At 71.3% G+C, this 56641-nt stretch carries 55 protein-coding genes (2 of these 55 only partly in view); 7 read left to right on the top strand and 48 right to left on the bottom strand.

Annotated features, from left to right (window positions below; genetic code table 11):
- The 3 genes from argH to AABM36_RS06480 all read right to left on the bottom strand — a co-directional run.
- A protein-coding gene (gene argH / locus AABM36_RS06490) for an argininosuccinate lyase (protein ID WP_019310940.1) crosses the window boundary here: on the bottom strand, positions 1-1286 show its 5' portion. 160 nt of this gene lie to the left of the window's left edge; only the first 1286 of its 1446 coding nucleotides appear in the window; the start codon lies at positions 1284-1286; its stop codon lies off the left edge, out of view.
- Between the two features lie 231 nt (positions 1287-1517).
- Positions 1518-2723: an argininosuccinate synthase gene (locus AABM36_RS06485; protein ID WP_019310939.1), complete on the bottom strand. Its 1206-nt coding sequence runs from the start codon at positions 2721-2723 to the stop codon at positions 1518-1520.
- An 87-nt stretch (positions 2724-2810) separates the two neighbouring features.
- Complete coding sequence (locus AABM36_RS06480; RefSeq protein ID WP_144803369.1) at positions 2811-4325, bottom strand: long-chain-fatty-acid--CoA ligase; 1515 nt, start codon at positions 4323-4325, stop codon at positions 2811-2813.
- 209 nt (positions 4326-4534) lie between these two features.
- Here AABM36_RS06480 and AABM36_RS06475 point away from each other — a divergent pair, with 209 nt between their 5' ends.
- Complete coding sequence (locus tag AABM36_RS06475; RefSeq protein WP_019310937.1) at positions 4535-4966, top strand: ankyrin repeat domain-containing protein; 432 nt, start codon at positions 4535-4537, stop codon at positions 4964-4966.
- 135 nt (positions 4967-5101) lie between these two features.
- Here the strand turns inward: AABM36_RS06475 and AABM36_RS06470 are convergent, their stop codons facing one another.
- From AABM36_RS06470 to argC, 6 genes are all read right to left on the bottom strand, one after another.
- A complete protein-coding gene (locus tag AABM36_RS06470; RefSeq protein WP_019310936.1) occupies positions 5102-5596 on the bottom strand; it encodes an arginine repressor in 495 nt (164 codons plus the stop codon).
- Positions 5593-6564 carry an ornithine carbamoyltransferase gene (argF, locus tag AABM36_RS06465; RefSeq protein ID WP_019310935.1) on the bottom strand — a complete coding sequence of 324 codons (972 nt, stop codon included), beginning with the start codon at positions 6562-6564 and terminating at the stop codon, positions 5593-5595. Before argF ends, AABM36_RS06470 begins: the two co-directional genes overlap by 4 nt.
- Positions 6565-6663: 99 nt before the next feature.
- On the bottom strand, positions 6664-7899 hold the full coding sequence (locus AABM36_RS06460) for an acetylornithine transaminase (RefSeq protein ID WP_019310934.1): 1236 nt from the start codon (positions 7897-7899) through the stop codon (positions 6664-6666).
- Positions 7896-8846, bottom strand: coding sequence for an acetylglutamate kinase (gene argB, locus AABM36_RS06455; protein ID WP_019310933.1), 951 nt, complete (start codon positions 8844-8846; stop codon positions 7896-7898). The genes AABM36_RS06460 and argB overlap by 4 nt, the downstream gene beginning before the upstream one ends.
- A gap of 10 nt (positions 8847-8856) precedes the next feature.
- A complete protein-coding gene (argJ, locus tag AABM36_RS06450; protein ID WP_019310932.1) occupies positions 8857-10062 on the bottom strand; it encodes a bifunctional glutamate N-acetyltransferase/amino-acid acetyltransferase ArgJ in 1206 nt (401 codons plus the stop codon).
- A gap of 50 nt (positions 10063-10112) precedes the next feature.
- Positions 10113-11162: an N-acetyl-gamma-glutamyl-phosphate reductase gene (gene argC / locus AABM36_RS06445; protein WP_019310931.1), complete on the bottom strand. Its 1050-nt coding sequence runs from the start codon at positions 11160-11162 to the stop codon at positions 10113-10115.
- Between the two features lie 222 nt (positions 11163-11384).
- Between argC and AABM36_RS06440 the strand changes: the two genes are divergently transcribed.
- Positions 11385-12359 (top strand): quinone oxidoreductase family protein, encoded by a 975-nt coding sequence (locus tag AABM36_RS06440; RefSeq protein WP_423445308.1) that lies wholly within the window; start codon positions 11385-11387, stop codon positions 12357-12359.
- Between the two features lie 22 nt (positions 12360-12381).
- On the opposite strand, the gene AABM36_RS06435 is transcribed toward AABM36_RS06440, so the two are convergent.
- The 9 genes from AABM36_RS06435 to infC all read right to left on the bottom strand — a co-directional run bounded on the left by AABM36_RS06435 (position 12382) and on the right by infC (position 21716).
- Positions 12382-12990: a hypothetical protein gene (locus tag AABM36_RS06435; RefSeq protein WP_019310929.1), complete on the bottom strand. Its 609-nt coding sequence runs from the start codon at positions 12988-12990 to the stop codon at positions 12382-12384.
- Positions 12991-13018: 28 nt separating this feature from the next.
- Positions 13019-15571, bottom strand: coding sequence for a phenylalanine--tRNA ligase subunit beta (gene pheT / locus AABM36_RS06430; RefSeq protein ID WP_102613853.1), 2553 nt, complete (start codon positions 15569-15571; stop codon positions 13019-13021).
- Between the two features lie 3 nt (positions 15572-15574).
- The gene (pheS, locus tag AABM36_RS06425; RefSeq protein ID WP_019310927.1) at positions 15575-16633 is read right to left on the bottom strand and encodes a phenylalanine--tRNA ligase subunit alpha; all 1059 of its coding nucleotides are present in this window, start codon (positions 16631-16633) and stop codon (positions 15575-15577) included.
- Positions 16634-16905: 272 nt separating this feature from the next.
- Complete coding sequence (locus AABM36_RS06420; protein WP_423445305.1) at positions 16906-18405, bottom strand: DHA2 family efflux MFS transporter permease subunit; 1500 nt, start codon at positions 18403-18405, stop codon at positions 16906-16908.
- On the bottom strand, positions 18402-18917 hold the full coding sequence (locus tag AABM36_RS06415; RefSeq protein WP_039101300.1) for a (deoxy)nucleoside triphosphate pyrophosphohydrolase: 516 nt from the start codon (positions 18915-18917) through the stop codon (positions 18402-18404). The genes AABM36_RS06420 and AABM36_RS06415 overlap by 4 nt, the downstream gene beginning before the upstream one ends.
- Positions 18914-19876, bottom strand: a complete 963-nt coding sequence (locus tag AABM36_RS06410; RefSeq protein WP_039101301.1) for a TrmH family RNA methyltransferase — start codon at positions 19874-19876, stop codon at positions 18914-18916. The genes AABM36_RS06415 and AABM36_RS06410 overlap by 4 nt, the downstream gene beginning before the upstream one ends.
- Before the next feature lie 8 nt (positions 19877-19884).
- Entirely contained in the window at positions 19885-20271 is a 387-nt protein-coding gene (rplT, locus tag AABM36_RS06405) for a 50S ribosomal protein L20 (RefSeq protein WP_039101302.1), read from the bottom strand.
- A gap of 92 nt (positions 20272-20363) precedes the next feature.
- A complete protein-coding gene (rpmI, locus tag AABM36_RS06400) occupies positions 20364-20561 on the bottom strand; it encodes a 50S ribosomal protein L35 (RefSeq protein WP_016998296.1) in 198 nt (65 codons plus the stop codon).
- 120 nt (positions 20562-20681) lie between these two features.
- Complete coding sequence (infC, locus tag AABM36_RS06395) at positions 20682-21716, bottom strand: translation initiation factor IF-3 (protein WP_423445301.1); 1035 nt, start codon at positions 21714-21716, stop codon at positions 20682-20684.
- A 329-nt stretch (positions 21717-22045) separates the two neighbouring features.
- On the opposite strand from infC, the gene AABM36_RS06390 reads away from it, so the two are divergent.
- Positions 22046-22495: a DUF1844 domain-containing protein gene (locus AABM36_RS06390; RefSeq protein WP_039101303.1), complete on the top strand. Its 450-nt coding sequence runs from the start codon at positions 22046-22048 to the stop codon at positions 22493-22495.
- A gap of 50 nt (positions 22496-22545) precedes the next feature.
- Here the strand turns inward: AABM36_RS06390 and AABM36_RS06385 are convergent, their stop codons facing one another.
- From AABM36_RS06385 to AABM36_RS06355, 7 genes are all read right to left on the bottom strand, one after another.
- Positions 22546-23403 (bottom strand): SseB family protein, encoded by an 858-nt coding sequence (locus AABM36_RS06385; protein ID WP_423445299.1) that lies wholly within the window; start codon positions 23401-23403, stop codon positions 22546-22548.
- Complete coding sequence (gene priA, locus AABM36_RS06380) at positions 23396-24145, bottom strand: bifunctional 1-(5-phosphoribosyl)-5-((5-phosphoribosylamino)methylideneamino)imidazole-4-carboxamide isomerase/phosphoribosylanthranilate isomerase PriA (RefSeq protein ID WP_039101305.1); 750 nt, start codon at positions 24143-24145, stop codon at positions 23396-23398. The genes AABM36_RS06385 and priA overlap by 8 nt, the downstream gene beginning before the upstream one ends.
- A 204-nt stretch (positions 24146-24349) precedes the next feature.
- On the bottom strand, positions 24350-24511 hold the full coding sequence (locus AABM36_RS06375) for a hypothetical protein (RefSeq protein WP_164481643.1): 162 nt from the start codon (positions 24509-24511) through the stop codon (positions 24350-24352).
- Positions 24508-25224, bottom strand: coding sequence for an imidazole glycerol phosphate synthase subunit HisH (gene hisH / locus AABM36_RS06370; RefSeq protein ID WP_039101306.1), 717 nt, complete (start codon positions 25222-25224; stop codon positions 24508-24510). The genes AABM36_RS06375 and hisH overlap by 4 nt, the downstream gene beginning before the upstream one ends.
- On the bottom strand, positions 25221-25838 hold the full coding sequence (gene hisB, locus AABM36_RS06365) for an imidazoleglycerol-phosphate dehydratase HisB (protein ID WP_019310916.1): 618 nt from the start codon (positions 25836-25838) through the stop codon (positions 25221-25223). Before hisB ends, hisH begins: the two co-directional genes overlap by 4 nt.
- A 185-nt stretch (positions 25839-26023) precedes the next feature.
- Positions 26024-27127 (bottom strand): histidinol-phosphate transaminase, encoded by a 1104-nt coding sequence (locus AABM36_RS06360; protein ID WP_039101307.1) that lies wholly within the window; start codon positions 27125-27127, stop codon positions 26024-26026.
- A gap of 305 nt (positions 27128-27432) precedes the next feature.
- Positions 27433-27870: a LysM peptidoglycan-binding domain-containing protein gene (locus AABM36_RS06355; RefSeq protein ID WP_053069500.1), complete on the bottom strand. Its 438-nt coding sequence runs from the start codon at positions 27868-27870 to the stop codon at positions 27433-27435.
- 279 nt (positions 27871-28149) lie between these two features.
- Between AABM36_RS06355 and lexA the strand changes: the two genes are divergently transcribed.
- On the top strand, positions 28150-28908 hold the full coding sequence (lexA, locus tag AABM36_RS06350) for a transcriptional repressor LexA (RefSeq protein ID WP_259920547.1): 759 nt from the start codon (positions 28150-28152) through the stop codon (positions 28906-28908).
- A gap of 21 nt (positions 28909-28929) precedes the next feature.
- Here the strand turns inward: lexA and AABM36_RS06345 are convergent, their stop codons facing one another.
- On the bottom strand, positions 28930-30987 hold the full coding sequence (locus AABM36_RS06345) for an ATP-dependent DNA helicase (RefSeq protein ID WP_121566375.1): 2058 nt from the start codon (positions 30985-30987) through the stop codon (positions 28930-28932).
- The gene (gene hflX / locus AABM36_RS06340) at positions 30984-32645 is read right to left on the bottom strand and encodes a GTPase HflX (RefSeq protein WP_047978662.1); all 1662 of its coding nucleotides are present in this window, start codon (positions 32643-32645) and stop codon (positions 30984-30986) included. Before hflX ends, AABM36_RS06345 begins: the two co-directional genes overlap by 4 nt.
- Before the next feature lie 85 nt (positions 32646-32730).
- Here hflX and AABM36_RS06335 point away from each other — a divergent pair, with 85 nt between their 5' ends.
- On the top strand, positions 32731-33348 hold the full coding sequence (locus AABM36_RS06335; protein WP_181950990.1) for a class I SAM-dependent methyltransferase: 618 nt from the start codon (positions 32731-32733) through the stop codon (positions 33346-33348).
- Positions 33349-33439: 91 nt separating this feature from the next.
- Here the strand turns inward: AABM36_RS06335 and dapF are convergent, their stop codons facing one another.
- The 17 genes from dapF to rpsO form a co-directional block, all read right to left on the bottom strand.
- Complete coding sequence (gene dapF / locus AABM36_RS06330; protein WP_121566374.1) at positions 33440-34384, bottom strand: diaminopimelate epimerase; 945 nt, start codon at positions 34382-34384, stop codon at positions 33440-33442.
- Between the two features lie 10 nt (positions 34385-34394).
- A complete protein-coding gene (gene miaA / locus AABM36_RS06325; protein WP_121566373.1) occupies positions 34395-35321 on the bottom strand; it encodes a tRNA (adenosine(37)-N6)-dimethylallyltransferase MiaA in 927 nt (308 codons plus the stop codon).
- A gap of 5 nt (positions 35322-35326) precedes the next feature.
- Complete coding sequence (miaB, locus tag AABM36_RS06320; RefSeq protein ID WP_121566372.1) at positions 35327-36850, bottom strand: tRNA (N6-isopentenyl adenosine(37)-C2)-methylthiotransferase MiaB; 1524 nt, start codon at positions 36848-36850, stop codon at positions 35327-35329.
- A 93-nt stretch (positions 36851-36943) separates the two neighbouring features.
- Positions 36944-37504, bottom strand: coding sequence for a regulatory protein RecX (locus AABM36_RS06315; RefSeq protein ID WP_224764913.1), 561 nt, complete (start codon positions 37502-37504; stop codon positions 36944-36946).
- 135 nt (positions 37505-37639) lie between these two features.
- The gene (gene recA / locus AABM36_RS06310) at positions 37640-38791 is read right to left on the bottom strand and encodes a recombinase RecA (protein ID WP_019310905.1); all 1152 of its coding nucleotides are present in this window, start codon (positions 38789-38791) and stop codon (positions 37640-37642) included.
- Between the two features lie 154 nt (positions 38792-38945).
- Positions 38946-39167 carry a DUF3046 domain-containing protein gene (locus AABM36_RS06305; protein WP_121566371.1) on the bottom strand — a complete coding sequence of 74 codons (222 nt, stop codon included), beginning with the start codon at positions 39165-39167 and terminating at the stop codon, positions 38946-38948.
- A gap of 177 nt (positions 39168-39344) precedes the next feature.
- Entirely contained in the window at positions 39345-39770 is a 426-nt protein-coding gene (locus AABM36_RS06300; protein WP_121566370.1) for a helix-turn-helix domain-containing protein, read from the bottom strand.
- A gap of 148 nt (positions 39771-39918) precedes the next feature.
- Complete coding sequence (locus AABM36_RS06295) at positions 39919-40458, bottom strand: CinA family protein (protein ID WP_121566369.1); 540 nt, start codon at positions 40456-40458, stop codon at positions 39919-39921.
- Entirely contained in the window at positions 40455-41087 is a 633-nt protein-coding gene (gene pgsA / locus AABM36_RS06290; protein ID WP_121566368.1) for a CDP-diacylglycerol--glycerol-3-phosphate 3-phosphatidyltransferase, read from the bottom strand. The genes AABM36_RS06295 and pgsA overlap by 4 nt, the downstream gene beginning before the upstream one ends.
- The gene (locus AABM36_RS06285; protein ID WP_124109698.1) at positions 41084-43987 is read right to left on the bottom strand and encodes an FtsK/SpoIIIE family DNA translocase; all 2904 of its coding nucleotides are present in this window, start codon (positions 43985-43987) and stop codon (positions 41084-41086) included. The genes pgsA and AABM36_RS06285 overlap by 4 nt, the downstream gene beginning before the upstream one ends.
- An 83-nt stretch (positions 43988-44070) precedes the next feature.
- Positions 44071-45765 carry a ribonuclease J gene (locus AABM36_RS06280; RefSeq protein WP_019310899.1) on the bottom strand — a complete coding sequence of 565 codons (1695 nt, stop codon included), beginning with the start codon at positions 45763-45765 and terminating at the stop codon, positions 44071-44073.
- Between the two features lie 16 nt (positions 45766-45781).
- Entirely contained in the window at positions 45782-46717 is a 936-nt protein-coding gene (dapA, locus tag AABM36_RS06275) for a 4-hydroxy-tetrahydrodipicolinate synthase (RefSeq protein WP_019310898.1), read from the bottom strand.
- A 9-nt stretch (positions 46718-46726) separates the two neighbouring features.
- On the bottom strand, positions 46727-47362 hold the full coding sequence (locus AABM36_RS06270) for a hypothetical protein (protein WP_019310897.1): 636 nt from the start codon (positions 47360-47362) through the stop codon (positions 46727-46729).
- Entirely contained in the window at positions 47359-48117 is a 759-nt protein-coding gene (gene dapB, locus AABM36_RS06265; protein WP_019310896.1) for a 4-hydroxy-tetrahydrodipicolinate reductase, read from the bottom strand. The genes AABM36_RS06270 and dapB overlap by 4 nt, the downstream gene beginning before the upstream one ends.
- Before the next feature lie 11 nt (positions 48118-48128).
- Positions 48129-49535, bottom strand: a complete 1407-nt coding sequence (locus tag AABM36_RS06260) for a M16 family metallopeptidase (RefSeq protein WP_019310895.1) — start codon at positions 49533-49535, stop codon at positions 48129-48131.
- 20 nt (positions 49536-49555) lie between these two features.
- Positions 49556-51811: a polyribonucleotide nucleotidyltransferase gene (locus AABM36_RS06255; protein WP_019310894.1), complete on the bottom strand. Its 2256-nt coding sequence runs from the start codon at positions 51809-51811 to the stop codon at positions 49556-49558.
- Between the two features lie 274 nt (positions 51812-52085).
- Positions 52086-52355 (bottom strand): 30S ribosomal protein S15, encoded by a 270-nt coding sequence (rpsO, locus tag AABM36_RS06250; RefSeq protein ID WP_019310893.1) that lies wholly within the window; start codon positions 52353-52355, stop codon positions 52086-52088.
- A gap of 188 nt (positions 52356-52543) precedes the next feature.
- Between rpsO and mtnN the strand changes: the two genes are divergently transcribed.
- On the top strand, positions 52544-53305 hold the full coding sequence (mtnN, locus tag AABM36_RS06245; RefSeq protein WP_019310892.1) for a 5'-methylthioadenosine/S-adenosylhomocysteine nucleosidase: 762 nt from the start codon (positions 52544-52546) through the stop codon (positions 53303-53305).
- A gap of 77 nt (positions 53306-53382) precedes the next feature.
- Positions 53383-54255, top strand: a complete 873-nt coding sequence (locus AABM36_RS06240; RefSeq protein ID WP_052239274.1) for an aldo/keto reductase — start codon at positions 53383-53385, stop codon at positions 54253-54255.
- Between the two features lie 211 nt (positions 54256-54466).
- Here the strand turns inward: AABM36_RS06240 and AABM36_RS06235 are convergent, their stop codons facing one another.
- The 4 genes in view from AABM36_RS06235 to truB are tightly spaced (at most 45 nt apart) and all read right to left on the bottom strand, a layout consistent with a single transcriptional unit that may run on beyond the window.
- Entirely contained in the window at positions 54467-55495 is a 1029-nt protein-coding gene (locus tag AABM36_RS06235) for a bifunctional riboflavin kinase/FAD synthetase (RefSeq protein WP_019310890.1), read from the bottom strand.
- A gap of 45 nt (positions 55496-55540) precedes the next feature.
- Positions 55541-56008, bottom strand: a complete 468-nt coding sequence (locus tag AABM36_RS06230) for a hypothetical protein (RefSeq protein ID WP_019310889.1) — start codon at positions 56006-56008, stop codon at positions 55541-55543.
- A 44-nt stretch (positions 56009-56052) separates the two neighbouring features.
- Positions 56053-56424: a hypothetical protein gene (locus AABM36_RS06225; RefSeq protein WP_019310888.1), complete on the bottom strand. Its 372-nt coding sequence runs from the start codon at positions 56422-56424 to the stop codon at positions 56053-56055.
- On the bottom strand, positions 56424-56641 hold the end of the coding sequence (truB, locus tag AABM36_RS06220; RefSeq protein WP_019310887.1) for a tRNA pseudouridine(55) synthase TruB. The gene runs 961 nt beyond the window's last position; 218 of the gene's 1179 nt are visible here — the last part of the coding sequence; the start codon falls outside the window, past its right edge — the gene reads right to left on this strand; its stop codon occupies positions 56424-56426. The genes AABM36_RS06225 and truB overlap by 1 nt, the downstream gene beginning before the upstream one ends.

Raw genomic sequence — 56641 nt, 5'->3', positions numbered from 1 at the left:
GTGAGGTGCGTCGAGATGGCCGCGAACTGCTCGTCCGTGAGGTCCCACAGCTCGATGCCCTGCTCCTCGCACACGCGCACGGCCTCCCCCGAGATCTCGTGGGCCTCGCGGAAGGGCACACCCTGGCGCACGAGCCACTCCGCCACGTCCGTGGCGAGCGCGAAGCCCTGCGGTGCGAGCTCCGCGAGGCGATCGGGGTGGAACTCGAGCGTGGCCATCATCCCGGCGACCGCCGGCAGCAGCACCTCGAGCTGGTCGATCGCGTCGAAGACCGGCTCTTTGTCCTCCTGCAGGTCGCGGTTGTAGGCGAGCGGCAGGCCCTTGAGCGTGGCCAGCAGGCCGGTGAGGTCCCCGATGAGCCGGCCCGCCTTGCCGCGCGCGAGCTCGGCGACGTCCGGGTTCTTCTTCTGCGGCATGATCGAGGAGCCCGTGGAGAAGGCGTCGTCCAGGGTCACGAAGGAGAACTCCTTGGTGGCCCACGTGGTGACCTCCTCGCTCATGCGCGAGATGTCCACTGCGGCCATCGCGCACACCCACGCGAACTCGGCGTAGACGTCCCGCGAGGCCGTGCCGTCGATCGAGTTGTGCACTGCGGAGTCGAAGCCGAGCTCCGCGGCCACGGCATTCGGGTCCAGCCCCAGGGAGGAGCCCGCGAGCGCTCCGGACCCGTAGGGCGAGACGGCCGCGCGGCGGTCCCAGTCCACGAACCGCTGGACGTCCCGCAGCACGGCCCACGCGTGGGCCAGCAGGTGGTGGGACAGCAGCACCGGCTGGGCGTGCTGCAGGTGCGTGCGCCCCGGCATGGGGGCGTTCGGGTGGCGCTCGGCCTGCTCGATCAGCGCGCGCACCACGTCCAGCAGGTTGCGGGCCACGATCGAGGCGTGGTCCCGCAGGTACATGCGCCCGAGCGTGGCGATCTGGTCGTTGCGGGAGCGCCCGGCCCGCAGCTTGCCGCCCAGCTGGGCCCCGGCGCGCTCGATCAGTCCGCGCTCGAGGCAGCCGTGGACGTCCTCGTCCGAGGGCGCCGGGGCGTACGCGCCGCTGCGCACGTCCGCCTCGAGCCGGTCCAGGGCGTCGAGCATGCCCGCGAGCTCGGCGTCGTCCAGCAGCCCCGCGGTGTGCAGCACCCGGGCGTGCGCGCGGGAGCCCGCGATGTCGTACGGCGCCAGGCGCCAGTCGAACTGGGTGGAGCGGCTCAGCTCGGCGAGCGCGTCCGCCGGTCCCCCGGCGAAGCGGCCACCCCACAGGGCGCCCTCGTTGGTTCCGTGCTGCTCGTGCTGGGCCATGGTGCTCCTCGCTGACGTGTGCTGTGGTTCGTGGGCCGGGCGCCGCGTCCCCCTGCGGGTCGAGTGGCGCGTGCGCTGTCCCCCGCGGGGGCCGAGCCGCGCGTGCGGCGACCCTGCGGGGGCCGGGGACGACGCCGCCCGGCGTGGTGAACGGCCGGGCTCCAGTCTAGGAGCCCGGCCGTCCGGGTCCGCCCGTGGGCGGTGGGGCCGCGCTGCCGCGGCCACCGGGTGTCACTTCCCGGCGAGTCCCTGCTCGCGCCGGGACGCGACCTTGGAGGACATGCCGAACAGCTCGATGAAGCCGCGGGCGTTGGACTGGTCGAAGGAGTCGCCCTCGTCGTACGTGGCCAGGTTGAAGTCGTACAGCCCGGTGTTCGAACGGCGACCGGTCACCGTGGCCCGCCCGGCGTGCAGCTCCATGCGGATGTCGCCGTTCACGTAGGTCTGGGTGTCCTGGATGAACACGTCCAGGGACTTCTTCAGCGGGGAGAACCACTGGCCGTCGTAGACGAGCTCCGTCCAGCGCTGGCCCACGGTCTTCTTGAAGCGGGCCTGCTCGCGCTCGATGGTGACGTTCTCGAGCTCCTGGTGCGCGGCGATCAGCGCCATGGCCCCGGGGGCCTCGTAGATCTCGCGGGACTTGATGCCCACGAGGCGGTCCTCCACGATGTCGATCCGGCCCACGCCCTGCGCGCCGGCGCGGCGGTTCATCTCCTGGATGGCCTGCAGCGGGGTGACGGGCTTGCCGTCGATCGCCACGGGGATGCCCTTCTCGAACGTGATCACGACCTCGTCCGCGGCGGGCGGGAAGGTGGGGTCGTCCGTGTAGTCGTAGACGTCCTTGGTGGGCCCGTTCCAGATGTCCTCGAGGAAGCCCGTCTCCACCGCACGACCCCACACGTTCTGGTCGATCGAGAACGGGTTCTTCTTGGTGGTCTCGATCGGCAGGTTGTTCTGCTCCGCGTAGGTGATGGCCTTCTCACGGGTCAGCGCGAGGTCCCGCACCGGGGCGATGCACTTGAGCTCCGGACCGAGGGTCTGGATGCCCACCTCGAAGCGGACCTGGTCGTTGCCCTTGCCCGTGCAGCCGTGGGCCACCGTGGTGGCGCCGAACTTCTTCGCGGCCGCCACCAGGTGCTTGACGATCACCGGGCGGGACACGGCGGAGACCAGCGGGTACGAGTCCATGTAGAGACCGTTGGCCTGCAGCGCGGGCATGCAGTACTCGCTCGCGAACTCGTCCCGGGCATCAGCCACGTACGCCTCGACCGCGCCGCAGTCCAGAGCGCGCTGGCGGATGGTCTCCAGGTCCTCGCCACCCTGTCCCACGTCCACGGCCACGGCCACGACCTCGGCACCGGTGGCCTCACCGATCCACCCGATGGCCACGGACGTGTCCAGTCCACCCGAGTAGGCCAATACCACGCGATCACTCACGGCGCTTCCCTCCACACTGCTCAACGACGGCTCTGACTGCACGGGACCTCCCGCGCTTCATGCATGACTATACACGCCAGTCAGTATTTATGCATCGAGGGTGAGTTCGCGCTTCAGGATCTTGCCCGTGGGGCCCTTGGGCAGCTCGTCGGTGACGCGGTAGATGCGGGGGTACTTGTACTTGGCCACCCGTTCCTGCACGAAGGCGTCCAGCTCCCGGGTCAGCGCTTCCTTGCCCTTGGACTCGAGCACGCCGGACTCGAACACGACCACGGCGCCGACCTCCTCGCCGTGCTTCTCGTCCGGGACCCCCACCACGGCGGCCTCCACCACGCCCGGGAACTGGTAGATGACCTCCTCGACCTCACGCGGGTACACGTTGTAGCCGCCGCGCAGGATCATGTCCTTCTTGCGGTCCACGATGAAGAACATGCCGTCCTCGTCCTTCCGGGCCATGTCCCCCGTGTGGAACCAGCCGCCGCGCATGGCCTCCTCGGTGGCCTCCGGCTTGTGCCAGTAGCCCTTCATGACGTACTGGCCGGCCACCACGAGCTCGCCGACCTCGCCGGTGGGGACCTCGTTGTCCTGGCCGTCCACCACGCGCAGCTGCGCGCCGCGCACCTCGGAGCCGATGGAGCCCGGCTTGCGCACGTTGCCGGGCTGGTTGAAGCACACCACGGGAGAGGTCTCCGAGAGCCCGTAGCCCTCGAACACCGTGGTGCCGAAGACCTTCTCGAACTTGGCCAGGACCTCCACGGGCATGGACGATCCGCCCGATACCCCGGCGCGCAGGTCGATCCCCTCCACGGCCTGCGGATCCTGCCCGGACTGGTGGAGCAGCGCGACGTACATGGTGGGCACGCCGGCGAAGATGGTCACCCGGTCCCGGCGCAGCACCTCGAGCGCCTCGGCGGGGTGGAAGCGCGGCAGCAGCGTGACGGTCGCACCGGCGCAGATCACGCCGTTCAGGGCCACGGTCTGGCCGAACACGTGGAATAACGGGAGTCCGCCGAACATCACGTCCCCGTGGGCCAGGTTGAAGACTTCACCGGCCACCTCCGCGTTGGACAGGAGGTTGTGGTGGGTCAGCTCCGCACCCTTGGGCCGGCCCGTGGTGCCGGAGGTGTACAGCAGCACCGCAGTGTCCGAGTCCGCGCGCTCCACGACCTCGTGGTCGGGATCCACGGCCTGCAGCCGCCCCACCGTGCCCTGGGCGCTGATGGGCAGCACGTTGAGCCCGTCGATCTCCTCGGCCGCCTTCTGGCTGGCCTCGGCCATGTCCTCCCACGCGAGCACGAAGGAAACCCCCGCGTCCTGGAAGTGGTAGGTCAGTTCACGGGGAGTGAGCAGCGGGTTGAGGGGCACCACGATGCCGCCCGCGCGCAGGATCGCGTAGTAGAGCACGGCCATGTGCGGCACGTTGGGCAGCACGAGCGCCACACGGTCCCCGGGACGGATCCCGTTGGCCTTCAGCAGCGCCGCGCCACGGGCCGAGAGGTCGTTGAGCTGGTCGTAGCTCATGTGGAGGTCGTCCAGGATGATCACGGGATCCGAGCCGTACTTCTCGGCCGACGTGGTGAGCAGGGTGGCCAGATTTGTCATGGATCCTCCAGGTAGGAATGTGAGTTCTACCACGTGATACTGCCCGTATCGGGTATCTGAGTCAAACACCGTCACCGCCCCGGCTGGGGCGTGGGAGACTGGAGCGCGCCGCACCGTGACCCCTCCCCCGGGGTGCCACGGAGCGGTAGCAGTGAACATCAGCACCAGGCCCGCCAGCCAGTGGGCCGCTCAGTGTCGGAGGATGCCCCGTGACCGATCAGCAGAGCGCCGCTCAGACCCCCCAGTTCACGGACGAGGAGCTCGCCTACGTGGCCTCCCTGTTCGACGCCGCCCGCAACGGCGACACACAGCTGCTGCGCACCGCCGTGGAGGCCGGCGTTCCGGTGAACCTCACCAACGACAAGGGTGACACCCTGCTCAACCTCGCCGCCTACCTCGAGCGGGAGGACACGGTGCGGATGCTGCTGGAGAAGGGTGCGGACACCGAGCGCGTGAGCGACATGGGCTTCACCGCCCTGGTCTGCGCCGTGTTCCGCGGCAACGAGCCGATCGCCCGGGCGCTGCTCGAGGCCGGGGCGGGCCAGGCCACCGGGCACCAGCACGCTCAGGACGTCGCACGGGTCTTCGGCCAGGAGCACCTGCTGCCGCTGCTCGAGAGCTACGAGACGCGCGAGTCCTGAGCCGCTCCGACGGCTCCGGGGCCTGCGCCGCAACGACGGCACGGGGCCCGGGGCAACGGGTGCCACGCCGGGAGGCGAGACGAGAAGTGGGCACTGCGGGCGGCGTCGGCGGCGGTGCGCCTGCCGGGGGAGCGCTCAGCGGGCGAGGTCCAGGAACCGCTGCGCGAGCTGCTCGCCGCCCTGCGGGTCCCGGCTGACCACCATGATGGTGTCGTCCCCGGCGATCGTGCCCAGGATCTCGGGGGTGACCGAGTGGTCGATCGCGGACGCGAAGTACTGCGCGGCTCCGGGCGGGGTGCGCAGGATCACCAGGTTGGCGCTGCCCTCCGCCGTGACCAGCAGCTCGCGGCACAGTGCCCCGAGCTTGGCCTCAGTGCTCTCGCGCGTGATGCCGCTCGCCGGGGAGCGGTCCGCCCCCGCCATGGGCACCGCGTAGACCATCCCGCCCCGCGGAGAGCGCACCCGGACGGCCTCCAGCTCCACGAGGTCCCGCGACAGGGTGGCCTGGGTGACCTGGATGCCGTCCGCGGCCAGCAGCTCCGCGAGCTCCGCCTGCGAGTGGACGTCCCCGCCCGTCACGAGGTCCAGGATCCGGGCCTGCCGGGCGGTCTTGGTGGTGGGGATGCTCATCGCGTCTCCTCCCGTCGCAGGGCCGCCGGCAGGTCCGCGGACAGTCCCGAGGAGTCCAGCAGGAACGTCAGCAGCGCTTTCTGGACGTGCAGCCGGTTTTCGGCCTCCTCCCACACGAGGGACGCCGACCCGTCGATGACCTCGGCGGCGACCTCCAGCCCGCGGTAGGCGGGCAGGCAGTGCAGGAACACCGCGTGCTCCGCGGCGAGCGCCATGGCCTCGGTGGTCACGGAGTACGGCCGGAAGATCTCGCAGCGCTCGGCCTTCTCGCTCTCCTGCCCCATGGACACCCACGTGTCGGTCACGACGGCGTCCGCGCCCGCGAGCGCCTCGCCCGCGTCGGTGGTGACGAGCACCGATCCGCCCGTCTGCGCGGCCCGCTCGCGCGCCGCGTCCACCACGTCCTCCCGCGGCAGGAACCCCTCCGGGCCCGCGATCCGCACGTGCATTCCGGCGGTGGCGCAGCCCAGCAGGTAGGAGTTGGCCATGTTGTTCGAGGCGTCACCCAGGTACACCAGGGTGCGCCCGGCCACGTCCCCGAAGTGCTCCCGGAGGGTGAGCAGGTCCGCGAGGATCTGGCACGGGTGGTAGTCGTCCGTGAGGGCGTTGACCACGGGCACGCTGCTGTGCTCGGCCATCTCCTCCAGCCCGGACTGCGCGTACGTGCGCCACACGATCGCCGAGAGCATGCGGGAGAGCACGCGGGCGCTGTCCGCCACGCTCTCCTTGTGCCCCAGCTGGGACTCCCCCGGGTTGATGACGAGGGGGTTCCCGCCGAGGTCGCTCACCCCGGCGGCGAACGAGACCCGGGTGCGCGTGGAGGTCTTGTCGAAGATCACCCCCACCGTCTGCGGGCCGGCGAGCGGACGCCGCGAGAAGCGGTCCGCCTTGAGGGCGGCGGCGAGGTCCAGCACCTCGGACTGCTCCTCGGGGCTCAGATCGGTGTCGACCAGGAAGTGGCGCAGCACGCGGGGTTCTCCTTCGGTTCGCGGGGCCCGGCGGGACCGGGATCTCGGACGCGCCGTCTCGGGCGCGGGGATGCAGGGATTTCTCTCAGGGGCAGGCTCTCAGGTGGAGCTGACGGTGCGCAGCAGATCGGGCAGCGCGGACACGAACGTGTCCACCTCCTGCCGGGTCACGATCAGCGGCGGCGCCAGGCGCACCGTGGCCGGTCCGGTCGCGTTGACGAGGAACCCCGCGTCCCGCGCCGCGGCCACGAGACGCGGGGCCACGGCGTCGTCGGGAGCTCCCTGGACGAGGTCCAATCCCACGAGCAGCCCGTGTCCGCGCACGACCGTCACGCCGGGGACGTCCCGCAGCCGGGCGGCGAGGTGCTCCCCCACCGCGCGGGCGTTCTCGAGCAGGCCCTCGTCACGGATGGTCCTGACAGTGGCGAGTGCGGCCGCAGCCGCCAACGGGTTGCCGCCGAACGTGGTCCCGTGCTGGCCGGCACCGAGCAGCCCGGACACCTCGGGGCCCGCCGTGAGCAGGGCCCCGATGGGGAAGCCTCCACCCAGTCCCTTGGCGAGCGTCACGGCGTCCGGGAACTCGCCCCCGGGCAGCTGGGCCGTGCTCGCGAGCCAGTCGCCGGTGCGTCCGATCCCGGACTGCACCTCGTCCACGATCAGCAGTGCGCCGTGCTCCCGGGTGAGTTCCCGCGCCCGCGCCAGGTAGCCCTCCGGGAGACCCCGGACGCCGGCCTCGCCCTGCACCGGCTCCACGATCAGCGCGGCCACCGTGTCGTCCAGCTCGGCCGCGAGTGCCTCGACCGTGGCCGGGACATGGCTCACCCCGCCGGGCAGCGGCTCGAAGGGTGCGCGGTAGGCCTCCTTGGCCGTGAGCGCGAGCGATCCCATGGTCCGCCCGTGGAACGCGTGCTCAAGCGCGAGCACGCGCGTCCGCGGGCGCCCCTGGGCATCCGGGTGCTCCCGGCCGTGCCGGCGCGCGAGCTTGAACGCGGCCTCGTTCGCCTCGGAGCCGGAGTTCGCGAAGAACACGTGGGATCCCGACGGGGCGTCGGTGACCTCCAGGAGCTCCCGGGCCAGCTCGACGACCTCCGGGGTCGTGAACAGGTTGGACACATGCGCCAGCCGACCCGCCTGCTCCGCGACGGCCCGCACCCACGCCGGATGCGCGTGGCCCAGGGAGTTGACGGCGATGCCCGCGAGCAGGTCCAGGTAGCGGCGGCCGTCGGCGTCCGTGACGCGGCACCCCTGCCCCTCCACGAGCACGAGCGCTGGATCCCCGAACACCCCCAGCAGGTTGTCCCGGTACCCGTCCAGCAGTTCCGTGGTCCGACTCATGCGATGCCCTCCTCGTCCGGTGTGACCTCGGTGCCGATGCCCGTGTCCGTGAAGATCTCCAGCAGCGAGGAGTGCTCGGAGCGCCCGTCCACGATGCTCGCCCGTGGTACCCCGCCGTCCACCGCGCGCAGGGCCGCACGCATCTTGGGGATCATCCCGGACTCCAGGGAGGGCAGCATCTCCCGCAGCTCGGGGGCCGTGAGCGAGGAGATCAGCGACGAGCGGTCCGGCCAGTCCGCGTAGAGCCCCTCGACGTCCGTGAGCGCCACGAACTTCTCCGCACCCAGGGCCACGGCAACCTCCGCCGCGGCGGTGTCGGCGTTGACGTTGAGAACCTGGCCGGTGAGCGCACCGAGCCCGGCGGCGTCATCCTCCGGCTCCGCGAGCTCGGGGGCGATCGAGGCGATCACCGGGATCTTGCCGATGTCCAGCAGCTGCTCGACCGCCACGGTGTTGACCCGCGTGACGGTGCCCACGAGACCGAGGTCCACCGGGGCGCCGTCGGAACCGGTGCGGACGCGGCGGGCCTGCAGCAGCCCGGCGTCCTCCCCGGACATGCCCACCGCGTACGGGCCGTGGGCGTTGATCAGGCCCACGAGCTCGCGGCCCACCTGGCCCGTGAGGACCATGCGGATCACGTTGACGGCCTCCTCCGTGGTGACCCGCAGCCCGTCCTTGAACTCCGAGTGGATGTTCAGGGACTCCAGCATGGTGCTGATCTGCGGGCCGCCGCCGTGGACCACCACGGGGCGGATGCCCACGTGGCGCAGGAAGACGATGTCCTCCGCGAACGCGCGGCGCAGCTGGTCGTCGACCATGGCGTTGCCGCCGTACTTGAAGACCATGGTGGATCCCGCGTAGCGCTGGATCCAGGGCAGGGCCTCCATGAGGGTCTCCGCCTTGGAGCGGGCGGTGTCGTACCGGGTGCTGTCGCTGAGTCGTGACATGGTGGTCGGCCTAGCTGGAGTAGGCGCTGTTCTCCTCGACGTAGTCGTGGGTGAGGTCGTTGGTCCACACGGTGGCTCGGGCGTCCCCGGTCTTCAGGTCGATCTCGATGTCCACCGCGCGCGACGCCGCGAGGTCCACACCCTCGCGGGGATCGCCGATGCCGCCGTTGCGGCAGACGGTGACACCGTTGATGGTGACGTCGATCCGGTCGGGGTCGAACTGTGCCTGCGTGGTGCCCACCGCGGAGAGCACCCGACCCCAGTTGGGGTCGTTGCCGAACACCGCGGTCTTGAGCAGGTTGGAGCGCGCCACCGTGCGGGAGACGTCCTCGGCCTCCGTCTCGGTGGCCGCGCCCACCGTGGTGATCGCGATGTCGTGGGACGCGCCCTCCGCGTCCGTGATGAGCTGCTGCGCGAGGCTGTGGCACACCGCGGTCAGGGCCCGGGTGAACTCCCCCTGCTCCGCGGCCGTGCCCGACGCCCCGGAGGACATCAGCACCACGGTGTCGTTGGTGGACATGCAGCCGTCCGAGTCCGTGCGGTTGAACGTCACGCGGCAGGCCTCCCGCAGGGCGGCGTCCAGCGCGTCCGCGGCCATGACGGCGTCCGTGGTGAGCACCACGAGCATGGTGGCAAGTCCCGGGGCGAGCATTCCCGCGCCCTTGGCCATGCCGCCCACGGTCCACCCGGGGCCGGAGACGCTGGCCTGCTTGGGGACGGAGTCCGTGGTCATGATGGCCTCCGCGGCCCGCCGCCCGGCGTCCTGCCCGGCCGCGAGCGCGCGCACCACCTCGGGGACCCCGCGGCGCACCACGTCCATGGGCAGCTGCTCCCCGATCAGCCCGGTGGAGCACACCACCACGTCCCCCGCGCCGATGCCCAGCTCCCCGGCCACGAGCTCCGCCGTAGTGTGCGTGTTCTGGAAGCCCTCGGGGCCCGTGCACGCGTTCGCGCCGCCGGAGTTCAGGACCACGGCACGCACCGATCCTGCGCGCACCACCTCGCGGGACCAGTGCACGGGGGCCGCGGCCACGCGGTTGGAGGTGAACTGGGCGGCGGCGGCGAACTCGGGCCCGGTGTTGACCACGAGCGCCAGGTCGGGACCGCCGGAGGCCTTGAAGCCGGCCTCGACGCCGGAGGCGGTGAAGCCCGCGGCGGTGCACACGCCGGACTCCGTGGTCACGGGGATCTCGGGAACGGGGTCGTGGGACGTCATGGGTGTCTCTGCTCCTGTGCGGTCGGAGGGGTGGGCTGCGGCGGAACCGGTCACGGGGCCATCCCCTGAGCGGTGAGGCCCGTGGTCTCGGACAGGCCGAGGGCCAGGTTCACGGACTGAACCGCTCCCCCGGCGGTGCCCTTGGTGAGGTTGTCGATCACGGAGGTCACCACGAGGCGCCCCGCGTGCGGATCCACCGCGAGCTGCAGGGCCGCGTGGTTGGACCCCAGCACGGACTGGGTGGTCGGCCACTGGCCCTCCGGCAGCAGGTGGACGAACGGCTCGTGCGCGTAGGCCGCCCGGTAGACCTCCCGCACCCGGGCCTCGTCCACGCCGGGACGCAGCACGGCGGTGGCCGTGGTGAGGATTCCCCGGGGCATGGGAGCCAGGGTGGGGGTGAAGGACAGGGAGACCTCCGTGCCCCCGGCCCACCCCAGGCCCTGCTCGATCTCGGGCGTGTGCCGGTGCCCTCCGCCCACACCGTAGGGGGACATGGACCCCATGGTCTCCGCGCCCAGCAGGTGAGGCTTCACGGACTTGCCCGCCCCCGAGGTGCCCGACGCGGCGACGACCACGAGGTCCGCGGGTTCCACGACGCCGACCGCGAGCGCCGGTGCCAGCGCGAGCAGCGAACCTGTGGGGTAGCACCCCGGCACGGCGATGCGTGCCGCCCCGTGCAGACGGTCCCGCTGCGTGCGTCCGCTCGGATCCACGATCAGCTCGGGCAGACCGTACGGCCACGTGCCCGCGTGCTCCGTGCCGTAGAACTGCTGCCACGCCTCGGCGGACGCGAGCCGGTGGTCCGCGCCGGCGTCCACCACCACGGTCTCCGGGGGCAGCTGCGCGGCCAACGCGGCGGACTGGCCGTGCGGCAGGGCCAGGAACACGACGTCGTGCCCCGCGAGGTTCTCCGCGGTGGTCTCCAGGACCTCCCGGTCCGCGAGCTCGTGCAGGTGCGGCTGCAGCTCCCCCAGGCGGCGTCCGGCCGAGGAGTGGGCGGTGACGGTGGTGATCTCGATCTCCGGGTGCCCGCACAGCAGACGGAGCACCTCTCCGCCCGCGTAGCCGGTGGCGCCCGAAACTGCTGCGGTGTAGGTCATGCAGTCAGCATAGCGTATTTCTATGCACTCTATTCAATACTTATTCACCAGGGCCTGTCCGACCACCCGCCGCTCCGCCGGGGTTGCCCCGTGCACGGGGGCGGGTGAGACTGGCCGGAGAGACACCGCCCGGTCGGGGCCGCCCCCGCCCCGCCCGCACGCCGTCGCCCAGCAGCGAGCTGCCGTGCACCGTCTGACGTGCCCCACGAAGGAGACCGCACCATGACCACCACCATGCAGGCCATCGTTGCCCGACAGGCCGGGGACCCCGAGGTCCTCCGGCTCGACGAGCTGCCCGTGCCCACTCCGGGCCCACGCGAGGTGCTCGTGCGCACCGAGGCCGCAGGGGTGAACTTCATCGAGACCTACCAGCGCTGCGGGGTCTACCCCGTGTCCTTTCCGTTCACGCCCGGGGCCGAGGGGTGCGGTGTGGTCACGGCCGTGGGAGCGGAGGTCACGGAGGTCTCCGTGGGGCAGCGGATCGCCACCGCCGAGGCCCGCGCCACGTACGCAGAGCACTTCGTGGTCTCCGCGGACACGGTCCTCCCCGTCCCCGAGGACATGGGTTCAGAGACCGCCGCGGCCCTCCCCCTGCAGGGCCTCACCGCCCACTACCTGGTGCGTTCCACGGTCCGGCTGGGCCGCGGGGACACCGCCGTGCTCACGGCGGCCTCCGGCGGCGTGGGCGGGCTGGCGATCCAGCTCATGAAGCGCGTGGGGGCCACCGTGATCGCCCTGACCTCCACGCCGGAGAAGGAGGAGACGGCGCGTGGGCTGGGCGCGGATCACGTGCTCGGCTACGAGGGATTCGCGGAGCGGGTCCGGGAGCTCACCGACGGAGCAGGCGCGGACGTGGTCTACGACTCCGTGGGGCGCAGCACCTTTGACGAGTCCCTGCGCGCCACCCGCGTGCGCGGCACCGTGGTGCTCTTCGGCGGAGCCTCGGGCCAGGTGCCCCCGTTCGACCTGCAGCGGCTCAACGGCGCGGGAGGTCTCTACGTGACGAGGCCGTCGCTTGCCCACTACCTTCGGGACGCGCAGGAGCGCGCCTGGCGGTGGTCCGAGCTCACCGACGCGGTGGGCAGCGGCGACCTCACCGTGCGGGTGGGCGGGACCCACCCGTTGGCCGACGCCGCCGCGGCGCACCGGGATCTCGAGTCCCGCACCACGCAGGGCAAGCTGCTGCTCGTGCCCTGAGCGCGGTCCGCAGAACCGCGACTCACACGCCCACACGCACCCCGCGGTGGGTGCGACGCACGCCCCACACGGTCAGCAGGGCGCACAGCAGAGCGCTCGCACCCCACGCGGTGGCCTTGACCCGCTGAGTGGTGACAGTGGACTCGGTCACCCCCTCCGTGCCGTAGGTTCCGGGGACGTCCGTCTCCACGACAGTAAGGTTGCCGTCGCGCACGGCGAGCAGGGCGTCGACGTCCCGGGGGAAGTCCGCGTCCTGAACCCCGGTCTGGGTGCCCCGGAATGTGATCTGGTCCCCCTCCGCCTTCTGCTGCGGATCGTTGAGCCGGTTGTCGAACGGGTGCTGCACCACGAGGTCGTTCGCGGGCATGGTGCCCGAGTAGATCCCGTTGTAGTCCTGCGTGTCCAGGTCCTTGGTGAGGGTCTGGTACGTCCCGGACACCACCATGGTCTCCCCCGCCACGTCCTCCAGGCGCGAGGCCTTCTCGAAGGACAGTGCGCACAGCACCCCCAGCACCACCGTGAGCACCGCACCCACGAGCGCCATGCTCACGACGAGCCAGCCCCGGGACCTCGGGGCGTGGTCATCCTGCTGCTCGTGGAAGTCGATGAGTTCGCGTGAATCGGGGGACACGACGCTCCTTGTGCTGGGGGTGGGTGTGCTAGCTGCGGATCTCGGCGCCGTGGGCGTCACGGGCGGCCGTGACGGCGGCCTCGCGAGCCTGCGAGGCCTCGTCCGCGGTGAGGGTCCGGTCCGGGGCCCGGAACCTCAGCGCGATGGCCACGGACTTCTTCCCCTCCGGAATGCCCGTGCCCGCGTACACGTCGAAGACGTCCGCGGACTCCAGCAGCTCACCGGCACCACGGCGCACCGTCTCCAGCAGCTGCGCGGCCGTCACGGAGCCGTCCACCACGAGGGCGACGTCCTGCGTGGCGGCGGGGTAGCCCGAGATCGGCTGCGCCACCACGGCGGGTGCTTCCCGCTCGAGCAGGGCGGAGAGGTCCAGCTCCATGGCGCACGTGCGCTCCGGCAGGCCCTCGGCCGCCACGAGCTTGGGGTGCAGCTCGCCGGCCACGCCGATCACGGCGCCGTCCGGTGTGCGCAGCTCGGCCGTGCGGCCGGGGTGGAACGCGGCGTGACGGCCCTGGGCCACCTCCAGCTCGACACCGGCGCTGCGCGCGGCGAGCTCGGCGACGTCGAGTGCGTCCTGCCAGTCGTAGGCGCGCGGCGTGACCCACGGGCCCGCGGCGGCGTCGTGACCCGCCAGCACCGCGGCGAGCTTGCGCGGCTGGTCCGGCACGGCGGCGTGGAGGCGGTCCAGATCCGGGTCCATGGGGCGCACGCCCAGGGGCGGCACCGGCTGCGTGTCCGGGGTGTACCCCTCGGCGAGAAAGACGTGGCCGATCTCGTACAGCGCGAGGTCACGGAACCCGCGGGAGTGGTTGCGCTTGAGCACCTCCAGCAGACCGGGCAGGATGCTGACCCGCAGCAGGGGCTGCGCCTCGCTGATGGGGTTCGCCAACCTGATCGAGGGCACACGCGCGCCCTCGGGGCTGCCCCAGCGGTCGTTGTCCGCCTGCGCCACGAACGGGTAGCTGAGCACCTCGGTGAGGCCCGCTGCCGCAAGGGTGGTGGCCACGCGGCGTCGTGCGGCCTGCGAGCGCGTGAATCCGCGGCCGGGAGGGGCCACGGGGAGCCGGTTCGGGATCTTGTCGTAGCCGTCCAGTCGGGCGATCTCCTCGACGAGGTCGTCCTCGCCCGTGAGGTCGGGGCGCCAGGACGGCGGGGTCACGATCCAGCCGTCGCCCGTCTCGGTGACGTCCGCGCCGATCGCCGTAAGCGTGCGCTCCACGACCTCCGGGGAGTAGTCCACACCCACGCGCGCCGTGGGGTAGCCGGCCGCCAGGTCGATCGGGGTGGGTGCCTGCGTGTGGTCCACGTCCGTGACGCGACCGGTGTCCGCCCCGCCGGCCAGCTCGACCAGCAGGTCCACCACGCGCTGCGCGGCGACCGGTGCGAGCTCGGGGTCCACGCCGCGCTCGTAGCGCTTGGACGCCTCCGAGGGCAGCTTGTGCCGGCGAGCGGTGCGGGCGATCGAGGCCTCGTCGAAGCGGGCGGCCTCCACGAGGATCCGGGTGGTGGACCCGCTCACCTCCGTGGCGGCTCCGCCCATCACGCCCGCGAGGCCGATGGCACCGGACTCGTCCGCGATCACGAGGTCCTCGGTGTCCAGCGTGCGGTCCTTGCCGTCCAGCGTGGTCAGCGTCTCCCCCGCGGCGGCCCGTCGCACGGTGATTCCGCCCTGCAGGGTGTCCGCATCGTAGGTGTGGATGGGCTGGCCGTACTCGAGCATCACGTAGTTGGAGATGTCCACGGGCAGGCTCACCGAGCGGATGCCCGCCAGGCGCAGCCGGGATGCCAGCCACGGCGGGGTGGGCCGGGAGGCGTCCACGTCCTCCACCACGCGCACCGCGAAGCGGTTGGAACCGGCGCGGCCGTGGATGGGGGCGGCGTCGTCGATCGTGACCGGGAAGCCGTCCTGCGTGGGGGCGGGCACGGACGGTGCCAGCTGGGCCACGGGATCCGTGAACGGTGCGCGCACGGCGTTGCAGTACTCGCGGGCGATACCGCGCAGGGAGAAGGCATAGCCCCGGTCCGGGGTCACGTTGACCTCGGCGGCGGAGTCGTAGAGGCCCAGCAGCTCCATGGCGTCGGAGCCGATCTCGGGGTCCAGCCCGAGCCGGGACAGCACCAGGATGCCGTCGTGGTCCTCCCCGATGCCGAGCTCGCGCACGGAGGCGATCATGCCCGCGGAGGTGTGGCCGTAGGTCTTGCGCGCGGAGATCCGGAAGTCACCGGGCAGCACGGCACCGGGCAGGGTGACGACCACCTTGTCCCCGACCGAGAAGTTGTGGGCCCCGCAGATGATGCCCTGCACCCCGGAGGCCTCGATGCCCTTTCCGGTGAGCGTCTGCTCCTGGCCCTCGGGGACCACGCGCACGGTGCACCAGTTCACGGTCTTGCCGTTGGAGTGGGTCTCCGGCTCCATGGTGAGCACCTGGCCCACCACGATCGGCCCGGACAGCGAGTCCGTGGGGCGGTGGACGTCCTCCTCCTCCAGGCCGACCTTCACCAGGGTGGCCAGGACGTCCTCGGCGGTGGCGTCCTCGGGGACGGGCGCGTACTCGCGCAGCCATGACAGGGGAATACGCATGCTCTAGATCTCCATCCCGAAGTGCTCGCTGAAACGGACGTCGCCCTCGACCATGTCGTGCATGTCCGGGACGTTGTTGCGGAACATCAGGGTCCGCTCGATGCCCATGCCGAACGCGAAGCCTGAGTAGCGCTCGGGGTCGATGCCCGCGGCCCGCAGGACGTTGGGGTGCATCATGCCGCAGCCGCCCCACTCGATCCACCGCGGCCCGCCCTTGGCCGTGGGATGCCACACGTCCAGTTCGGCAGAGGGTTCGGTGAACGGGAAGTAGTTGGGGCGCAGCCGGATGGCGGCCTCCGGCCCGAACATGGTGCGCGCGAAGTGCGTGAGCGTGCCCTTGAGGTCCGCCATGGACAGCCCCTCGTCCACCGCAATGCCCTCCACCTGGTGGAACACGGGGGTGTGCGTGGCGTCCAGCTCGTCCGTGCGGTACGTCTTGCCGGGGCACACCACGTACACGGGCAGCTCGCGCTCCAGCAGCGAGCGCATCTGCACGGGCGAGGTGTGGGTGCGCAGCACCAGGTGCGAGGACGGCGGGTCCACGAAGAACGTGTCCTGCAGCTGACGTGCCGGGTGGTCCGGCTGGAAGTTGAGGGAGTCGAAGTTGAACCACTCGTGCTCGAGCTCGGGGCCCTCCGCGACCTCCCAGCCCATGCCCACGAAGATGTCCCCGATCTGCTCCATCAGGGTGTTCAGCGGGTGGCGCCCGCCCATCCGACGACGCCGCGTGGCCGCTGTGACGTCCACGGCCTCCTCCACCAGGATCCGGGCGTCCCGCTCCTCCTCGAGCTCGGCGGTGCGCGTGGCGATCGCCTTGTTCACGCGTCCGCGCGCCTGCCCCACGAGCTTGCCGGCGGTGGCCTTCGCGGCCTTGTCCAGTCCGCCGATGGCCCGGTTGGCGAGCGCCAGGGGGGACTTCTCGCCCGCGTGGGCGAGCCGGACGGTCTTGAGTTCGGGCAGATCCGCGGCGGCCCGGATCGCGCTCAGCGCGTCCTCGACGGCGGCGGTGACGGCCGCCTCGTCGGTGGGGTCCACCGCGGCGGACGGTGTGGTCTCGGACATGGTTTCTCGCGTTCCTGCGCTCGCGGACGGGGTGCTCCGTGTCCCTGGGGCGCGCTCGCCGCGGGACACGGCGGTGCCCGCCGCCGGGGCGAACGGGCACGGTCAGTCTAGTGGATGCGCCCGCGCCGTCCGCCCGTCAGGAGCCGGCGACGCCGCTCGCGGACCCGCCGGGGCCACGCGCACCGCCGCGGGTGCGGGCGGGGCCGGTCTGAGCACGTGCGGCCAGGCCCGGTCCGGTCGGGAGTGGTTCGGGCAGTGCTTGGGCCAGTGGTTCAGTCAGCACTTCGGTCAGGGTGCGTGCGACAGGGAGCGCGGAAGAACGCGATGGCCACGGCACCGAGGACGAGCACCGCCACCGGCAGCAGCAGCGAGTGGGACATCGCGAGGGCGAATCCCGGCTGCAGCTGCTCCGGCAGGGCCTGCCCCGACCCTCCCGTGGCGAGGTCGCCGCTTGCCGCCCCGGCCGGCAGGTTCGCGGCCAGCTGGGCCTGCATGAGCACGGCCATCATGGCGCTGCCCACGGCGGCCGAGACCTGCCGGGTGGCGTTGAACACCCCCGAGCCCGCGCCCACGACGTCCGGGGCGAGGTCCGAGGTGGCGGTGAGCGAGACCGGGGACCAGATCATGGCGCTGCCCAGCCCGATCACGAGCGTCAGCGCGGCCAGCAGCCACACGGAGGTCCCGGGGCGCAGGCTCAGGGCGTACGCGGCGAGCCCGGCGGCCATGATGAGCATCCCGGGCAGCGCGATGCTCCGCGGTGCCACCCGGCCCAGCGCCCGGCCCACGAAAGGGGCGAGGACCGCGGAGAGCAGGGACATGGGCGCGTAGCTCAGTGCGGCCACTGTGGGGTCCAGTCCGCGCACGACCTGCAGGTAGAGCATCGCGGGGATGATCATGGAGTTCACGGTGAGGCTCACGGCGGCCATCGCGGCGTTGGCCAGGGTGAAGTTGCGCTGCCGGAGCAGGGGCAGGGGCACGAGCGGTTCGGCGGGGGTGACGGCCTGCCACGCGAGGAACGCCACGAGGATCAGCACTCCGGCCCCGATGACCATGGGAATCGTGACGGGACCCACCACGGTGGACCAGTCGTGGCTCTGCCCCTCCTGGATGCCGAACACCACGAGGAACAGCCCGAGCCCGGAGAGCACCACGCCCACGAGGTCCAGGGAGTGGCTGCGCACCGGCAGCCGGGGCAGGTGCACCGCGGCGCGCCACAGGGCGAAGATCCCCACGGGCACGTTGACCCAGAAGATCCATCGCCACCCCGCGAGGTCCACGAGGATCCCGCCGAGCAGCGGCCCCACGAGGGTCGCGATCCCCGCGGTGGCACCCCAGATGCCCAGGGCCGTGCCGCGGGTGGCCACCGGGAACATCCGGGTGATCACGGTCATGGTCTGCGGGGACATCAGGGCCGCCCCGAGACCCTGGACCACGCGTGCGACCACCAGCGCGGTGACGTCCTGCGCGAAGCCGCACCACAGGGACGCCCCCGTGAAGATCGCGAGCCCCCACAGGTACACCGTCCGCGGCCCCAGCCGGTCCCCGAGCCGCCCCGTGACCAGCAGCGGCACGGCGTAGGCCAGCAGGTAGCCGCTCGTGACCCACAGCACCCCGGAGATGTCGGTGTGCAGTCCCGCGGTGATGGCGGGGATCGCGGTGGACACGATCGTGGCGTCCACCAGGATCATGAAGAAGCCGAGCACCATGGCCCACAGCGCGTGCCACGCCCGCGGATCGGTGCCGTCCCGGCTCTCGGCGGTCGTGTGGTTCACGCGTGCTCCGTTCGCAGTGTTTCCAGCAGTGCGGCCACGATCGGCAGGTCCGCTGGAATCCACGGCAGCGCCAGAACGGTGGCGGGATCGTCCAGTGGCAGCCACCGGACGTCCAGGTGGTCCTCACCGGTGCGGACCCGCTCCTCGAGCACCCGTTCGGGCGACACGGGGTGCCGAGGTTCAGGGGCATCCGCGGACCGCAGGTCCCTCGGACCGCGCAGCACGGCGGTGAACACCCGCATCACGGCGGAGCCGGTGAGCGGCCAGCCGTGGGGTTCCGGTGGTCCCACCTCGGACAGCAGGTCCAGGTGCACCCCGAGCTCCTCGCGGCACTCCCGCAGCAGGGCGTCGCGAGCGCCCTCCCCCGGTTCCTGCTTGCCGCCGGGGAACTCCCACAGCCCGCGCAGGGACTCGGGGTACGCTCGCTGGGCCGCGAGCACGCGGGTGGGCGACGCCGCGTCGTCAAGGATCGCGGCCCCGACCACGCGCGTCCGGGGGGTCCCGCCGGTCACGGGGTTCCGCGCCGCACGGTGACGACGCCGCTGTCCGCCCGTCGCTGCGCCCTCGCCGAGGCGTAGAGGCACACGGTCGCGGCGGTGCCCACGTTGAGGGACTCCGCCCGCCCGTACAGGGGCACGGCCACCGCCAGGTCCGCGAGGTCCCGTTCGTCATCCGAGAGCCCCTGCGCCTCGTTGCCGAACAGCCAGACCGTGGGATCCTCCAGCCGCACGTCGTGCTCCACCACCGGTGCGACGCCCGCAGAACGCAGCAGGGCGGCGTCGGCGAGCTCGTCCACGGTGGCCTGCGCGTAGCCGTCCGCCGCAAGGACTCGCAGGGAACGGCCCCGGGCCGAGGCCACGAAGGATGAGAGCTCCACCCCCGTGAGCACGGGGAGGTGGAAGAGGGAACCCGCCGTGGAGCGCACGGCCTTGGGGTTGAACGGGTCCACGCTGCCCTCGGAGAACACCACGGCACCGGCACCGGCCGCATCGGCGGCGCGCACCACGGTTCCGGCGTTGCCGGGATCCTGCACCCGGGCCAGCGCGCACACCAGCCGGGCGTCCGCGAGCGCGTCCAGCACCGAGACCTCGGGAAGGCGGCACACCGCGAGCATCCCCTGGGGGGTCACGGCGTCGGTCATGGCCCCGAGCACCTCGGGGGTGACCATGCGGAGGAACACGTCCCGCCGGGACCCGAGCGCTTCGAGGTCCGCGGCGATCCCCGGATGGCGTTCGAGCTCCTGTCGCGTGACGTACACGGCGTCCAGGGCGGGAAGCGACGGGCCCCGGTGGGGTGGGCGGGCGGCGTCGAGCGCCAGACGCACCGCCTCCCGCACGTTCTGGGGGCCCTCTGCGCGGAACAGGCCGCGCTTGGAACGCATCGAGCGCCTGGTCAACGCGGCCACGTCCCTCACCCGATCAGCACGGGGGTTGGACAGCAACCGGTCTTCCAGGCGCTCGACGAACGTCACAGCAGCACTCAGGCGGCGGTGCGGGGCGCGGAGGTGTCCTCCGGCAGGGCCTCCTTGGCCACCTGGACCAGGGCCGCGAACGCGGTCTCGTCGCTGACGGCCAGCTCGGCCAGCATGCGGCGGTCCACCTCGACCTCAGCGGCCTTCAGGCCCTGGATGAAGCGGTTGTAGGTCAGGCCGTTGGCGCGGGACGCAGCGTTGATGCGCTGGATCCACAGCCGACGGAAGTCGCCCTTCTTCTTGCGGCGGTCGTTGTACGAGTAGGTGTACGAGTGGAGCATCTGCTCCTTGGCCTTGCGGTACAGGCGCGAACGCTGACCGCGGTAGCCCGATGCCTTCTCGAGGACTTCCCGACGCTTCTTGTGGGCGTTGACTGCCCGCTTCACACGTGCCACGTGTGTACTCCTAACGATCTGGTCCCGGTGCTCACCGGAACATGACTACCCGCCGCTCTCGCGGCGAACTTCTGACTGGACGGCGAAGGGGCTTACTTGCCCAGCATCCGCTTGATGGCCTTGGCCTCACCCGGGGTGGAGACGATCTGGTCGCTCGCGAGGCGGCGGGTCAGGCGGGAGGACTTGTGCTCCAGGTAGTGGCGGCGGTTGGCCTGCTGGCGCTTGACCTTGCCCGAGCCGGTGAGCTTGAAGCGCTTCTTGGCTCCGCTGTGGGTCTTCATCTTCGGCATGGTGGCCGTCTCCTTCTTACATCGACCGGTGTGGGGCACACCGGTGGGTCGCGGCTCGGCGGCCGCGACCACGCTGGTGCCGGGCGATCGCACGCCCGACGCTGTCAATTCCTGGTGCCGCTACTTCTTGGCAGGACCCGGCTTGCCCGCTCCCGGCTTGGGCGCACCGGGCTTCGGCGCACCCGGCTTGGCCGGGGAGGCGGCGGGCTTGGCCGCAGCAGGCTTGGCCGCTGCGGGCTTGCTCGCCGGCTTGGCTGCGGACTTGGCGGGCGCGGCCTTCGGCTCGGCGGGCTCCACCGCGGGAGCGGTCGGGTCGACCGTGGTCTCCGTGGTCTCGGTGGCCGGAGCCACCGTGGCCTTGACCTCGTCCTCCGGAGCCAGCGGGGCGCTCTCCACCGTCTGGTCCTCGGCCGGTGCCGACGCCGCGTTGCGCAGCTCCTCGGGGAACGCGTCCCCGATGGACTGGGTCACCGTCTCGGGCGAGGAGGTGTCCACGCGCTGCTTGCGCTGGTTCTCGGCCTTGGAGTTCTCCCGCTGCTGCTGCTTGCGGGCCTCGGCACGGGCTTCGGCCTTGTTCTTGAGGGGGCCGATGACCATGACCATGTTGCGACCGTCCACGCGGGGGTTGGTCTCCACCGCGCCGACCTCGGCGACATCGTTCGCGAGCCGTTCGAGCAGGCGCACTCCCATCTCGGGGCGCTGCTGCTCACGACCGCGGAACTGGATCATGGCCTTGACCTTGTCCCCCGCGGAGAGGAAGCGCTTGGCGTGGCCAACCTTGGTCTCGTAGTCGTGCGTGTCGATCTTCAGACGGAAACGCACTTCCTTGAGAACCGTGTTGGCCTGGTTCTTGCGTGACTCGCGGGCCTTGACCGCGGCTTCGTACTTGTACTTGCCGAAGTCCATGAGCTTGACGACGGGAGGCTTGGCGTTCGGGGCGACCTCGACCAGATCGAGATCCGATTCACGGGCCAGCCGCAGCGCGTCCTGGACGCGCACGATGCCGACCTGTTCGCCGCCAGGTCCGACCAGACGGACTTCCGGGACACGGATTCTGTCATTGATACGTGGATCGCTAATGCCAATCTCCTGAGTTTCGTGGGTGACCCCGTGGGCGGGACTGCCGCCACAACGACAAAACCTCCGTTGCGGCACGCGCAAACGGAGGTTGGACACCACACGGAGACCGCGAATCGGAGACACCGTCCGATGACGGTGGGACCGTTCAGGTCTGGAACCCGGACGCCTGGTGGGTCCCGGGAGATCCCGGGGTCGGCGGCGGGTGGGAGTTGCCTCCGCTTGCACACTGCCAACCATGGTAGCGCACCGCCACGCTGGCGCGCCAGTTCCCTCGGGCTCCGTCCGCTGTGGTGTGATGCTCCCCTCGCCTGGCCGGGACCGCCCCGGCCCGCAGCACCCGGGCATGCCTGCACCAGGCTGTCCTGACGTCGGCGCGCCGGTCCCGCTGTTCTACAGTGGAGACCATGTCCGAACAACTGCGCCCCGAGCGCTTCGAATTCACCGCCAACCCGTCTGCGGGCACCACGGCGCAGCCCCCCGCCGCCGGCTCCGCCGAGCTGCCCCAGGAGGCCCTCGACGAGGTCAGCCACCAGATGCGGGACATCGCCGAGGTCCCGGCCGTGGAGGTCATCACCACGGCGGCGGTCCACCTCATGAGTGCGGCGGCCGTGAAGTGCGGTCTGGCCGCGGAGGAGAACGCCGACGAGCTCAAGGACCTGGACGAGGCCCGCAAGCTCATCACGGCCCTGGCCGGGTTCGTCACCGCCGCCGCACCGGAGATCGGTTCCCAGCACGCCGGCCCGCTGCGCGACGGGCTCAAGTCCCTGCAGCTCGCGTTCCGCGAGGCGTCCCCGTTCCCGGACGCCCCCGGCGCGGGCCCCGGGGAGAAGTTCACTGGACCCGTCTACGGCTGAGCAGGATCCCCACACGCTGCGGCCCCCGACCACGTCGGGGGCCGCAGCTGTCAGGACGTCAGCCGCACCTGGACCGAGTCCACATTCTCGGCCACGATGTCCTCCGCCGCCAGGGCCTCCTGGAACGCCTGCACGGCTGCACGGACCTCGGACTCGGGAAGGCCGGCACTCAGCTGCAGCGACACCGTGAGCTCCGGTCCTTCTCCCCCGCCACGCAGCACCGCGGCGTCGGCGCGCACGGCGTGAACGCCCCGGCCCGGTTCCGCGATCGCGGAGACGATCCCGGGGATTCCCACCGCCGCGCGGGTCACGGCGTCGTCCACGGCGAAGTCCCGGTACGACGGCGTCCACTCCCTCCCCTGGGCCACGGCCCACAGCGCCGGGCGCCGCACCACGAAGGCCGGGTCCGACGCCGGATCCACCACGAGCAGCGACGAGCCGTCCTGCACCGCGGACAGCGCGGCACGGCGGATGTCCGCCGCCGCCGGTCGGGCGTCCCCGTTCCACGCGCTCAGCGCCTGGGTGGAGGTGAACACCGGCAGGGCCTTGCGCCCGTCGGAGGCCTGCAGGCTCACGAGCGCCATGTCGGCCTCCTTGTCCGAGACCAGCCCGTCCTGCGTGATGTGCGAGCGCGAGATCTGGGCGACGATCGGCACGAACACGCGGATTCCGGCCAGTGCGGCCACCACGTCCTGCTCCCCGGCCCGGCCGTCCCGCCACGCGGCGAGCGCGCGGGCGGCGCTGGGGTCGGCGGTCCCGGGGTCGTCCGGGAACTGGTGGGTGTGACTCGTGCCGTCGCCCAGGTTGCGCCCTTCCCAGGCCTGGCCACCGGTGTCGGTGGGGCCGCCGGCCGAGCGCAGCTGCGCGGCGATGTGAGGGGGAAGGGGGCGGGCGGCGTCGTCAGGCAACGGGGCGCCCCGCGACGTCGAGGGCCTGCGCGAGCGTGAACTTGCCCGCGTAGAGCGCCTTGCCCACAATCGCTCCCTCCACGCCGGCGGGGACCAGCTCGCGCAGCGCGGCGATGTCCTCCAGGGAAGAGATGCCGCCCGAGGCCACCACGGGCTTGTCGGTGCGGCGCGCGACCTCCGCGAGCAGCTCGGTGTTGGGGCCCCGCAGGGTGCCGTCCTTGGTGACGTCCGTGACCACGTAGCGCGCGCAGCCGTCCGCCTCGAGCCGGTCCAGCACCTCCCAGAGGTCACCGCCGTCCCGGGTCCAGCCACGTGCCGCGAGCGTGGTGCCCCGCACGTCCAGTCCCACGGCGATGACGTCACCGTGCTCCGCGATCACGCGGTGCGTCCACTGGGGGTTCTCGAGCGCGGCCGTGCCCAGGTTGATGCGCGCGGGACGCAGGGACAGGACGCGCTCGAGCGACTCGTCGTCCCGGATGCCCCCGGACATCTCGATCTTCAGGTCGAGGTTCTCCGCCACACGGCGCAGCACCTCGATGTTGTCACCTCGGCCGAATGCGGCGTCCAGGTCCACGAGGTGCAGCCACTCGGCGCCGGCCTCCTGCCAGGCGCGCGCGGCCTCCAGTGGATCTCCGTAGCCGGTCTCGGAACCGGCCTCGCCCTGGACCAGGCGCACGGCCTGCCCGCCCTGCACGTCCACGGCGGGCAGCAGCTCGAGCCGACGGTCGGTGTTCTCTGTCATGGGTCTCCTCACGTGGGCGCCGGACGGCGCGCCGTCGAATGGTGTCCGCGCCGTGGGGCGCGGGGTGGCCGGTTCGGGAGCCTGCCCCGGTGCTTCCGCCGGCCCGGGTCTCGGATGCGGCACCCGAGGCGGCAACGGGGTCAGGCCCGGGGCGGCGCCGCGCACCGCGTCACGTGCGGTGCGCGGATCCTGGCACGGGCGTGCTCACAGACTCGTGAACCACGAGTACGCGCCGTAGCCGATCAGCGCGGCGGCGACCAGGGCGAGCAGCACGATCGACCACACGGGTTTGCGCTGCTGGGCGAACGAGATGGCGCCACCGACGAAGAAGGCGCCGGCGACGAGGACGAGGACCGAGGCGGTCATGAGGCATGCTCCGTTGCGGGGTCGGAAAGACGGTCGTCCAGCCGGCCCGTGCGAGGCAGCGTGGCCAGCCAGTTGCGCAGCAGGGCGATCCCCGCGTGCGAGGACTTCTCGGGATGGAACTGCGTGGCACTCAGCGGTCCGTTCTCCACCGCGGCCACGAACGGCGTGCCGTGCTCGGACCAGGTCACGGCGGGAGGAGCCATGACCTCGATGCTCTGGTCGAACGCCCAGCCCTGCACACCGTAGGAGTGCACGAAGTAGAAGCGCTCGTTCTCGAGGCCCCGGAAGAGCACCGAGTCCTCGGGCGGGCGCACCGTGTTCCAGCCCATGTGGGGCACCACGGGCGCGGCCAGTCGCTCCACGGTTCCGGGCCACTGCGCGAGGCCCGCGGTCTCGCGGCCGTGCTCCACGCCGCGGTCGAACATCACCTGCAGACCCACGCAGATCCCCAGCACGGGGCGGCCGCCACTCACGCGCCGGTCGATGAGCCGGGGGGCGTCCACCAACCGCAGCCCCTCCATCACCGCTTCGAACGCGCCCACGCCCGGCACCACGAGCCCGTCCGCGTCCAGGACGTCGCGCGGGTCCGCGCTGAGTCGCACGCGCGCGCCCGCGGCCTCCAGCGCGCGGACCGCCGAGCGCACGTTCCCCGCGCCGTAGTCCAGCACGACGACGCTCGGCGCGTCCTGCGCGTCCGTCACCTCGGCGCTCACAGGGCGCCCTTGGTGGACGGGATGGTGCCGGCCATCCGCGGATCCAGCTCCACGGCCTCGCGCAGTGCACGGGCCAGCGCCTTGAACTGTGCCTCCACGATGTGGTGGGGGTCCCTCCCGCGCACCACGTCCATGTGCAGGCACAGCTGCGCGTGGTGGGCCAGGGACTCCAGCACGTGACGGGTCATGGACCCCGTGAAGTGGCCACCGATCAGGTGGTACTGCTGTCCCTCGGGCTCTCCGGTGTGCACCACGTAGGGGCGGCCGGAGACGTCCACCACCGCCGAGGCGAGGGCCTCGTCCAGGGGAACAGTGGCCTGCCCGAACCTGCGGATCCCGCGCTTGTCCCCGAGCGCCTCCCGCAATGCCTCGCCCAGCACGATGGCCGTGTCCTCGACCGTGTGGTGGACGTCGATGTGGGTGTCCCCGTGCGCCGTGACGTCCAGGTCGATGAGCGAGTGCCTCGACAGGGCGGTGAGCATGTGGTCGTAGAACGGCACGCTCGTGTCGATGCGGGAGGTGCCCGTGCCGTCCAGGTCCAGGCTCACCCGCACCGTGGACTCGCTCGTGACGCGTTCCACCGTGGCGGTGCGCTGCTTCTCGGTCGCACTCATGTCTGGCACTGACTCCTCGTGGTTCGATCCGCCCGCGCGCGGCCGGTCCGGCAATGGCGGGACGCGTGGTGCGCGCGGGTCGTTCCAGTCTAGGCGGGACCGCAGTTGCTCCGCGCCCTGGCCGACGCGCCGCCCGCAGCCAGCCCCCGGCCTCCGGCCTCCGGTGAACGTGGGTCCGTCGTGACTCAGCGCGCGGACAGGTACCCCGCCACAGCGTCCAGGAACGCGGACGTCTCGGGCTCCGTGCCGGCGGTGACCCGCAGGTGCCCGGGAATCCCCACGTCCCGCACGAGCACCCCGTCGTCCAGGAGGGCCTGCCACATCGCGTGCGCGTCTCCGCCGCAGTCGAAGAACACGAAGTTCGAGTCCGACGCCGATGGCGCGAGCCCCAGACGGGTGAGTTCCCGCACGATCCGATCACGCTGGGTCTTGATGTCCTCCACGGTGGCCAGCAGCGCACCGTGGTGCTCGAGTGCCGCCAGCGCGGTGGCCTGGGTGACGGAGGACAGGTGGTAGGGCAACCGGACGAGCCGCATGGCATCCGCGATCTCCGGCGCCGCCGCGAAGTAGCCGAGGCGGGCTCCAGCCAGGGCGAAGGCCTTGCTCATGGTCCGGGACACGATGAGCCGGGGGCGGTCCTCGAGCAGGGTCAGCGCGGACGGTGTTCCCTCGCGGGCGAACTCGGCGTAGGCCTCGTCCACCACCACGACCGTGCGGTGCGTCTCTCCGGCGCGGTACACGGCATCGACCACGTCGAGCTCGAGAGCGGTCCCCGTGGGATTGTTGGGCGAGCACAGGAACACCACGCTGGGCGCGTGCTCGGCCACCTGCCGGGCCGCGGCGTCCGCCGTGAGGGAGAAGTCGGCGTCCCGCTCCCCCGCGATGAACCGTGTGCCCGTTCCCAGTGCGAGCAACGGATACATGGAGTACGTGGGAACGAAGCTGAGGAGAGAACGCCCCGGTCCCCCGAAGGCCTGGAGGATCTGCTGCAGCACCTCGTTGGAGCCGTTGCCCGCCCAGATGTTCCGCTCGTCGAGGCCGTGCCCCAGGTAGGAGGCCAGGGCCTTCCGCAGGGCGGTGAAGTCCCGGTCCGGGTACCTGTTCAGCGCCCCGGCCACGAGGTGCACACGATCCGTGATCGCGTCCACGACGGCGTCGGGAACGGGGTGGGTGTTCTCGTTGGTGTTCAGCGCGACCTCCACCTGCAGCTGCGGAGCCCCGTACGGGGACATCCCCTGCAGGTCGTCACGCATCGGGAGGGAGGCCAGAGGATCTGCGGCGGAATTCACCGGTTCATCCTATCGAGCGCGGGTCCAACCGACAGGCCGGGGGTCGATCGAGCCGAGCGCCGCCGGGGAAGAACGGGGAAGGACGGCGCTGCTGATCCCCGAGGCAGTCGGCGCACACAGACTGCAAGGCCGCCGCCCTCGTGCTCCACGCACTGCTGAGACCACAGGGGCTCGTTGAGTCGACGGGGCCCTCAAGATCACTGGCTCCCTCGAGACCACGGGGTCCCTCAAGATCACGGGATCCCTTGAGACCACGGGGCAGGCTGGGCACTCCGGGCCCGTGGAGACCAAAGGGTCAGCAGAGCCTACCGGGCCGGAACTTCGAGGACCTGACCGGCCGAGAGCTGGGACGAGCTGAGGCCGTTGAGCTCCGCGATGTCGTCCATGACCTCCCGCGGGTCGCGGTCGGGGTCGGCGGCCACCGCGATCTCCCACAGACTCTGCCGGGCCTGCACCGTGACGCTCTGGGTCACGGGCTCACCCACGGGGTCCGTGGAGGCGTTGACGGTGGGCGGCAGCAGGAACACCGCGGCCACCACGAGCAGCGCTGCGGCTCCGGTGACCACGGGCAGTCCGATCAGCAGCAGTCTGCCGCGGCGGGTCAAGCGCATGATCCCCGGTCCGAGATCGTGCCCTCCCCCGCCGGCGGCGTCCAGCTGACGGGCGACACCGGCTCGGATGCTGGACCGGCCGCGTACTCCGGTGGCCCGGCGAACGGGCCTCGGCATGATGAGAGCGGTCATGGCAACCTCCTGGTGTTCCGGTCGATGCCGCCCACCGGGCGGCGGTGTTCGAACCGCGGTAGCGGGTAGAACACATCTTCGAATGTCTGGTGACAGTTCTAGCACGGATGTACGAACGGTGTCGAGGTCCGTTTCGAACACATATTTGAATGCGCAGGTCACCCGGGTTAAGCTGGCCCCATACATGTGACAGTCGACCCCACGTCTCCGACACGCATAAGCGGTCCGCGGCCCGGCCCCCGGGCACGCCCTGTGCGGCACGGCGAAAGGACCCCGCTCGTGAGCACCACTTCCCCCGCTCAGCAGACACCTGGCCGGCCCGTTCGAACACTCTCGGACCGTCAGGCGAGGATCCTGGGTGCCGTGCAGCGCTCGATCGCCACGCGGGGGTACCCGCCGTCCATGAGGGAGATCGGGGACATCGTGGGGCTCGCATCTCTGTCGAGCGTCACGCACCAGCTCGGTCAGCTGGAGAAGTGGGGGTACCTCCGCCGTGACCCCCGACGCCCCCGGGCCATGGAGGTGCTGCGCCCGCTCAGCCAGCAGGAGCTGGACCACCACCTGGGCGAGGAGGCGCCCCAGGCGGGTGAAGCCGCCGGCGGTGCCACGGTCTCGTCCCTCACGCCCACCCTGGGCTCGGTGCCCGTCGCGGACGAGGACGACGCCATGGTGCCCGTGCCCCTGGTGGGCCGCATTGCCGCGGGCGGCCCCATCACCGCCGAGCAGTCCGTCGAGGAGGTCTACTCGCTGCCGCGGCAGTTCGTGGGCCACGGCCAGCTGTTCATGCTCAAGGTCGCCGGGGACTCGATGATCGACGCCGCCATCTGCGACGGCGACTGGGTGGTCGTGCGCCAGCAGAACTCCGCGGAGAACGGGGACGTCGTGGCCGCCCTGCTGGACGACGAGGCCACGGTGAAGACCTTCCGGCAGCGCGACGGCCACACCTGGCTCCTGCCGCAGAACACCCGCTACGAACCCATCCTGGGCGACCACGCCACCGTGATGGGCAAGGTCGTCTCCGTCCTGCGCTCCCTGTAGCCGCGGCGCGGGGCCCTCACCTCACTGCCGGCCCAGCCGCTGCAGCGCCCCCAGCACGGTGGACTTGTCCGTGGTGGGCCACAGCGGGGGCAGCGACCGGGCGAGGAAGGACCCGTAGCGGGCCGTCGCAAGGCGGGAGTCCAGAACCGCCACCACACCCTTGTCCCCGCTCGCACGGATCAGCCGTCCCGCGCCCTGGGCAAGCCGAACAGCCGCGTGCGAGGCGGACACCGTCATGAAGCCGTTGCCCCCGGCGCGCTCGGCGGCACGGGTGCGGGCGGTGCCCAGCGGATCGTCGGGGCGGGGGAACGGGATCCTGTCGATCACCACCAGCCGGCAGGACTGCCCCGGGACGTCCACCCCCTGCCACAGGCTCATGGTGCCGAACAGACTGGCCGCGGGATCGTCCGTGAACTCCTTGACGAGTGAGGGCAACGAGGCGTCCCCCTGGCACAGGATGGGCAGCTCGGTCCGCTCCCGCAACGCCTCTGCGGCGTCCTCCGCCGCGCGCCGTGAGGAGAACAGCCCGAGCGCTCCGCCTCCGGACGCCTCCAGCAGCTCGAGCAGCTCGCCCAGCTGCTCCTCCGAGACGCCCCTCCCGGGCTTGGAAAGGTGCTTGGCCACGTAGAGGATCCCCTGGCGGCGGTAGTCGAAGGGGCTTCCCACGTCCACGCCCCGCCAGGGCGGCGCCCCCGGGCCCTGCAGGCCGAGGGACCCGGCGACCGACGAGAAGGACGACCCCACGGCCAGTGTCGCGGAGGTGAGCACCACCGTGCGGCCGTCGAAGAGACCCTCGCGCAGGGGCCCCGCCACGCTCAGGGGCGCAATGTTGAGCGTGGCAGGCTCTCCCGCCGAGGTGCCCACGTACCCCTCCGTGGGGCTCCACCGACCCACACGCGAAACCCACAGGACGTCGTGCGCGGTGTCTGCCCCGAGCATGCGCTCGGAGGTGTCCAGAAGCTCCGAGAGCCGCGAGCGTGCGGCGTGCCGTCCGGCGTCCTCTCCCTTGGACTCCCCCTTGGTGTCGCTGAGCCCTGTGCGGGCGGCGTCCTGGATCCCCCGTACCGCGTAGACCTGCTCCTCGGTGAATCCCCGGGGCAGCAGGCCCGCGTCCTCGTCGTCGAACGCCTTGTCGAAGGCCTGCGCGGCTCGTTCCAGCGCGTCGCTGGAGGCCGCCGTGTGCTTGCGGACGGCGGTGCTCGCCGCGCGCACGGCCGCCGCTGATAACGACGCCGTGACCGCGCCGGTGACCCGGTCGCGCAGCTCGTGCGCCTCGTCCACGATGACGACGTCGTGCTCCGGGAGCACCGCGAGGCCCTCGAAGGCGTTGATCGCGAGGAGAGCGTGGTTGGTGATGACGATGTCCGCCCCACCCGCCTGAGCGCGGGCACGTTCCGCGAAGCACTCCTCCACGAGCGGGCACTTGCGCCCCAGGCACTCCTTGGCCGTCACGGAGACCTGGCGCCACGCGGCGTCCGAGACCCCCGGCTGGATGTCGTCCCGGTCCCCGCTCTCGGTGGTCTCGACCCACTCGCGCAGGCGGAGAACCTGCTGCGCCAGCCCTCCGAGAGGGCGGCCCGTTCCCACGCCGCCGGAGCCTCCGACCGGAGCGCTGAACAGAGCGGCGTCGTGGTCCTCGGGGTACCCGCCCTCCACCTTGTGCAGGCACGCGTAGTTGGAGCGGCCCTTGAGCAGCGCCACGTCCGGGCGCTCGTCGAGCTCGTCCTCCAGTGCGTCGAGCAGACGCGGCACGTCACGGCCGGTGATCTGCGACTGCAGGGCCAGGGTGGCCGTGGCCACGACCACCGGCTTGTCCGAGGTCCTCGCGTGGACCAGCGCGGGAACCAGGTAGGCGAGCGACTTGCCCGTGCCCGTGCCCGCCTGCACCAGCAGGTGGCGGCGGGTCTGCAGGGCCTCGGCCACCTTGGCCGCCATGAAGCGCTGACCGTCCCGCCGCTGCCCCCCGAGGGCGGTGACGGCGGCGTCGAGCAGCTCGAGGGCGTCCGCGCCCCCGGGGAGGGACTCCGGGCGGATCTCCGAGACGTCCTTGCCGGTCTCGTCGATGAACGGTGCGCTCATGCGCCCTGCGAGTCCTGCGCCTGCTCCCGCCCCTGGGCCTCGGCCCCGGCAGGGGTGTGGGGGGCACTGAGGTAGCGCTCGAGGTCGTCCACCAGGTCTTCGCGCACCCGCACGTGCAGACGTGTGCCCTCGGGGGTGTGCTCGGTGCTGAGGATCTCCGCGTCCTGGGCGTGGAGCCGTGACACCACTTCCCCGTGGGTGTACGGGACCAGGAGGTCCAGCTCGTGGTCGGGCCGTGGGATGGCACCGGAGATCAGCCGCTGCAGCTCCTCGATGCCCGCTCCCGTACGCGCCGAGACCGCCACGGAGGGGCTCTCGTGGTTGCGCAGCCGGGCGAGCACCACGGGATCCGCGATGTCCGCCTTGTTCAGGGCCACGATCTCGGGGATGTCGTTGGCCCCCACGTCCGTGAGAACGTCCCGCACGGCCTTGAGCTGACCCTCCGGATCCGGGTGGGAGGCGTCGACCACGTGGACGATGACGTCCGCGTCCGCGACCTCCTCGAGCGTGGAGCGGAACGCCTCGACGAGCTGCGTGGGAAGGGACCGCACGAAGCCCACGGTGTCCGCCAGGGTGTAGCCGATCCCGTCCGGGGTCTGCGCCTTGCGCACCGTGGGGTCCAGGGTGGCGAACAGGGCGTTCTCCACGAGCACACCGGCGTCCGTGAGCCGGTTCAGCAGGGAGGACTTCCCGGCGTTGGTGTAGCCCGCGATCGCCACGGAGGGCACCGAGTTGCGCTTGCGGTTCAGCCGCTTGGTCTCCCGGGCGGGCTTCATGGCCGCGATCTCCCGGCGCAGCTTGGCCATCCGCTGGCGAATGCGACGGCGGTCCAGCTCGATCTTGGTCTCACCGGGCCCGCGGCTGCCGATGCCCTCGCCCGACGCCGCCCGGCCGCCGGCCTGGCGGGACAGGGACTCGCCCCAGCCGCGCAGTCGCGGGAGCATGTACTCCAGCTGGGCGAGCTCCACCTGGGCCTTGCCCTCCTTGGACTTCGCGTGCTGCGCGAAGATGTCCAGGATCAGGCCGGTGCGGTCGATGACCTTGACCTTGACCACGTCCTCGAGCGCGCGCCGCTGGGAGGGGGCGAGCTCGGCGTCCACGATGACCGTGTCCGCACCGGTGGCGGCCACCACGTCCTTGAGCTCGAGGGCCTTGCCGGAGCCCAGGTACGTGCCCGGATCCGGGTTCACGCGCCGCTGCAGCATGCCGTCCATGACCTCGGAGCCCGCGGTCTCGGCGAGCGCGGCGAGTTCCCGCAGGGAGTTCTCCGCGTCCGCGAGTGTGCCGCTGGAGTACAGACCGGCGAGCACCACTCGCTCCAGGCGCAGCTGCCGGTACTCGACCTCGGTGACGTCCTCGAGCTCGGTGGACAGTCCGGCCACGCGCCGCAGCGCGTGGCGCTCGGCGAGGTCCTGCTGGTCCCCGTCGGAGGGGACGTAGGTGTCCTCCTCGTCCACGAGCTCCCGGGCCCGTCCGAGACGCTCGTGGCCCGCGCGGGGCGCGGCGGCGTCGTCGTCCTGAGTGGCGGTGGGCTCGTTGCGGGACCGGGCGCGCGCCAGGACGCGCGAGACCACGTCCTCGAGTTCCGAGGCGGACAGTTCGCCGGAACGCTCGGAGGGTTCCGAGGCGTGGTTCCGGGGCGAAAGAGAGTCAGTCATGGTTCCTTGATCTGTGCTGGTGACGGGTTGGCCCAGTCTAGCGCCGGGCGGTGACACGACTCCGTGGGCACTACCATGTGGAGCCATGGCCGCCGAACACCCCGTCCCCCACTACTTCGTCTCCGATCCGTCGCTACCGGAGAAGCGGCGCAGTATCGGCGTGGAGCTACGAGGTCGGCACGTGGACGTGGTGACCGCCGCCGGCGTGTTCTCCCCCGGGGACCTGGACAAGGGGACAGCGGCGCTGCTGCGCACCGTGCCGGATCCGCAGGGCACAGACCTGCTGGACATCGGCTGCGGGTGGGGTCCGATCACGATCGCACTGGCGCAGGCGGCGCCCGAGGCGCGCGTCACGGCCGTGGACGTCAACCAGCGCAGCCTCCAGCTCACCGCTGAGAACGCCCGGTCCCTGGGCCTGACCGGCGTGGAGACCGCTCTGCCGCAGGACGTTCCGGAAGGTCGCACGTTCGACACCATCTGGTCCAACCCCCCGATCCGGGTGGGCAAGGACGCCCTGCACGAGATCCTGACCACGTGGCTGCCCCGCCTCAACCCCGGCGGCACGGCGTGGCTGGTGGTCCAGAAGAACCTGGGCGGGGACTCGCTGCAGCGCTGGCTCGCGCAGACCCTGACCGCGGACTTCCGCGTGGAGCGTGCGGCCACGGACAAGGGCTTCCGCATCATCGCCGTCCACCGGGACTGAGGGCCTCCACGGCCCCGCCTCGCACGACGCCCACACCGCACGACGCCGCCCGCCCGCCTCCGCGCGACCGGCGCGTGACGTCCCGGACCCGCTACACGAGCTCCGCAGTGGCGACCACACGGACCGGCCCCGCGAGCACCACGTGCTCGGTGCCGTCCGGGGCGGCCACGAACGTGACCGAGAGAACCCCGCCGGGAACCTGCACGAACCACCGGTCCGGGGACTCGGGCCCGCCCCAGAAACGGGCGGCGGCCGCAGCCGCGCACACTCCGGTGCCGCAGGAGAGCGTCTCCCCCACGCCGCGCTCGTGCACGCGCATCTCGAGCCGCCCCACCTCGGTGTCGTCGTGGTCGAGCGGGACCACGAACTCCACGTTGGTGCCGTTCGAGGGCACAGGATCCACCGCGGGCGCGGCGTGCAGGTCCAGGGCGTCGAGCTTCTCCCCCTCGGACAGGACGACCACCGTGTGCGGGTTGCCCATGTCGATGGACACGCCCGGTCGCGGGACGGTGAGACCGTGGGCGGTGACCACGCAGTCCGAACCCCGCTCGCGGGCCTCCTCGCCGTGGCTGAAGCTCCAGGGCCCCATGTCCACGGCGTACCCGGCGGAGGTGCGCGCCACCGTTCGGGCCCCAGCGCGGGTCCCGATCCGCACCCGCGCGCCGGGGGGCAGGCTCAGCAGCCCCTCACGGACCAGGTGGTCCACGAAGACCCGCACGCCGTTGCCGCACATCTGGGCGAGTGAGCCGTCCGCGTTGCGGTAGTCCATGAACCACTCGGCATCCGGATGCCGCTCCAGCAGCCGTCGCCCCTCCTCCAGGTGCCGGGAGCGCACGGCACGGATCAGTCCGTCCCCGCCGAGCCCTGTGTGCCGGTCGCACACGCTCGCCACGGTCTCCGCGGAGATGTCCAGGGTCCCGTCGCGGTCCGTGCAGACCACGAAGTCGTTGCCCGTGCCGTGCGCCTTGCTCACCCGCACGCCCGCCAGTTCACCGCTGCCCACTGCTGGTCCCGTCCCCTCGTTGGTTGCACTCATGCGCGTCATCCTACTGAGCACGGACGACCTGCAGGGCTCGAGCCGCGAGGTCCGTGACGCTGCGCCCTGCGCAGCACTCGATCCAGTGCACGCGCGGATCGGCGCGGAACCACGTGCGCTGCCGTTTGGTGAACCTGCGGGTGGCCGCCACGGTGTCCTCGCGGGCCTGCGCCAGGGTCATGGTGCCGTCCAGCACGGCGAGCAGCTGCGGGTACCCGAGCGCCCTGCCGGCCGTGGGACTCTCTCGTAGACCGCGTGCGGCGAGAACCCTGACCTCGTCCAGCCAGCCCCGCTCCAGCATGAGGTCCACACGGCGCGCCAGCCTGTCGTTGAGTTCGTCCCGGTCCATGGCCAGCCCGATCTGGACCGTGGGGCGCACGTACCGGCGCTGCGGCATGAAGGACGTGAAGGGCCGCCCCGTGAGGTCGTGGACCTCGAGGGCCCGCACCAGACGCCGGTCGTCCTTGACGCGCGCCGCGGACTCCGGGTCCACGGCGGCCAGTTCCCGCAGCAGCACCGCGCGGCCGTCACGCCGCAGCTGCTCCTCCCGCCGTGCCCTGATCCCGGGGTCCGTTCCGGGGAACTCGATGGCGTCCAGCGCGGCCCGCACGTACAGCCCTGAGCCGCCCACGAGGACGGGCACGCGACCCCGTTCCCGGATCTCGTCCGCACAGCGCCGGGCATCCCGCTGGAATGCCGCCACGGACGCCTCCTCGTGGATGTCGAGAACGTCGAGCAGGTGGTGGGGCACGCCGTCCCGCTCCTCGAGCGGCAGCTTGGCCGTGCCGATGTCCATGCCCCGGTAGAGCTGCAGGGCGTCCGCGTTGATCACCTCGCCGCCCAGCTCGTGGGCCAGGGCGATGCCGAGATCGGACTTGCCCGTGCCCGTGGGGCCCACCACGGCCACGAGGGGCGTGGGTGCGCCGCGGTCGGTCATCCCCGTCAGGGCTTCCGCAGGACGGGCATCCCCAGTCCCACGGTCCCGGCAGATCCTGCGGCCCCACCGGACGACGGCGCCCCGCAGCTCTCGGCCTGCGCCGCCTCCCACGCGTCCCCGCCACGCGACGGCCGGACGTGGTACTCGGAGGCGTCCGCGGGGTCCGCGAGCAGGTGGTAGGCCGCGGCCCCCGTGACCGGCACGGTGACGAAGTCCCCGGGACGCGGCACGGGTGAGCCCTCCGGCACGCTGAAGTGCACCAGGCGCTGGTCGCGGCTGCGCCCCGAGAGCCGGTGCGTGGCACCGGACTTGCGCCCGGACTGCGCGCTCACGAGCAGCTCCGCACGCGTCCCCACGAGCTGGCGGTTGAGCCGGGCGCTGATGGAGTCCTGCAGAGCCGTGAGGCGCTCGAACCGCTCCTGCACGACGGCCGCGGGCACCTGGTCCGCCATCTCCCCCGCGGGGGTTCCCGGGCGGATCGAGTACTGGAACGTGAACGCGGAGGAGAACTCCGAGGCCTCCACCACGTCCAGCGTGTCCTGGAAGTCCTGCTCCGTCTCCCCGGGGAAGCCCACGATGATGTCCGTGGTGATGGCCGCCTGCGGGATGCGCTCCCGCACCCGTTCCAGGATCCCCAGGAACTTCTTGGACCGGTAGGAGCGGCGCATGTCCTTCAGGATCCGGTCCGAGCCCGACTGCAGCGGCATGTGCAGCTGCGGCATCACGTTCGGGGTCTCGGCCATGGCGTCGATCACGTCGTCCGTGAAGGCCGCGGGGTGGGGGCTCGTGAACCGGACCCGTTCCAGTCCCTGGATGTCGCCGCACGCGCGCAGCAGCTTGGCGAACGCGCCGCGGTCACCGAACTCCACACCGTAGGAGTTCACGTTCTGCCCGAGCAGCGTGACTTCCACCGCTCCGGAGTCCACGAGGGCCTGGACCTCCGCGAGAATGTCCCCCGGACGCCGGTCCTTCTCCTTGCCACGCAGCTGCGGGACGATGCAGAACGTGCACGTGTTGTTGCACCCCACCGAGATGGACAGCCATCCCGCGTACGCCTGTTCGCGTTTGGTGGGCAGCGCGGAGGGGAAGGTCTCGAGGGCCTCCAGGATCTCCACCTGCGCCTGCTCGTTGTGCCGGGCGCGTTCCAGCAGCACCGGCAGCGAGCCGATGTTGTGGGTGCCGAAGACCACGTCCACCCACGGAGCCTTCTCCACGATGGTGGCCCGGTCCTTCTGCGCGAGGCACCCGCCCACGGCGATCTGCATCCGGTCGTTGCGGCGCTTGACCGGAGCGAGCTGGCCCAGCTGTCCGTAGAGCTTGTTGTCCGCGTTCTCGCGCACCGCGCAGGTGTTGAACACCACCAGGTCAGGCTCGCGCCCCACGGCCGGGATGTACCCCGCGTTCTCGAGCAGGCCTGTGATGCGCTCGGAGTCGTGGGCGTTCATCTGGCAGCCGAGGGTCCGCACCTCGTAGGCGGGCGGAGCGTCCGACGGGACCGGTGCGGAGGGGTCTACGGCGGTGTGGGGCATCTGAGTCACCCCATCATCTTAGGGACGGGGTCAAATCTTCCGGGGCCGTGCCTGCCCGTTCACCGGGCAGCACCCGGAGAACGGAACGACCCCTCACGGGGTGTCCCAGACCTCGGCGCCCGCGCCGTCCTCCGAGACCGGATCGGACAGGGATCCGAGCCCTGCGAGCTCCTCCTTGACCACGGCGAACGCCATGCCGGACGGGTACCCCTTGCGGCCCAGCATGCTCACCAGTCGGCGGGTGAGCTTGTCCCGTTCCTTGCGGTCCGTGAGGTCCGCCGACGCCGGAAGCTTCCTGCGGACGAGCTCGTGCGCGTCACGCACCTCGTCCTCCTCGTGGCGTTGCTCAAGGGCCTGCTCCGCCAGTTCCCCCGTGATGCCGCGCTGGGAGAGCTCACGCCGCAGGGCCGCCCGCGAGAGTTTGCGGGTCTCGGCGCGGGAGCGGACGAACATGGCGGCGTACTCACGGTCGTCCACCAGACCGACCTGCTCGAAGCGGTCGAGCACCTCCTGGGCAACATGCTCCGGCACATCCCGTTCCGCGAGCTTGTCCTCGAGCTGGCGGCGTGATTTGGCCGAGGCCGTGAGCTGCCGCAGCACAATGCCACGAGCCGTCTCGAGCTGCTCCGCGCTTGCGGTCTCCGCCGTGTCCACCACCTGAGCATCTGCTTCTGCGACCGCGAACGGCGACGCCGCATCCCCGGGCTCGCCGGACCACGGCGCGAGACCGTGGACCGGCGAGCCCGGGAGTCGTGCTGCGAGGACTGGTTCACCACCGGATCACCTCACTCAGAAGGCGGGCAGCTCGGTGTCGCTCTGCTGCGGGGCGAAGGGTGCATCCGGATCCAGCTCCCCGGTTTCCGTGTCCAGCCCCTCCGGGTCCTGCGAGGCCTCGTCCGGGTCCTCGGAGATGCCCAGCTTCACCAGGATCTTCCGTTCGATCTCCTGCGCCAGCTCGGGGTTGTCCTTGAGGAAGCGGCGGGAGTTCTCCTTGCCCTGGCCCAGCTGGTCACCCTCGTAGGTGAACCAGGCGCCGGACTTCTTGACGATCCCGTGTTCGACCCCCATGTCGATCAGGCCGCCCTCGATGGAGATGCCCTGGCCGTAGAGGATGTCGAACTCGGCCTGCTTGAAGGGCGGAGCCATCTTGTTCTTCACGATCTTGGCGCGGGTGCGGTTGCCCACGGGGTTGGCGCCGTCCTTGAGCGTCTCGATACGCCGGACGTCCACGCGCACGGAGGCGTAGAACTTCAGCGCCTTGCCACCCGTGGTGGTCTCCGGGGAGCCGAAGAACACGCCGATCTTCTCGCGCAGCTGGTTGATGAAGATGGCCGTGGTGTTCGTGTGGGACAGCCGGCCCGTGATCTTCCGCAGCGCCTGGGACATCAGGCGGGCCTGCAGACCCACGTGGCTGTCGCCCATCTCGCCCTCGATCTCGGCCTTGGGCACCAGCGCGGCCACGGAGTCGATGACGATGATGTCGATGGACCCGGAGCCCACGAGCATGTCCATGATCTCCAGGGCCTGCTCACCGGTGTCCGGCTGGGACACGAGGAGGTTGTCGGTGTCCACACCGAGCTTCTCCGCGTAGGCCGGGTCCAGCGCGTGCTCCGCGTCGATGAAGGCCGCAATGCCGCCCGCTTTCTGGACACTGGCCACGGCGTGCAGTGCCACGGTGGTCTTGCCGGAGGACTCCGGGCCGTAGATCTCGACCACGCGGCCGCGGGGGAAGCCGCCGATGCCCAGGGCGACGTCCAGCGCGATGGAGCCCGTGGGGATGGTCTCGATCTTGGTGGCCGGGCGGTCGCCCAGGCGCATGACCGAGCCCTTGCCGTAGTTCTTGTCGATCTGCGAGAGGACGGTGTCGAGCGCCTTCTGCCGATCGGAGCCGGCCGTCTGAGACGGCGTGGGAGCGGATGCACCCTTGGACTTGGCTGCCATGATTCACCTCGGGTCTCAGGGGCCTGGTCCAGGCCCTGTCGATGTCTTCGCGGTCCACGCTAACGAGGGTGTCCGACACCCATAAGGAACCGGGCCGCCTGTGGAGCCCGCGTGACGCCCTTCGAATATACCTTCGAATCATGCTCGGTGCACGTCAGCTCCTGGGCGGCTGGTCCGGGCCCCACCACCGGGACTCGGGGACGTCCTGCGCGCGGCACACCGCGAACCACACGGACTTGGGGTCCACCCCGGCCGCAAGGGCCTCCGTGGCGGTGCGCTCCCCCACCTCACTCAGCACCAGGTCGTCCGCGAGAACCCGGCAGTAGCTGGCCCCGAACTCGTGGGACATCAGCTCCCAGAACGTGCTGACTCGCATGGCGTGAACTCCTCGGGTGGTGGTGCAGAGGCACGGGTGCTGACCGGTCGAATCCGGTGGGCCCAGCGAACCGGACGTCGCCGCACGGCGGACACGGCAGCGGACCCGCCCCCTGGGCGGGTCCGCTGCTGCTCCGGGCTCACGCGGTGGTGTGCCCAACGGGTCGGTGGGAGTGGATCAGTGGGCGCCGGCCGCCGTGCCTCCGCGCAGCTGACGCACCTCGCGGGTGAACTCGTCGGTCAGCTCGGACGGAACGGTGTCGGGGATGTAGTTGCCCTCGGCGTAGGCCAGCCGGTCCGCCACCTCGCGCAGCATCTGGGACATGGGAATGTCCAGTGCCGTGCAGATCGAGGCGAGCAGCTCGGAAGATGCCTCCTTCTGGCCGCGCTCCACCTCGCTCAGGTACCCCAGGGAGACACGGGCGAGGTGCGAGACCTCGCGGAGGGTGCGGCCCTGACGCTGCCGGACGCTGCGCAGCACCTCCCCGATCTCCTGGCGCAGGACGCCCACCTTGGCCTCGTGGGAGTCCGTGTTGACGTCATCTGCCACACCCACGTCCTTCCAACGGACGACACCATTGACAGACACGGGTTGCTTGGTCATGTGAATTGCCTACTCCTCGTGTGAACGAACGGGCTCTGCACATCCATCGGATGCGACGGGTTCGAGGTCTTGCGCCCTGACGGCTCAAGCTCTGTCACGCATAACGTGCTTGCATGTTCAATTGTTCCCTGCCGCCGGACGAAATGCACTAGGCATTGCCTGGGAGTGAGATTTGAGTCGCCAGTATGTCGATCGCGTGACGGACCGTGGCCGCGCGGATGGCGGCCCGGTCCCCCGGCAGGTCCAGGCGCTCGGCCCGGTCCACACCGGGCCCGCTGATCCCCACGAACACCGTCCCCACGGCGTGGCCGTCGTGCGGCTCCGGACCGGCCACCCCCGTGGTGGACAGCGCCCAGTCCACGCCCAGGCACGCGCGGGCGCCCCGGGCCATGGCGACCGCCACGTCCGGGTCCACGGCGCCGCGATCCTCCAGCAGCTCGTGGGGCACTCCCAGCACCCGTTCCTTGACCTCGTGCGAGTAGCTCACCACCGCGCCCTCGAAGCACGCCGACGCCCCGGCCACCGTGACGATCTCCGAGGCCACCGCCCCGCCGGTGAGGGACTCCGCGGTCCCCACGCTCACGCCGCGCTCCGTGGCGCGGTGCACCAGCTCGGCCGCACCGCACGCGGGGTGCGGTGCCCCGGAACCGGCCGCGGCGGCGTCGTGCCCCCGGCCCGACGCCGTCACGCGGTCTCCCCGCGCACCGCCCGGTTGCGCAGCTGCACGGCCTTGACCACGTAGTCGACGCCGGTGACCAGGGTGGCGGCGAGGGCGAGCGCGGTGAGGAACCACGCGAACCACAGCCACCACTCGCCCAGAACCGGCGAGAGCGGCAGCAGCAGCGCGATGAGGGCCGCGGTCTGCAGCACCGTCTTGGTCTTGCCGCCCTTGGAGGCCGCCATCACGCCGTAGCGGATGACCACGAAGCGCATGACCGTGATGCCCCACTCGCGCACGAGGATCAGAATGGTCACCCACCACCACAGCTCGCCCAGCAACGAGAGCACCACGAAGGCCGAACCCGTGAGCAGCTTGTCCGCGATCGGGTCCGCGATCTTGCCGAAGCTCGTGATGAGGTTGCGGGCCCGGGCGAGGTCCCCGTCCAGCTTGTCCGTGTACATGGCCAGCCCGAACGTGATCACCGCCGCCCAGCGCATGCCCGTGGAGTCCTGCCCGTGGGGCCCTCCGGCCCACAGGAACCAGATGAAGAACGGCACCATCACGATGCGCAGCGCCGTCAGCGCGTTGGGCAGGTTCCAGTTGGAGCTGTTGGGTGCCGGCTCCCCGTGCGGTGCGGCGGCCTGGTGTGCGGTCATCGTCCTGTCAGCTCCCATGCGTCCTCGGTGGTGGATCCGTCGTGGTAGTCGTGGGCCACGTCGGCGAGCGACGCCTCCACGGGGTCCTCGCCGTAGTCCACGGAACCGCCCACGGGCTGCGGATCGGGCGAGGGCGGCTCCTCCCCGCGGATCAGCGCGAGGGTCGCGGCGAGGTCGTCGGGCTTGACCAGCACGTCCCGGGCCTTGGAGCCCTCTGACGGGCTCACCACGCCCCGGGACTCGAGCAGGTCCATGAGCCGCCCGGCCTTGGCGAAGCCCACGCGCAGCTTGCGCTGCAGCATGGACGTGGAGCCGAACTGGGTGGTGATGACCAGCTCGGCGGCCTGCAGCAGGACGTCGAGGTCATCCCCGATGTCCTCGTCGATGGTTTTCTGCGGGGCCTCCTGGACGACGTCGTCCCGGTAGTCCACGGTCATCTGCGCCTTGACGTGCTCCACGACCTTGTGGATCTCGGACTCCGAGACCCAGGCTCCCTGCACGCGCATGGGCTTGGAGGCGCCCATCGGCAGGAACAGGGCGTCACCCTGGCCGATCAGCTTCTCCGCGCCGGCCTGGTCCAGGACCACGCGCGAATCCGTCACGGAGGACGTGGCGAACGCCATGCGGGAGGGCACGTTGGCCTTGATCAGACCGGTGACCACGTCCACGGAGGGCCGCTGGGTGGCCAGCACCAGGTGGATGCCGGCCGCACGCGCGAGCTGGGTGATGCGCACGATCGCGTCCTCCACGTCCCGCGGAGCCACCATCATGAGGTCCGCGAGCTCGTCCACGATCACCAGCAGGTACGGGTAGGGCCGGATGGTCCGCTTGGACCCGGGCTCCGGCTGCACCTTGCCGTTGCGCACGGCCTTGTTGAAGTCGTCGATGTGCTTGTACCCGAAGTGCGAGAGGTCGTCGTAGCGCGCGTCCATCTCCCGCACCACCCACTGCAGGGCCTCGGCGGCCTTCTTGGGGTTGGTGATGATGGGCGTGATCAGGTGGGGCACGCCCTCGTACGCGGTGAGCTCCACGCGCTTGGGGTCCACCATGACCAGGCGGACCTCGTCCGGGGTGGAGCGCATGAGGATGGAGACGATCATCGAGTTCACGAACGAGGACTTGCCCGCACCCGTGGCACCCGCCACGAGCATGTGCGGCATCTTGGCGAGGTTCGCGAGCACGAACCCGCCCTCGACGTCCTTGCCCACGCCCATGACCATGGGGTGCTCGGACGCGCGCGCCTTCTGGGAGCGCAGGACGTCGCCCAGCGCCACGGTCTCGCGGTCCGTGTTGGGAATCTCGATGCCGATCGCGGACTTGCCGGGGATCGGCGACAGGATGCGCACGTCCGCGGAGGCCACCGCGTAGGCGATGTTCTTGGACAGCGCGGTGACACGCTCCACCTTGGTGCCCGAGCCGAGCTCGATCTCGTACCGCGTGACCGTGGGGCCGCGGGAGAAGCCGGTGACCTCGGCGTCCACCTTGAACTGCTGCAGCACGCTGGTGAGGGCGCTGACCACCTGGTCGTTGGCCTCGGAGCGCTCCTTGGCGGGCGGGCCCTGCACGAGGTCCGCGACGGGCGGGAGGCTGTAGGCGACGTCGCCCGCGAGCTTGAGCTGCTCGGACCGGGCGGGGATGGGCGTGCTGGGCGTGTGGGTGCGCGCGGCGTCGGCCTCGGCCGTGACGTCGAGCGCGGGGGCGTCCGAGGCCGCCGCGGTGTCCGCGGCGGGCGTGATCCCCTGCTCTTCGCGCAGCTTCTGGGCCTCCCGCTGGGAACGCGTGGGGCGCTTCTCGCCGGGGCGCGGCCCGGGCTCGGGGCTCCCCACGACCTCGGTGGCCTGGGAGTCCGCGGCGCTGGAGCCCGACGCCGCCGTGCCCGCGCGGGTGCCGGAGGAGCCGGCGCGGCGGGCGGCCGGCTCTGCGGTGTGGGATCCCACGTCGAACACGCTCGTGGCCGCGGCACCGCGCGCCTCCCGGCGGTTGGCCTCGTCCACCACGGCGCGTTCGAAGGCCTCGTCCCCGTCGTAGCGGTCGAGGTCCTGACGCTGCCGGCGCTTCTCCGCCCGGGACGCGCGCTTGGAACCGCGTGCGGGCGCGGGATCCAGGTACGAGCGGTCGTGCTCGGGCGCCGAGAGGTCCGTGGTGCGGGGTTCGGTCTGACCGGTCAGACGGCGGTAGAGCTCGCGCAGGCGCGGGCCGATCTCCCCCACGGGTGTGGCGGTCATCACCAGCAGTGCCAGGACGGCCAGCAGGACGAAGACGGCGAGCGCTCCCCACGGGGTGATGAGTGAGGACAGCGGATCTGCGGCGAGGAAGCCCACGAAGCCGCCGGCGCGCCACACGGCCTCGAAGCCGTCCCCGAGGTCCGGGGAGCCCCCCGCAAGGTGGGCGGTGCCGGAGCCTGCGACGGTGAGGGCCAGCAGGCCGATCGCCACGCGGTTGTTGGCCTGCGTGGGCTCCGGGTGGCGGAACACGCGGATGGCGAAGCAGAAGCAGAAGATGGGGAGCACCAGGGCCATGAAGCCGAACGTGCCGCCGACCACGGAGTGCACCCACGAGGCCGGAACCGCGATCGGGGCGAAGTCCACGCCGCGCAGGTTCCACCACTCCACCGCGGCGATCAGCACGGCGAGCACGAGCCACACGAGCGCTCCGCCGTCGCGGCGCTGCTCGGGGGCGATGTCCGTGCGCAGCGTGCCCACGCGACGCACCGCAGCGCCCACCACGTGTCCGGCCCCGGACCACGCCCCCACCACGGCGCGCAGCGCGGTGGTGCCGGCAGAGGGCCCCGCGGGCGTGGTGCGTGCCGGGGTCTTCTTGCCGTTCCTGGGGGACCGCGCGGGGGCCTTGGACCGGCTGGTGGTCTTCGACGAGCGCGCGGGGGTAGTTCGTGACGCCATTGCTCCAGGGTACCCGGACGCACGACGGCCCGTCCGGTCGGGTGACCGGACGGGCCGTGGGGTGCGTGCGGGGCGCGGGGGCGTCAGGCCTCCACGACCACCGGCACGATCATGGGCTTGCGACGCAGCCTGCGGGAGACCCACGAGCCCACGGTGCGGCGCACGATCTGCTGCAGCTGGTGGGCGGTGTGGTTCTTGCCGCTCTCGCTCAGGGCGTCCTCGAGGGCCGCGGCCACCTTGGGGCGGATTTCGTTGAAGACCTTGTCCTCCTCGGCCACGCCGCGGGCGTGGATGTCCGGACCGGAGACGATCTTGCCCGTGTCCCGGTTCACGACGGTCACCACCGAGATGAAGCCCTCCTCACCGAGGGTCATGCGGTCCTTGAGGTCCGCGTCCGTGATCTCCCCCACGGAGGAGCCGTCCACGTAGATGAAGCCGCACTCCACCTGGCCGGTGATCTTCACCTTCCCGGCGTGCATGTCCACCACGGTTCCGTTCTCGGCGAGGATCACGTGGTCGTCCGGCACGCCGGTCTCCCGCGCCAGCTCGCCGTTGGCAATCAGGTGGCGGATCTCGCCGTGCACCGGCATGACGTACTCGGGCTCCACGATGTTGTAGCAGTAGAGCAGCTCTCCGGCACCGGCGTGGCCGGAGACGTGGACCTTGGCGTTGCCCTTGTGCACCACGTTCGCGCCCAGGCGCATGAGGCCGTTGATCACGCGGAACACGGAGTTCTCGTTGCCGGGGATCAGCGACGACGCGAGAATCACGGTGTCCCCCGCGTTGACCTGCACCTTGTGGTCCCCGTTGGCCATGCGGGACAGCGCGGCCATGGGCTCGCCCTGGGAACCGGTGCACATGATGACGATCTTGTCGTCCGGGTAGTCCCCGACCTTCTTCTGGTCCACGAGCACGTTCGGCGGGACGTCCAGGTAGCCGAGCTTCTCCGCGATCGCCATGTTGCGGATCATGGAGCGGCCCATGAGGACGACCTTGCGACCGCTGGCCACGGCGGCGTCGAGCACCTGCTGCACGCGGTGCACGTGGGAGGAGAATGAGGCCACGATCACGCGCTGCTTGGCTCGCGAGACCACGTCCGCGAGCACGGGACCGATCGCCTTCTCGGAGGGGATGAACCCCGGGACCTCGGAGTTCGTGGAGTCCGTGAGGAAGAGGTCCACGCCCTCCTCGCCCAGACGTGCGAAGTGGCGCAGGTCCGTGATGCGCCCGTCCAGGGGCAGCTGGTCCATCTTGAAGTCACCCGTGTGCAGCACGGTGCCGGCCTTGGTGCGCAGGAACACGGCCAGGGCGTCCGGGATGGAGTGGTTCACGGCCACGAACTCGCACTCGAACTCGCCGAGGCGCTCCACCTGGCCCTCGCGCACGGCCATGGTGAACGGCTTGATGCGGTGCTCCTGGAGCTTGGCCTCGATCAGCGCGAGGGTGAGCTGGGAGCCGATCACGGGGATGTCCGGGCGGCGCTTGAGCAGGTACGGGACGGCGCCGATGTGGTCCTCGTGGCCGTGCGTGAGCACGATCGCCACGATGTCGTCCACGCGGTCCCGGATGTTGTTGATGTCCGGGAGGATGAGATCCACGCCGGGCTGGGTCTCCTCGGGGAAGAGCACACCGCAGTCCACCACGAGCAGCTGCCCGTTGATCTCGAACACGGTCATGTTCCGGCCGACCTCCCCCAGGCCACCCAGGGGGACCACGCGGAGCGTGTCCTTGGCCAGGGCGGGGGGTTCAGCGAGATCGGAAGAGTTCCACTGGGTCATGAGACCCCTTTCATTGCTAGTTGGTCAGAGTGTCCGCAATCACCGACGTGCTCAGATCCGCACGGATCTGCTCCAGCTCGGTGTGCGTTGGTGCCAGGTGCGGCAGGCGCACCACGGCGTTCGGCAGGCGGTCCTGCCACTGAAGAATGGTCTTGGCGGCCACGGCCCCGGGCACGCGCGTCATGGTGGCGCGCACGAGGGGCAGCAGCTCCGCGTTGAGCCTGCGGGCGGTCTCGAGGTCCGAGGCCAGCACGGCGTCGATCATGCGGCGGTAGCGCGCGGTGTCCACGTGGGTGGTCACGCCCACGAGCCCGGCGGCGCCGGTGGCCATCCACGGGAGGGTGAGACCGTCGTCGCCGGAGTAGAACACGAGGTCCGTCTCCGCCATGACGCGGGACGCGGCGACGAAATCCGCCTTGGCATCCTTGACGGCCACGATGTTGGGGTGCGAGGCGAGCGAGATCATGGTCCCGGGCTCGATCGGAATCCCGGAGCGGCCCGGGATGTCGTACATCATGATGGGCGTGTCCACGGAGTCCGCGAGCGAGCGGAAGTGGGCCTCGACACCGGCCTGGGTGGGCTTGTTGTAGTACGGGGTGACCACGAGCAGACCGTCCATCCCGATCTTCTCCGCCTCGAGGCAGAGGTACCGGGAGTGCTCGGTGTCGTTGGATCCCGTGCCCGCGAGCAGGGGGACCCTCCCGCCCACGGCGTCCTTGACGGCGCGGAACACCGAGAGGTTCTCCTCGTCCGTCATGGTCGAGTACTCCCCCGTGGTGCCGCACACCACCAGGCCGTCGCAGCCGTCGTCCACGAGCTGCACGGCGAGGGCCGCGGTGGCCTCGAGGTCCACGGAGCGGTCCTCGTGGAAGACCGTGACCATGGCGGTGAGCAGGGTCCCGAACAGGGGCGCGGGACGGTCCGTGGGCGCGGGGAAGCTCTCGTGTGTCATGCCCACAGGTTACCGCCCGGACCGCGCGAGCGCCGTCTCGGGGTCCGCCCCCCGGTGCAGGGCGATCGCCGTGCGCATGGCGCCCCGGGCCCGGCGGCTGTCACCGCTGGCCGAGTAGGCCAGGCCCAGGCGGTACCACCCGCCCCAGTCCTCGGGGCTCGCCTCGACCTCCCGCCGCACCACGTCGAAGTGCGCGTCCGCGGCGGCGCGCACGTAGCGTCCCGACGGTGTGCGGGGCAGCTCGTCGACCGGCAGCTCGCCGCGGGCCGCGAGCTCGCGCCCCAGCCGCGCGGTGCGGGCTCCGAAGAGGATCTCCCGCACCATGGCCCACGTGCCCACCGCGGGGATCACGACCATGGCGAGCCCCAGCAGCTTGGGCACCCAGCCCTCGGTGCCCAGCAGCAGCCAGGCCCGCTGGAAGGACACCCCCAGGTAGAGGGTCAGCAGGGCGATCATGAGCGCGGCGAGGGCGCGCCCCATGGACCCGGCCTCGAGCACCGTGAACACGCCCGCGAAGACCAGCACCGCGATGATCCACACCTTGGACACGGACGGGATGGGCAGCAGCAGGACGGTGAGGACCAGCAGCAGGATGGCCAGTGCGGCCCACCAGCGCAGCCCGCTGCGCCCCGTTGCCCGGCTCACAGTCCGAGATCCATGTAGCCGTCCAGACCGTGCGTGAGCCCGGGGTGCTCCGCCACCCGGCGGATCCCCAGCAGCACACCGGTCATGAACGAGGCGCGGTCGAAGGAGTCGTGGCGCACGGTGAGCTGCTCCCCCGTGTTTCCCAGCAGGGTCTCCTGGTGGGCCACCAGACCCTGCAGCCGCACGGAGTGCACGTGCACGCCGTCCACCACCGCACCGCGTGCGCCGTGCGGATCGGACTCCGTGGCGTCCGGGGAGGCTCCCACACCCGCCCGTTGGCGGGCCGCGGCCACGAGGGCGGCGGTCCGGGCCGCGGTGCCCGACGGCGCGTCGAGCTTGCGCGGGTGGTGCAGCTCCACGACCTCGACGGAGTCGAAGAACCGTGCTGCCAGCTCCGAGAACTTCATGGCCAGCACCGCCCCCACCGCGAAGTTCGGGGCGATCAGCACCCCGGTTGCGGGGGACTCGGCGAGCTGGGCCTCGAGCTCGTCCAGGGCGGCCCGGTCCCAGCCCGTGGTGCCCACGACCGCGTGCATCCCGTGGGACACCGCGAAGCGCACGTTCTCCCGCGTGGCGGCGGGCACCGTGAGGTCCACGACCACCTCCGCGCGGGCCTCGAGCAGCTGCTCCAGACCGTCCCCGCGGCCAAGTGCCGCGACCAGCTCGAGGTCCGGGGCGGCGTCGACGGCGCGCACCGCCTCGGAGCCCATGCGGCCGTCGCGGCCGAGGACGGCCACCCGGATCGGTTCTGCCATGTCCGTTCCCCTCATTCCTGCGGTTCCCGGGCGACGCCGGGTCCCACCACCGTGCGGACGGTCGCGTCCGCGCCGAGATCCGCGGCGAGCTGCTGGACGTCCTGGGACGTGACCGCGCGGATCCGGCGCAGGGACTCGTCCAGGTCCATGAACACCCCGGTCTTGAGCTCCGCGGAACCCAGCCGGGACATCCGCGAGCCCGTGTCCTCCAGGGCGAGGACGGTGGCCCCGCTGAGCTGGCCCTCCACCTTGGCGAGCTCCGCGGCGTCCATGCCGTCCTGGGCCAGGCGGTCCAGCTCGTCGCGCATCAGCCCGGTGACCCGGTCCACGCGGTCCGCCGTGCAGCCGGCGTACATGCCGAAGAACCCGGCGTCCGAGTACGAGCCGGAGAACGAGAACGTGGAGTACGCCAGGCCCTTCTGCTCGCGGATGGTGTGGAACAGCCGGGAGGACATGCCACCACCCAGGGCCGCGTTGAGCACGGTCATGGTGAAACGACGCTCGTCACCGGACTGCAGCCCGGCCCCGCCCAGCACCACGTTGGCCTGCTCCACCGGTCTGTTCAGCGCGCGGGTGCCCGTGAGCGGCGTCAGCAGCGCGGGGGTGGTGGGGCGGCGCGCGCCCGCTCCCCCGGCGGTGTCCGGATCCCAGCCCGCGCGGGCCAGCGACTCGCGGACCAGCTGGACCACGTTCTCGTGCTCGAGCCCGCCCGCGACCGTGACCACCAGGTTCTCGGGCCGGTAGGCCCCGCGGTAGTGCTCCCACACCGCGTCCCGGGCCACGCTGCGGATCTCCTCGGGCGTGCCCGCGATCGGACGCGCCAGCGGGGAGCCGTGGAAGACCTGCTCGGTGAACTGCTCGAACGCGAAGTCCGTGGGGTCGTCCCGGTCCATGGCGATCTCCTCGAGGATCACGCCGCGCTCGCGGTCGAACTCCTCGGGGTCCAGCACCGCGCCCGTGAACATGTCCGCGAGGACGTCCACGGCCATGGGCAGCGCCTCGGAGAGCACCCGGGCGTGGTAGCACGTGTGCTCGTGGGACGTGAACGCGTTGGACTCTCCGCCCACTCGGTCGAAGGCCTCGGCGATCTCCAGGGAGCTGCGCCGGGCCGTGCCCTTGAACAGCAGGTGCTCCAGGAAGTGGGTGGAGCCCAGCATGCCCGGGGCCTCGTCCCGGGAGCCCAGGCTCACCCAGAACCCCACGGACACCGAGCGCTGCCCGGGCATCTTCTCCGTGAGCACGCGGGTGCCGCACGGCAGGACCGTGCGCATGATGACCGCGCCGTCGGCGTCGTCGTGGACCGTGTGGGTGAAGCCTCCGGCCGGGTCCGTGTCTGGATACGCCCGAAGGCGGGCGTCCTCCGGGGAGCCGTGCTCCTCGGGACTGCCCGCCTTCAGGGGAAGGTGAACAACCGTCATCTGGTGCGGGTGACCTCTGCTCAGTTCTCGTCCTCGGACGCGGCGTCCGAGTCGGATCCGGCCACCACCGGGGCGAGCGACAGCTTGCCGCGGTCGTCCACCTTGGTGATCTCCACCTGGACCTTCTGGCCCACGGACAGGACGTCGTCCACCTCGTTGACGCGCTTGTCGTCGTTGAGCTTGCGCATCTCGGAGATGTGCAGCAGACCGTCCTTGCCCGGGGTGAGGGACACGAACGCACCGAACGTGGTGGTCTTGACCACGGTGCCCAGGTAGCGCTCGCCCACCTCCGGGACCTGCGGGTTGGCGATCGCGTTGATCGCCGAGCGCGCGGCCTCGGCGGAGGGGCCGTCGGTGGCACCGATGTACACGGTGCCGTCGTCCTCGATGGAGATGTCCGTGCCGGTGTCCTCCTGGATCTGGTTGATCATCTTGCCCTTGGGGCCGATGACCTCGCCGATCTTGGAGACGGGGACGTTCACGGAGATCACGCGCGGGGCGAACTCGCTCATCTCGTCCGGGGCGTCGATCGCGGAGGTCAGCACGTCCAGGATGTAGAGGCGGGCCTCACGGGCCTGGGTCAGCGCGGACGCCAGCACGGAGGCGGGGATGCCGTCCAGCTTGGTGTCCAGCTGGATGGCCGTGACGAACTCGGAGGTGCCGGCGACCTTGAAGTCCATGTCGCCCAGGGCGTCCTCGGCACCGAGGATGTCGGTCAGGGCCGCGTACTGGACCTCACCGTCCACGGTGTCGGAGACCAGGCCCATGGCGATGCCCGCCACAGGGGCGCGCAGGGGCACACCGGCGTTGAACAGCGACAGCGTGGCGGCGCACACGGAGCCCATGGAGGTGGAGCCGTTGGAGCCCAGCGCCTCGGAGACCTGGCGGATCGCGTAGGGGAACTCCTCGCGCGAGGGCAGCACGGGGGTGATCGCACGCTCGGCGAGGGCGCCGTGGCCGATCTCGCGGCGCTTGGGGGAACCCACGCGACCGGTCTCGCCCGTGGAGTACGGCGGGAAGTTGTAGTGGTGGATGTAGCGCTTGCTCTTCACCGGGGACAGCGAGTCGATCTGCTGCTCCAGCTTGAGCATGTTCAGCGTGGTGACACCCATGATCTGGGTCTCGCCGCGCTCGAACAGCGCGGAGCCGTGCACGCGCGGGAGCACGTCCACCTCGGCGCTGAGCTGGCGGATGTCCGTGAGACCGCGGCCGTCGATGCGCACCTTGTCCTTGAGGATGCGCTGGCGCACGGTCTGTTTGGTCAGGGCCTGGTAGGCGCCGTTGACCTCGTCCGCGCGGCCCTCGAAGGGCTTGCCCTCCCCGGTGAGCTCGGCCAGCGTGGACTGGTGCAGCTCGTCCGTGGCGGCCTCGCGCTCCTGCTTGCCGGCGATCGAGTAGACCTGGGCCATGCGCTCGCCCGCGAACTCCTCGACGGCCTGGGCGGCGTCGTCACCGAAACCGCCGAAGCGGGGCAGATCCAGCTCGGGCTTGCGGTTGCGGGCCGCGAGGTCCGCCTGGGCGTCGCACAGCGCCTTGATGAACGGCTTGGAGGCCTCGAGGCCCTCGGCCACGAGCTCCTCCGACGGCGCGACGGCACCCTGGCCCTTGATGAGCTCCCACGCGTTGTCGGTGGCCTCGGCCTCGACCATCATGATGGCGACGTCCTGGCCGCCGTCCTTGGTGGTCACCACGCGGCCGGCCACGGCCATGTCGAACACGGCGTTCTCCAGCTGGGAGTGCTTGGGGAACGCGATCCACTGGTGGCCGCCGTTCTCCTCTGCCATGAGCGCCATGCGCACGCCGCCCACGGGGCCCTGGAAGGGCATGCCGGAGAGCGTGGTGGACATGGAGGCGGCGTTGATCGCCACGGTGTTGTAGATCTCGTCCGGCGCGATGGACATGACGGTGACGACCACCTGCACCTCGTTGCGCAGGCCCTTGCCGAACGCGGGGCGCAGCGGGCGGTCGATCAGGCGGCACGTGAGGATCGCGTCCGTGGACGGGCGGCCCTCGCGGCGGAAGAACGAGCCGGGGATGCGGCCCGCGGCGTACATGCGCTCCTCGACGTCCACCGTCAGAGGGAAGAAGTCGAAGCCCTCACGGGGGTGCTTGCCCACGGCCGTGGCCGAGAGCATCGAGGTCTCCTCGTCGATGTAGACCATGGCCGCACCGGCGGCCTGACGGGCGAGCCGCCCGGTTTCGAAGCGCACGACGCGCTGTCCGTAGGAGCCGTTGTCGATGACGGCTTCTGCACTCTGGATCTCGGGACCCTCCACGGGTCACCTCCGTTTCTTCGTGGTGCGCAACCCGCGCGACACACCGGTCTTCGATCGAGGCGCTCGCACCGCTCCCGCGTTGCGAAGGCCACTGTCGAGGACCGCGACATGCGGCGGGCTGCACAGTCTGATGGTTGGTTCTGTGGTTGCGGGTCCTGTGGACCCGGTCGGCTCGCGTCACCGCGGGCCGCGGCGGTGTCCGTCACGGACAGCGCCGGGTGTGGTGATTCCCCGCGCTCCCGGTGGGGAGGGCGGGGAATCGCCGGGACTCACATCACTTGCGCAGGCCGAGGCGCTCGATGAGCGCACGGTAGCGGGCGATGTCAGTGCGACGCAGGTAGTCAAGCATGCGACGACGGCGTCCCACCAGGGCCATGAGGCCGCGACGGGTGTGGTGGTCGTGCTTGTGCATCTTCAGGTGCTCGGTCAGATCGGAGATCCGGCGAGACAGAACGGCGATCTGCACCTCGGGTGAACCGGTGTCGCCCTCGTGGGTGGCGTACTCGGTGATGATCTGGTTCTTGACAGCGGCATCCAGTGCCATGGGTAACTCCTAGAGTCAGTACCGTGACCGCCCGGTGCGTGAGATTCCCGCCCGGGGTCCGGGGCGTGCCCCGGGGCCCGACCGCCACGGACCGCAGTCAGACCGTTGACCATCCTAGCCGATGCCGCCGCGGAGCACCGCACCGCTCCCCTGGCGTGCGTGTCCGAGCGGACTGGGACAATGGTGGCATGCACAGCACAGACACGTCCGACGACGCCGCCCTGTTCGCCGCCTGCGTGGGCGCACCCGCCGTGGTGGTCGCCATGGCCGAGGAGGCGCAGCCCTTCCTCGACCTCGCCACGGCCCGCTGCTCGATCCCCCAGCAGGTGGGAGGCGCGCAGCTGCACGCCCTGGAGCTGGAGGGCGGGCCCGTGCTCCTGGTCCGCACGGGCATCGGGCTGGTCAACGCGGCCTCGGCGCTGACGTCCGCCCTCGAGCGGTTCGAGCCGAGCGCCGTCGTGTCCGCGGGGTCCTGCGGCGGGCTGCGCGCGGACGTGAACGTGGGCGACCTCGTGGTCGGGACGCAGTTCCGCTACGCGGACGCGGACGCGACCGCCTTCGGGTACGCCCCGGGGCAGGTGCCCGGGATGCCCGAGTCCTTCACCGCCGCCGAGCCCCTCGTGACCGCGGCGGAGCGCCTCACCGCGGAGGAGGGACGGCAGCTGTGGCGCGGCACCATGCTCTCCGGCGGCTCGTTCGTCACCGCCGAGAACGTGGGGGCCACCCGTGACGTCTTCCCCGAGGCGCTGAGCACCGACATGGAGACCACCGCCCTGGCGCAGGTGTGCACGGGCCACGGGACCCCGTTCCTCGCGGTGCGCAGCATCTCCGACCTGTGCGGCCCCGCGGCCGACCAGCAGTTCCACCTGGAGCTGGACGTGGTCGCACGGATCAGCGCCCGGGCTGTGCTGCGGGTGCTGCCCGCGCTCGAGGGCGCCGACCGGGCGTGAATCCAGGATCACCGGGGATACTGTCCGGTGAGAGCAGTGCACCAGACCAGACAGGCATCGAGGAAGACGAGGAACGCATGAGCAAGGACAAGACCCAGGACCTCCGGGACACCGCGCCGGAGGTGGCCCCCCACGTGATGCGGGACGGCCACGAGATCCCGCAGCTGGGCTTCGGCACGTACCCCATGGACGACGCCGAGGCGGAGGCCCTGATCCCGGAGGCCCTGTGGCGCGGCTACAGGCTCATCGACACCGCGGTGAACTACGGCAACGAGCGCGGCGTGGGCCAGGGCATCCGCCACAGCGGCATTCCCCGGGACGATCTGTTCCTGACCTCCAAGATTCCCGGACGCGACCACGGCCGGGCGAGCGTGCGCCGCTCGCTCGAGGAGACCCTCACACGTCTGGGCACCGACCACCTGGACCTGTACCTGATCCACTGGCCCAATCCGGGCGTGGACCAGTACGTGCAGACCTGGCAGGAGATGCTGGCCGCGCGGGACGAGGGCCTCGTGCGCTCCGTGGGTGTGTCCAACTTCCTGCCGGAGCACCTGCTGCGGCTCGAGCGGGAGACCGGGGAGATGCCCGTGGTGAACCAGGTGGAGCTGCACCCGCAGTACCAGCAGGAGGCTCTGCGCCGGTTCAACGAGGAGCACCGCATCCTCACGCAGGCGTGGTCCCCGCTGGGCCGCAAGACCGACCTGCTGCAGGACGAGTGGCTCGCGGAGATCGGGCGTCGGCAGGGACGCACTCCCGCCCAGGTGGTGCTGCGCTGGCACGTGCAGTCCGGCATCGTGCCGATCCCCAAGTCCTCCAACCCGGAGCGGATGGCCGAGAACATCGACGTGTTCGGCTGGGAGCTCACGGACGAGCAGATGGAGCGGTTGCGCATGATGCACACCGGGATCAGCGGGTCCGGATTCGATCCGGCGGTGCACGAGGAGATGTGAGTCCACCGGCCGCGGGGTCATCTCCCCGCGGCCGGTGCTCGACAGAGACGGCACCGGCGGTCAGGCGTGTTGCACGACCCCTGCCGCGCCCGGGCCGACGACGCCCCGGGCCACGGCACGTGGGCGCAGCATGGGAGCCGTGCGGCGCGGCGCAGCGCGGGCACGTGCGCCGGGAGCGGTCGGGCCGCCGATCCCTGCGGCGTCGGAGCCGTCAGTCCGCGGTGCGCTCCCCCGTCTGCCGCTGTTCGCGCAGGATGTCGCGCGTGCGTCTGACGTCGTCGCGCATCTGCAGCACGAGGGCGTCCACTCCCCGGTAGGCCACCATGCCGCGCAGCCGTTCCACGAACTCGACCACCACGGTCTGCCCGTAGAGGTCAAAGTCCTCCACGGCCTCCTCGGGGCGGTCGATCACGTGGGCCTCGACCTGACGGGTGACGCCCTCGAACGTGGGGTTGGACCCCACGGAGATCGCGGTGGGCCACCGGGCGCCCTCCTGGTCCACGAGCCACCCGGCGTAGACACCGTCCGCGGGGATGAAGCCCGTGGCCTCCGGGGCCAGGTTGGCGGTGGGAAAGCCGAGCTGCCGGCCACGGGCCGCACCGTGGACCACCTCGCCACGCATGCGGTGGGGCCGACCGAGCAGCTGGGCGGCACCCGTGATGTCACCCGCCTCCAGGCACGAGCGAACCCAGGTGGACGAGCAGCGCCGATCCTCTCGGCGTGGCGCGGAACCGTCCGTGTCATCGGCGTCCGCTGCCACGGGGGTTCCGGGAACGTCCTCCACGACCACCACGTCGAAGCCGTGCTGGTGTCCCAGCTCGCGGATGGCGGTGAGGTCCCCCGAGTTGTCCCGGCCCAGCCGGACGTCGGAGCCGATGACCAGGGAGACCATGCGCAACGGGTTCACGAGGTAGTCCACGAGGAACTCCTCGGGGCCGAGCTCGGAGAACTCCAGGCTGTACGGCAGGACGAGCACGGCGTCCACACCGGTCTGCTCGAGCGCGTCGAGCTTGTCCTCGAGGCCCATGATGAGGCCGGGGTGGGACTCCGGACGGTGCACCAGCGCGGGGTGCGGGTCAAACGTGACCACCACCGAGTGCGCCTCACGCCGCCGGGCGGTGTCCAGGAGCCGGGTGAAGACCTCCTGGTGGCCCCGGTGGACACCGTCGAAGTTGCCGATGCTCACCACGGAGGGACCGAATCCAGGCGTGACCTCGTCCAGGCTTCTCCAGCGAATCACAGCTCTCCTCGATGTCTTCTCGGCTGGTGGCGCATCTCGTAGAGCCTACCGCTCCGCGCGGGACGGCCGCGTCACCCAGAGCCACGCGAGCCCCACCACGGGGAGCACGAGGGGGATGTAGCCGTACCCCGCGCCGAAGTCGGACCACACGCTGGCCTTGGGGAACAGCTCGGGGTGCAGGACGCTCAGCAGTCCCACGCCGAGCACGCCCACGAGCTCCACGAGCACCGCGGCGGTGGCCACGCGGTGCCAGCGCGCGCCGGAACGGGACAGGGCGATCGTGGCCACCACGTACACGGCGGCGGAGAACGTGGACAGCAGGATCGCCAGGGGCGCCAGGCTGAACTCGGTGGCCAGCTGGTACAGCGAGCGGACACCCGCGGAGAGGGAGAAGACCCAGTAGACCACGATCAGCACGCGGCCGAAGCCGGTGCTCTTGCGGTCGTGCCGCCGGGCACCCGAGCGGCGGCCGAAGCGCTGCTGCAGGGTGCTGTGCGAGGTCTCGCGGTCCATCGTCTGTCCTTCCGTGAAGTGCTGGGGTGCGGGCGCGCCAGGGGTCACTGGTAGTACCAGATGTAGTTCATGCGGTAGACCATCACGATCACCACGGGGCCCGCGGCCGCGAGGATCAGCGTGGACCACCGGGACCGCTCCACGAGGGACCACACGAACGTGCCCGCCGGAATCAGCAGCGCGGTGAGGAGGTACCCCCAGTACTCCAGCACGCTGCCGGAGGCCGAGGGGCCGAGGACCGGCAGCAGCAGCGAGCCCACGCAGTACACCAGCAGGAACGCCTCGAGGACCAGCACCGAGCCCTGGGAGAAGTCGTCCGGTGCCCGACCTCGCAGTGCCTGCACGAGGCAGACCACGCAGGAGAGCACACCGAGGACCACCGCGGCCCAGAACCACCCGTCGTATCCCCACAGCATCAGTCGTCCGCCCGCTCTCCGTGTGTCGTGTCCGTGTCTTCCGTGGTGGCTCCGCTCCCCCGGTCCTCACCCGGGGTCCCGGGGGCCTGGTCGGCAACGGCGTGCGGCTGCACGGAGTGTTCCGCCGCCCCGGGTGTCTCCCGTGGTGCCGGCTCGGAGAACGTGGTCCCCGCAGTGATCCCCAGCACCGAGGTCGTGTAGCGCTGCTCCGCACTCC

It is taken from the genome of Kocuria sp. KSNUG (assembly GCF_049532735.1).
GTDB classification, from domain to species: Bacteria; Actinomycetota; Actinomycetes; order Actinomycetales; family Micrococcaceae; genus Kocuria; species Kocuria rhizophila.
Note: the sequence above shows the minus strand (reverse complement) of the source record. Positions and strands in the feature narration are given on the sequence as shown.

What these genes read in the sequence shown, in the direction of transcription:
- AABM36_RS06480 (WP_144803369.1), bottom strand. Translation starts at nt 4,325, where the DNA reads ATGACAAATCTGGCCACCCTGCTCACCACGTCGGCCGAGAAGTACGGC.
- AABM36_RS06470 (WP_019310936.1), bottom strand. Translation starts at nt 5,596, where the DNA reads ATGAGCATCCCCACCACCAAGACCGCCCGGCAGGCCCGGATCCTGGAC.
- AABM36_RS06460 (WP_019310934.1), bottom strand. Translation starts at nt 7,899, where the DNA reads ATGAGTCGGACCACGGAACTGCTGGACGGGTACCGGGACAACCTGCTG.
- argB (WP_019310933.1), bottom strand. Translation starts at nt 8,846, where the DNA reads ATGTCACGACTCAGCGACAGCACCCGGTACGACACCGCCCGCTCCAAG.
- argJ (WP_019310932.1), bottom strand. Translation starts at nt 10,062, where the DNA reads ATGACGTCCCACGACCCCGTTCCCGAGATCCCCGTGACCACGGAGTCC.
- argC (WP_019310931.1), bottom strand. Translation starts at nt 11,162, where the DNA reads ATGACCTACACCGCAGCAGTTTCGGGCGCCACCGGCTACGCGGGCGGA.
- AABM36_RS06440 (WP_423445308.1), top strand. Translation starts at nt 11,385, where the DNA reads ATGACCACCACCATGCAGGCCATCGTTGCCCGACAGGCCGGGGACCCC.
- pheT (WP_102613853.1), bottom strand. Translation starts at nt 15,571, where the DNA reads ATGCGTATTCCCCTGTCATGGCTGCGCGAGTACGCGCCCGTCCCCGAG.
- pheS (WP_019310927.1), bottom strand. Translation starts at nt 16,633, where the DNA reads ATGTCCGAGACCACACCGTCCGCCGCGGTGGACCCCACCGACGAGGCG.
- rpmI (WP_016998296.1), bottom strand. Translation starts at nt 20,561, where the DNA reads ATGCCGAAGATGAAGACCCACAGCGGAGCCAAGAAGCGCTTCAAGCTC.
- AABM36_RS06390 (WP_039101303.1), top strand. Translation starts at nt 22,046, where the DNA reads ATGTCCGAACAACTGCGCCCCGAGCGCTTCGAATTCACCGCCAACCCG.
- priA (WP_039101305.1), bottom strand. Translation starts at nt 24,145, where the DNA reads ATGACAGAGAACACCGACCGTCGGCTCGAGCTGCTGCCCGCCGTGGAC.
- AABM36_RS06375 (WP_164481643.1), bottom strand. Translation starts at nt 24,511, where the DNA reads ATGACCGCCTCGGTCCTCGTCCTCGTCGCCGGCGCCTTCTTCGTCGGT.
- hisB (WP_019310916.1), bottom strand. Translation starts at nt 25,838, where the DNA reads ATGAGTGCGACCGAGAAGCAGCGCACCGCCACGGTGGAACGCGTCACG.
- AABM36_RS06355 (WP_053069500.1), bottom strand. Translation starts at nt 27,870, where the DNA reads ATGACCGCTCTCATCATGCCGAGGCCCGTTCGCCGGGCCACCGGAGTA.
- AABM36_RS06345 (WP_121566375.1), bottom strand. Translation starts at nt 30,987, where the DNA reads ATGAGCGCACCGTTCATCGACGAGACCGGCAAGGACGTCTCGGAGATC.
- hflX (WP_047978662.1), bottom strand. Translation starts at nt 32,645, where the DNA reads ATGACTGACTCTCTTTCGCCCCGGAACCACGCCTCGGAACCCTCCGAG.
- AABM36_RS06335 (WP_181950990.1), top strand. Translation starts at nt 32,731, where the DNA reads ATGGCCGCCGAACACCCCGTCCCCCACTACTTCGTCTCCGATCCGTCG.
- dapF (WP_121566374.1), bottom strand. Translation starts at nt 34,384, where the DNA reads ATGAGTGCAACCAACGAGGGGACGGGACCAGCAGTGGGCAGCGGTGAA.
- miaA (WP_121566373.1), bottom strand. Translation starts at nt 35,321, where the DNA reads ATGACCGACCGCGGCGCACCCACGCCCCTCGTGGCCGTGGTGGGCCCC.
- miaB (WP_121566372.1), bottom strand. Translation starts at nt 36,850, where the DNA reads ATGCCCCACACCGCCGTAGACCCCTCCGCACCGGTCCCGTCGGACGCT.
- recA (WP_019310905.1), bottom strand. Translation starts at nt 38,791, where the DNA reads ATGGCAGCCAAGTCCAAGGGTGCATCCGCTCCCACGCCGTCTCAGACG.
- AABM36_RS06305 (WP_121566371.1), bottom strand. Translation starts at nt 39,167, where the DNA reads ATGCGAGTCAGCACGTTCTGGGAGCTGATGTCCCACGAGTTCGGGGCC.
- AABM36_RS06300 (WP_121566370.1), bottom strand. Translation starts at nt 39,770, where the DNA reads ATGACCAAGCAACCCGTGTCTGTCAATGGTGTCGTCCGTTGGAAGGAC.
- pgsA (WP_121566368.1), bottom strand. Translation starts at nt 41,087, where the DNA reads ATGACCGCACACCAGGCCGCCGCACCGCACGGGGAGCCGGCACCCAAC.
- AABM36_RS06285 (WP_124109698.1), bottom strand. Translation starts at nt 43,987, where the DNA reads ATGGCGTCACGAACTACCCCCGCGCGCTCGTCGAAGACCACCAGCCGG.
- AABM36_RS06280 (WP_019310899.1), bottom strand. Translation starts at nt 45,765, where the DNA reads ATGACCCAGTGGAACTCTTCCGATCTCGCTGAACCCCCCGCCCTGGCC.
- dapA (WP_019310898.1), bottom strand. Translation starts at nt 46,717, where the DNA reads ATGACACACGAGAGCTTCCCCGCGCCCACGGACCGTCCCGCGCCCCTG.
- dapB (WP_019310896.1), bottom strand. Translation starts at nt 48,117, where the DNA reads ATGGCAGAACCGATCCGGGTGGCCGTCCTCGGCCGCGACGGCCGCATG.
- AABM36_RS06260 (WP_019310895.1), bottom strand. Translation starts at nt 49,535, where the DNA reads ATGACGGTTGTTCACCTTCCCCTGAAGGCGGGCAGTCCCGAGGAGCAC.
- rpsO (WP_019310893.1), bottom strand. Translation starts at nt 52,355, where the DNA reads ATGGCACTGGATGCCGCTGTCAAGAACCAGATCATCACCGAGTACGCC.
- mtnN (WP_019310892.1), top strand. Translation starts at nt 52,544, where the DNA reads ATGCACAGCACAGACACGTCCGACGACGCCGCCCTGTTCGCCGCCTGC.
- AABM36_RS06240 (WP_052239274.1), top strand. Translation starts at nt 53,383, where the DNA reads ATGAGCAAGGACAAGACCCAGGACCTCCGGGACACCGCGCCGGAGGTG.
- AABM36_RS06230 (WP_019310889.1), bottom strand. Translation starts at nt 56,008, where the DNA reads ATGGACCGCGAGACCTCGCACAGCACCCTGCAGCAGCGCTTCGGCCGC.
- AABM36_RS06225 (WP_019310888.1), bottom strand. Translation starts at nt 56,424, where the DNA reads ATGCTGTGGGGATACGACGGGTGGTTCTGGGCCGCGGTGGTCCTCGGT.